Origin of the sequence: Paraburkholderia mimosarum LMG 23256 = NBRC 106338 (assembly GCF_000739815.1) — a bacterium.
GTDB lineage: Bacteria > Pseudomonadota > Gammaproteobacteria > Burkholderiales > Burkholderiaceae > Paraburkholderia > Paraburkholderia mimosarum.
This window is the reverse complement of record NZ_BBJJ01000020.1, coordinates 56648-114318: the sequence shown is the minus strand read 5'-3', so window position 1 is coordinate 114318 and position 57671 is coordinate 56648. Positions and strand designations below refer to the sequence as shown.

48 protein-coding genes (1 of these 48 cut by a window edge) are annotated in these 57671 nt (G+C 65.2%); 29 read left to right on the top strand and 19 right to left on the bottom strand.

Features of this window, described 5'->3' with window-relative positions; all coding sequences use genetic code 11:
* Window positions 1-140: 140 nt before the first annotated feature.
* The 5 genes from BMI01S_RS17035 to BMI01S_RS17010 all read left to right on the top strand — a co-directional run bounded on the left by BMI01S_RS17035 (window position 141) and on the right by BMI01S_RS17010 (window position 6953).
* Window positions 141-1535 (top strand): spinster family MFS transporter, encoded by a 1395-nt coding sequence (locus tag BMI01S_RS17035; protein ID WP_042289949.1) that lies wholly within the window; start codon window positions 141-143, stop codon window positions 1533-1535.
* 81 nt (window positions 1536-1616) lie between these two features.
* Window positions 1617-2759, top strand: coding sequence for a porin (locus tag BMI01S_RS17030; protein WP_028212429.1), 1143 nt, complete (start codon window positions 1617-1619; stop codon window positions 2757-2759).
* Window positions 2760-2896: 137 nt separating this feature from the next.
* Entirely contained in the window at window positions 2897-4291 is a 1395-nt protein-coding gene (locus BMI01S_RS17025; protein WP_081716031.1) for a spinster family MFS transporter, read from the top strand.
* Window positions 4292-4330: 39 nt separating this feature from the next.
* Window positions 4331-5620, top strand: a complete 1290-nt coding sequence (locus BMI01S_RS17020) for an aromatic ring-hydroxylating dioxygenase subunit alpha (RefSeq protein WP_028230947.1) — start codon at window positions 4331-4333, stop codon at window positions 5618-5620.
* Window positions 5621-6206: 586 nt separating this feature from the next.
* Complete coding sequence (locus tag BMI01S_RS17010) at window positions 6207-6953, top strand: GntR family transcriptional regulator (RefSeq protein ID WP_042289940.1); 747 nt, start codon at window positions 6207-6209, stop codon at window positions 6951-6953.
* A 75-nt stretch (window positions 6954-7028) separates the two neighbouring features.
* On the opposite strand, the gene BMI01S_RS17005 is transcribed toward BMI01S_RS17010, so the two are convergent.
* From BMI01S_RS17005 to BMI01S_RS16975, 7 genes are read right to left on the bottom strand one after another with little or no spacing between them, the layout of a single operon-like run.
* The gene (locus BMI01S_RS17005; RefSeq protein WP_028230945.1) at window positions 7029-8363 is read right to left on the bottom strand and encodes a 3-hydroxyacyl-CoA dehydrogenase; all 1335 of its coding nucleotides are present in this window, start codon (window positions 8361-8363) and stop codon (window positions 7029-7031) included.
* Between the two features lie 13 nt (window positions 8364-8376).
* The gene (locus tag BMI01S_RS17000) at window positions 8377-9180 is read right to left on the bottom strand and encodes a crotonase/enoyl-CoA hydratase family protein (RefSeq protein ID WP_028230944.1); all 804 of its coding nucleotides are present in this window, start codon (window positions 9178-9180) and stop codon (window positions 8377-8379) included.
* Between the two features lie 31 nt (window positions 9181-9211).
* Window positions 9212-10201, bottom strand: coding sequence for a PDR/VanB family oxidoreductase (locus BMI01S_RS16995; RefSeq protein ID WP_028230943.1), 990 nt, complete (start codon window positions 10199-10201; stop codon window positions 9212-9214).
* 24 nt (window positions 10202-10225) lie between these two features.
* Window positions 10226-11464 carry a Rieske 2Fe-2S domain-containing protein gene (locus tag BMI01S_RS16990; RefSeq protein WP_028230942.1) on the bottom strand — a complete coding sequence of 413 codons (1239 nt, stop codon included), beginning with the start codon at window positions 11462-11464 and terminating at the stop codon, window positions 10226-10228.
* 2 nt (window positions 11465-11466) lie between these two features.
* Window positions 11467-12471: an amidohydrolase family protein gene (locus tag BMI01S_RS16985; RefSeq protein WP_028230941.1), complete on the bottom strand. Its 1005-nt coding sequence runs from the start codon at window positions 12469-12471 to the stop codon at window positions 11467-11469.
* A 56-nt stretch (window positions 12472-12527) separates the two neighbouring features.
* Window positions 12528-12908 carry a RidA family protein gene (locus tag BMI01S_RS16980; protein WP_028212436.1) on the bottom strand — a complete coding sequence of 127 codons (381 nt, stop codon included), beginning with the start codon at window positions 12906-12908 and terminating at the stop codon, window positions 12528-12530.
* 38 nt (window positions 12909-12946) lie between these two features.
* Window positions 12947-13690, bottom strand: a complete 744-nt coding sequence (locus BMI01S_RS16975; protein ID WP_081723406.1) for a GntR family transcriptional regulator — start codon at window positions 13688-13690, stop codon at window positions 12947-12949.
* Window positions 13691-14004: 314 nt separating this feature from the next.
* Between BMI01S_RS16975 and BMI01S_RS16970 the strand changes: the two genes are divergently transcribed.
* From BMI01S_RS16970 to BMI01S_RS16915, 12 genes are read left to right on the top strand one after another with little or no spacing between them, the layout of a single operon-like run.
* Window positions 14005-16164 carry an acetate--CoA ligase family protein gene (locus tag BMI01S_RS16970; protein WP_028230940.1) on the top strand — a complete coding sequence of 720 codons (2160 nt, stop codon included), beginning with the start codon at window positions 14005-14007 and terminating at the stop codon, window positions 16162-16164.
* A 16-nt stretch (window positions 16165-16180) separates the two neighbouring features.
* Window positions 16181-17362, top strand: a complete 1182-nt coding sequence (locus BMI01S_RS16965) for an acyl-CoA dehydrogenase family protein (protein ID WP_028230939.1) — start codon at window positions 16181-16183, stop codon at window positions 17360-17362.
* A gap of 18 nt (window positions 17363-17380) precedes the next feature.
* On the top strand, window positions 17381-18526 hold the full coding sequence (locus BMI01S_RS16960) for an acyl-CoA dehydrogenase family protein (RefSeq protein ID WP_028230938.1): 1146 nt from the start codon (window positions 17381-17383) through the stop codon (window positions 18524-18526).
* Window positions 18523-19686 carry a thiolase domain-containing protein gene (locus tag BMI01S_RS16955; protein WP_028230937.1) on the top strand — a complete coding sequence of 388 codons (1164 nt, stop codon included), beginning with the start codon at window positions 18523-18525 and terminating at the stop codon, window positions 19684-19686. The genes BMI01S_RS16960 and BMI01S_RS16955 overlap by 4 nt, the downstream gene beginning before the upstream one ends.
* Window positions 19687-19688: 2 nt before the next feature.
* Window positions 19689-20135, top strand: a complete 447-nt coding sequence (locus tag BMI01S_RS16950; RefSeq protein WP_081723405.1) for a Zn-ribbon domain-containing OB-fold protein — start codon at window positions 19689-19691, stop codon at window positions 20133-20135.
* Between the two features lie 12 nt (window positions 20136-20147).
* Window positions 20148-21389 carry a CaiB/BaiF CoA transferase family protein gene (locus tag BMI01S_RS16945; RefSeq protein ID WP_028212443.1) on the top strand — a complete coding sequence of 414 codons (1242 nt, stop codon included), beginning with the start codon at window positions 20148-20150 and terminating at the stop codon, window positions 21387-21389.
* 43 nt (window positions 21390-21432) lie between these two features.
* On the top strand, window positions 21433-22431 hold the full coding sequence (locus BMI01S_RS16940) for a DODA-type extradiol aromatic ring-opening family dioxygenase (protein WP_028212444.1): 999 nt from the start codon (window positions 21433-21435) through the stop codon (window positions 22429-22431).
* Between the two features lie 33 nt (window positions 22432-22464).
* Window positions 22465-23118: an RraA family protein gene (locus tag BMI01S_RS16935; RefSeq protein ID WP_028212445.1), complete on the top strand. Its 654-nt coding sequence runs from the start codon at window positions 22465-22467 to the stop codon at window positions 23116-23118.
* A 41-nt stretch (window positions 23119-23159) separates the two neighbouring features.
* Window positions 23160-23840 carry an RraA family protein gene (locus BMI01S_RS16930; protein WP_028230935.1) on the top strand — a complete coding sequence of 227 codons (681 nt, stop codon included), beginning with the start codon at window positions 23160-23162 and terminating at the stop codon, window positions 23838-23840.
* Window positions 23841-23842: 2 nt separating this feature from the next.
* Entirely contained in the window at window positions 23843-24505 is a 663-nt protein-coding gene (locus BMI01S_RS16925; RefSeq protein ID WP_028230934.1) for a 4-carboxy-4-hydroxy-2-oxoadipate aldolase/oxaloacetate decarboxylase, read from the top strand.
* 8 nt (window positions 24506-24513) lie between these two features.
* On the top strand, window positions 24514-25290 hold the full coding sequence (locus tag BMI01S_RS16920) for an enoyl-CoA hydratase/isomerase family protein (RefSeq protein WP_028230933.1): 777 nt from the start codon (window positions 24514-24516) through the stop codon (window positions 25288-25290).
* Window positions 25291-25319: 29 nt separating this feature from the next.
* Window positions 25320-25739, top strand: a complete 420-nt coding sequence (locus BMI01S_RS16915; protein WP_051381408.1) for a PaaI family thioesterase — start codon at window positions 25320-25322, stop codon at window positions 25737-25739.
* A gap of 37 nt (window positions 25740-25776) precedes the next feature.
* Here the strand turns inward: BMI01S_RS16915 and BMI01S_RS16910 are convergent, their stop codons facing one another.
* Window positions 25777-26163, bottom strand: coding sequence for an MAPEG family protein (locus BMI01S_RS16910; RefSeq protein ID WP_028230931.1), 387 nt, complete (start codon window positions 26161-26163; stop codon window positions 25777-25779).
* Window positions 26164-26527: 364 nt separating this feature from the next.
* On the opposite strand from BMI01S_RS16910, the gene BMI01S_RS16905 reads away from it, so the two are divergent.
* The 4 genes from BMI01S_RS16905 to BMI01S_RS16890 all read left to right on the top strand — a co-directional run bounded on the left by BMI01S_RS16905 (window position 26528) and on the right by BMI01S_RS16890 (window position 29651).
* Window positions 26528-26920, top strand: coding sequence for a hypothetical protein (locus BMI01S_RS16905; protein WP_154671239.1), 393 nt, complete (start codon window positions 26528-26530; stop codon window positions 26918-26920).
* A gap of 157 nt (window positions 26921-27077) precedes the next feature.
* Window positions 27078-27512, top strand: coding sequence for a phosphate-starvation-inducible protein PsiE (locus BMI01S_RS16900; protein WP_036019277.1), 435 nt, complete (start codon window positions 27078-27080; stop codon window positions 27510-27512).
* Window positions 27513-27678: 166 nt separating this feature from the next.
* Window positions 27679-28173 carry a DUF305 domain-containing protein gene (locus BMI01S_RS16895; protein WP_028212453.1) on the top strand — a complete coding sequence of 165 codons (495 nt, stop codon included), beginning with the start codon at window positions 27679-27681 and terminating at the stop codon, window positions 28171-28173.
* Window positions 28173-29651, top strand: coding sequence for a YncE family protein (locus BMI01S_RS16890; RefSeq protein ID WP_028212454.1), 1479 nt, complete (start codon window positions 28173-28175; stop codon window positions 29649-29651). Before BMI01S_RS16895 ends, BMI01S_RS16890 begins: the two co-directional genes overlap by 1 nt.
* 27 nt (window positions 29652-29678) lie before the next feature.
* On the opposite strand, the gene BMI01S_RS16885 is transcribed toward BMI01S_RS16890, so the two are convergent.
* Window positions 29679-30593, bottom strand: a complete 915-nt coding sequence (locus tag BMI01S_RS16885) for an AraC family transcriptional regulator (protein ID WP_028212455.1) — start codon at window positions 30591-30593, stop codon at window positions 29679-29681.
* Between the two features lie 102 nt (window positions 30594-30695).
* On the opposite strand from BMI01S_RS16885, the gene BMI01S_RS16880 reads away from it, so the two are divergent.
* On the top strand, window positions 30696-31445 hold the full coding sequence (locus tag BMI01S_RS16880) for an SDR family oxidoreductase (protein ID WP_028230930.1): 750 nt from the start codon (window positions 30696-30698) through the stop codon (window positions 31443-31445).
* A 37-nt stretch (window positions 31446-31482) separates the two neighbouring features.
* Here BMI01S_RS16880 and BMI01S_RS16875 read toward each other — a convergent pair whose 3' ends face one another.
* On the bottom strand, window positions 31483-31872 hold the full coding sequence (locus BMI01S_RS16875; RefSeq protein WP_028230929.1) for a hypothetical protein: 390 nt from the start codon (window positions 31870-31872) through the stop codon (window positions 31483-31485).
* 305 nt (window positions 31873-32177) lie between these two features.
* On the opposite strand from BMI01S_RS16875, the gene BMI01S_RS16870 reads away from it, so the two are divergent.
* Window positions 32178-33548, top strand: coding sequence for an MFS transporter (locus BMI01S_RS16870; protein ID WP_154671238.1), 1371 nt, complete (start codon window positions 32178-32180; stop codon window positions 33546-33548).
* On the opposite strand, the gene BMI01S_RS16865 is transcribed toward BMI01S_RS16870, so the two are convergent.
* On the bottom strand, window positions 33542-35770 hold the full coding sequence (locus tag BMI01S_RS16865; RefSeq protein WP_028230927.1) for an SLC26A/SulP transporter family protein: 2229 nt from the start codon (window positions 35768-35770) through the stop codon (window positions 33542-33544). The two genes, BMI01S_RS16870 and BMI01S_RS16865, sit on opposite strands and share 7 nt — an antisense overlap.
* Window positions 35771-36037: 267 nt before the next feature.
* Between BMI01S_RS16865 and BMI01S_RS16860 the strand changes: the two genes are divergently transcribed.
* Window positions 36038-39331, top strand: a complete 3294-nt coding sequence (locus BMI01S_RS16860) for an adenylate/guanylate cyclase domain-containing protein (protein ID WP_028230926.1) — start codon at window positions 36038-36040, stop codon at window positions 39329-39331.
* Between the two features lie 31 nt (window positions 39332-39362).
* Here the strand turns inward: BMI01S_RS16860 and BMI01S_RS16855 are convergent, their stop codons facing one another.
* The 3 genes from BMI01S_RS16855 to BMI01S_RS16845 all read right to left on the bottom strand — a co-directional run bounded on the left by BMI01S_RS16855 (window position 39363) and on the right by BMI01S_RS16845 (window position 44546).
* Complete coding sequence (locus BMI01S_RS16855) at window positions 39363-42110, bottom strand: bifunctional diguanylate cyclase/phosphodiesterase (RefSeq protein WP_028212460.1); 2748 nt, start codon at window positions 42108-42110, stop codon at window positions 39363-39365.
* Between the two features lie 8 nt (window positions 42111-42118).
* Window positions 42119-42901: a substrate-binding periplasmic protein gene (locus BMI01S_RS16850; protein WP_028212461.1), complete on the bottom strand. Its 783-nt coding sequence runs from the start codon at window positions 42899-42901 to the stop codon at window positions 42119-42121.
* A gap of 292 nt (window positions 42902-43193) precedes the next feature.
* Window positions 43194-44546 carry an MFS transporter gene (locus BMI01S_RS16845; RefSeq protein ID WP_028212462.1) on the bottom strand — a complete coding sequence of 451 codons (1353 nt, stop codon included), beginning with the start codon at window positions 44544-44546 and terminating at the stop codon, window positions 43194-43196.
* A 335-nt stretch (window positions 44547-44881) separates the two neighbouring features.
* Between BMI01S_RS16845 and BMI01S_RS16840 the strand changes: the two genes are divergently transcribed.
* The 3 genes from BMI01S_RS16840 to BMI01S_RS16830 all read left to right on the top strand — a co-directional run bounded on the left by BMI01S_RS16840 (window position 44882) and on the right by BMI01S_RS16830 (window position 49407).
* Complete coding sequence (locus BMI01S_RS16840) at window positions 44882-46666, top strand: IlvD/Edd family dehydratase (RefSeq protein ID WP_028230925.1); 1785 nt, start codon at window positions 44882-44884, stop codon at window positions 46664-46666.
* A gap of 99 nt (window positions 46667-46765) precedes the next feature.
* Window positions 46766-47941 carry a fumarylacetoacetate hydrolase family protein gene (locus tag BMI01S_RS16835; protein WP_028212464.1) on the top strand — a complete coding sequence of 392 codons (1176 nt, stop codon included), beginning with the start codon at window positions 46766-46768 and terminating at the stop codon, window positions 47939-47941.
* A gap of 23 nt (window positions 47942-47964) precedes the next feature.
* A complete protein-coding gene (locus BMI01S_RS16830; RefSeq protein WP_028230924.1) occupies window positions 47965-49407 on the top strand; it encodes an aldehyde dehydrogenase family protein in 1443 nt (480 codons plus the stop codon).
* Between the two features lie 53 nt (window positions 49408-49460).
* Here the strand turns inward: BMI01S_RS16830 and BMI01S_RS16825 are convergent, their stop codons facing one another.
* From BMI01S_RS16825 to BMI01S_RS16810, 4 genes are all read right to left on the bottom strand, one after another.
* On the bottom strand, window positions 49461-50156 hold the full coding sequence (locus BMI01S_RS16825; RefSeq protein ID WP_028230923.1) for a phosphatase PAP2 family protein: 696 nt from the start codon (window positions 50154-50156) through the stop codon (window positions 49461-49463).
* 314 nt (window positions 50157-50470) lie between these two features.
* Window positions 50471-51586, bottom strand: a complete 1116-nt coding sequence (locus BMI01S_RS16820; RefSeq protein ID WP_028212467.1) for a succinylglutamate desuccinylase/aspartoacylase family protein — start codon at window positions 51584-51586, stop codon at window positions 50471-50473.
* Window positions 51587-51693: 107 nt separating this feature from the next.
* Entirely contained in the window at window positions 51694-52470 is a 777-nt protein-coding gene (locus tag BMI01S_RS16815) for an ABC transporter substrate-binding protein (protein ID WP_028212468.1), read from the bottom strand.
* 362 nt (window positions 52471-52832) lie between these two features.
* Window positions 52833-53123: a hypothetical protein gene (locus BMI01S_RS16810; protein ID WP_028212469.1), complete on the bottom strand. Its 291-nt coding sequence runs from the start codon at window positions 53121-53123 to the stop codon at window positions 52833-52835.
* A gap of 247 nt (window positions 53124-53370) precedes the next feature.
* Here BMI01S_RS16810 and BMI01S_RS16805 point away from each other — a divergent pair, with 247 nt between their 5' ends.
* Complete coding sequence (locus tag BMI01S_RS16805) at window positions 53371-55353, top strand: alpha-galactosidase (protein ID WP_407669001.1); 1983 nt, start codon at window positions 53371-53373, stop codon at window positions 55351-55353.
* Between the two features lie 7 nt (window positions 55354-55360).
* Here BMI01S_RS16805 and BMI01S_RS16800 read toward each other — a convergent pair whose 3' ends face one another.
* Entirely contained in the window at window positions 55361-57211 is a 1851-nt protein-coding gene (locus BMI01S_RS16800; RefSeq protein ID WP_028230921.1) for a beta-galactosidase, read from the bottom strand.
* A 75-nt stretch (window positions 57212-57286) separates the two neighbouring features.
* Here BMI01S_RS16800 and BMI01S_RS16795 point away from each other — a divergent pair, with 75 nt between their 5' ends.
* Window positions 57287-57671 carry the 5' portion of a DUF308 domain-containing protein gene (locus BMI01S_RS16795; protein ID WP_028230920.1) on the top strand. It continues 188 nt past the right edge of the window, so 385 of the gene's 573 nt are visible here — the first part of the coding sequence; it begins with the start codon at window positions 57287-57289; its stop codon lies beyond the right edge, outside the window.

Sequence of the window (57671 nt, the reverse complement as noted above, 5' to 3'; positions counted from 1 at the left end):
AACGATGATGACTTTGGCGCGAGTTATTCTTGCGCGCCCAAAAGTTATGCTAGAGAATCCTTTAAAAATCCCACAGACGCTTTGTGGCATACAAACGGCGAGCGACCTGCTACCTGACGCTCACCTCGGAGACACCACAAATGAAGGAACTGACCGCCCAGAACGTGGGAGCCAGGTCTGAAGCCGGCTGGTATCGCAGCTGGTTCCTGCTGCTTCTCGTTTTGATCTACGCATCGAGTTTCGTCGACCGCATCATCATCGCCGTCGTGGGTCAGGCGATGAAGATCGATCTGAACCTGAGCGATCTGCAGCTGGGTCTGCTCAACGGGCTTGCGTTCTCCATCTTCTATTCGCTGCTCGGCCTGCCGATCGCGCGCATTGCGGAGCGGTTCAATCGCGTCGCGCTGATCGCGCTTTCGATTGGCGCGTGGTCGATCATGACGGCGCTGTGCGGCACGGCCGGCGCCTATTGGCAGTTGCTTCTGTACCGCCTTGGCGTCGGCATTGGCGAAGCGGGCAGCACGCCTACCGCGCACTCGCTGATTTCCGATCAGTTCGGCCCGCGCCGCCGCGCAAGCGCGCTCTCCATCTATGCGCTCGGGCCGCCCATCGGCGTGCTCGCCGGTGCGCTCGGCGGTGGCCTGATGGTCCAGCACATGGGCTGGCGCCCGGTGTTCTTCGTGGTCGGCCTGCCGGGGCTCATCTTTGGCCTGCTCGCCTGGATCACGCTGCGCGAACCGAAGCGCGGCGGGGCGGAGGAGGGCGGCATGCACGCCGCGGCTGCGGTACCGCCGCTGCGCGAGGTGCTCAAGGTCCTGTTCGGCAGCCGCGCGTTCGTGCAGATGCTGCTCGGCACCGTGATCGGCGGATTCGCGCAGTACGGCATCAACCTGTTCATCCCGGTTTACCTCAACCGCGTGTATGGCCTCAGCTTCGCGCAAGCCGGCCTGATCTTCGGCCTCATGATCGGAGTGGGCGGCATTGTCGGCAACATGCTCGGCGGCCTGCTCGCCGACTCGTTGGGCGCGGGCAACCGCCGCTGGTATGCCTGGGTGCCGGCGCTCGGCACGGCCATTGGCTTCCCGCTCGTCGCGTTCGCCTTCACGCTGGGGGAATGGCCCGCCGCCGTGACGCTGATCTTCATCGCCACCGTCATGCTGAGCATGTGGAACGGCCCGACCTTCGCAGTCGTGCACGGCATCGTCGAACCGCGCATGCGCGCCACGGCATCGGCCTGCGTGTTCCTGCTCATGAATCTCGTGGGCCAGGGCCTCGGCCCCACAACCGTAGGATTCCTGAGCGACCGGCTTGCCTCGCGCTTCTTCACGCAGGGCCAGTTCAAGCTGGTTTGCGCGGCGGGCGGCCCGCACGGTCCGCATGGCGCGGCAGCGGCGGTGCAGGGGCCGTTCGCGGCGGCGTGCCACGACGCCTCGGCCTACGGCATTCGTTACGCGATGCTGGCCGTGAGCGTGGTGCTGCTGTGGTCGGCCGCGCATTACTTCCTCGCCTCACGTCATCTTTCTCGCAGCAAGTAGTTCGTAGCCGTCGGCAGCCGACGGAAATAGACCGGCAATAAAAAGCGGGCGCCAACGCCCGCAACACACGGAGATCGTCAAGTGAAGAAGAAGGTATTGGCGGGCGCGATAGCGGCCGCAATCGCGGGAGGCGCGCACGCGCAAAGCAGTGTGACGCTGTACGGGATCATCAGCGATGGCCTCACCTATGTGAACAACGCGGGCGGCCACTCGCTAGTCAAGCTCGATGACGGCATCAACCAGGCATCGCGCTGGGGCCTGCGCGGCGTCGAGGATCTCGGCGGCGGCCTGAAGACGATCTTCACCCTGGAGAACGGCTTTTCGCTGAACACGGGCACCGCGAGCCACGGCGGCGCGCTCTTCGGGCGCCGCGCTTTCGTGGGGCTGCAGAGCACGACGTTCGGTACGCTGATCGCCGGCTACGATTACGATTTCATCTACGACTACGTCTCTTACTACACCAACGTCTCGCAGTTCGCGCCGTCCTACGCGTTCCACGGTGCTTACGACATCGACCGTCTCGCGGGCGAGCCGGTGAGCAACATGGTGCGCTACGAAACGCCGACCTGGCACGGCGTCACGGCGGGCGTGATGTACGGCTTCAGCAACATTCCGGGCGCCTTCGCGGGCACGCCGACGGGCAACCCGCGCGTGATTAGCGCGGGCGTGAAGTTCAGCCCGACCGGCACGTTCAACGCGCCTTACTCGGGGTCGCTCACGTACACGAAGACGCAAGGCGGCAACGCGGCGCGCGGCGTGGGCACGATGGCGCAGGTCGCGCTCAATGCGCAATCGATCTATACGATCGCGGCGGGCGGCATGTATAGCCTGACCGATGCGTGGTCGATCAACGGCGTGTACACCTACACCAATGCTTCGCACAGCCCGCGCGGCGTGGTGACCGTGAGCGCCTATGAACTGGGGACGAGCTACCGGTTCGGACCGGCGCTGACGGTGGGGGGTGGCTTCACGTACGTGGACCAGCACAAGCTCGGCAAGTACGACCTCTACACGGCGGGCGTGGACTATCGGCTCTCGAAGCGCACCGACGTCTATGTGTTCGGTGTCTTGCAGCACGCCTTCGCGGGCCAGAAGTTCGCGGACAACTTCCTTGTCTCGACGCCGTACTCGGTGCCGGGCCCGGGCGGCTCGCTGTTCGGCAACAACGCCTCGACCACGGCCAACCAGCTGGCTGTGCAGGTCGGTATCCGCCACCTCTTCTGACGTTTTCGCGACGCGCCGGTGAAGGGAATGAGAGCCTGGAATCCGGCGCATTTTTTTAGGTATCCTATCTGACACGTGAGGTAGTTCAGGCTGGCTTGTTTGTGTGCCCGCCATTGACGCCTGGAGGCGACGCGTTCATGGAAAACGTCGGAAAAGCACTGCCCGCTGTTGGGGTCAAGAGCGGATCGAGGTATCGTGCATGGCTCCTGTTGATGTTGAGCCTTATCTACGCATCGAGTTTCATCGATCGCATTTTCATCGCTGTGGTAGGGCAGTCGATCAAGGTCGACATGAACCTGAGCGACCTGCAGATTGGGGTTCTGGGCGGCCTCGCTTTCTCGCTGTTCTACGCGACGCTGGGCATCCCGATGGCCCGGCTCGCCGACCGGATGAGCCGCGTTACGCTGATATCCCTGTCGATTGCGGCATGGTCGGTGATGACCGTGCTGTGCGGCATGGCGGGCAATTTCGCGCAGTTGCTGCTGTACCGGCTTGGCGTCGGTATCGGTGAAGCTGGCAGCACGCCCACGGCGCATTCGCTGATCTCGGACGAGTTCCCCGAGGGACGCCGCGCCACCGCCATGGCCATCTATGCGCTCGGTCCTCCCCTGGGCGCGATCGGGGGCGCGATCGGCGGGGGCATGATTGCACAGCATTTCGGCTGGCGTCCGGCCTTCTGGGTCGTCGGCGTGCCGGGCCTGATCCTCGCCGTCATTGCGTACCTCAGCCTGCGCGAGCCCGAACGAGGTGCCATGGACCGAATTTCCACCGTCGAAGCACAGCGCAATGCCTCGTTGGGCACCATCGCTGCGATCCTCTTGCGTAGCCCGTTGTTCGTGCAACTGCTGCTGGGAACGGTAGTCGGTGCGTTTGCCCAGTACGGCATCAACCTGTTCATTCCTGCGTATCTGACGCGTGAATTCGGCCTGAATGCAGCGCAGGCCGGCATGACGTTTGGTCTCACAATCGGCGTTGGGGGCGCGATCGGCACGACCCTAGGCGGATGGATTGCCGACAGGGCCGGAGCCAGCGACAAGCGCTGGTACGCCTGGGTGCCGGCGTGGGGCACGCTGCTTGGGCTCGTGCCAGTCTCCCTCGCGTTCATGCAGTCCGACTGGCATATCGCGGCGGCGTTGCTGTTTGTCGCCACGATCCTGCTGAGCTCCTGGAACGGCCCGACATTCGCTGCGATCCACGGCCTCGTTGCGCCGCGCATGCGCGCCACGACTTCGGCGTTCGTATTTCTGATGATGAACTTCATCGGCCAGGGCGGAGGTCCGACTTTCATTGGATTCCTTAGCGATCGCATTGCCACGCATCTGTTCACGGACGGTGATTATTCGAAGGTTTGCCGGATCCCGCATGGCGCTCATGGTGCGTTCGGGGCGGTGGCGAACTCGCCGCTCGCGCATGCCTGTGCGGATGCCTCGTCGAGAGGTCTGCGCTACGCGATGCTCGCTATGAGCTTGCTCCTCTTATGGGCGGCGTTCCACTACTTTCGCGCCGTGCGCCACGTCGACAAATCGCGTTGATCCAGACGTCGTCCAGTCACAACTACGAGCGAAATCATCATGCTTACCGAAGAACAGAATCGCCAGCTCACCGAGGTTGGGCCAGGCACGCCGATGGGCGAGTTGATGCGCCGGCACTGGCACCCGATCGCCGGCATTGACGAACTCGAGCGCGAGACGATCAAGCCCGTGCGCCTGCTTGGCGAGGAACTGGTTCTTTACAAGGACATGGGCGGACACTACGGCCTGATGGAGCGCTACTGCGCGCATCGCGGCGCCGACCTGGCATACGGCTTTGTCGAGGAACACGGTCTGCGCTGCAACTATCACGGCTGGCAATACGATCATGGCGGCCGGTGCGTCGCGCAGCCTTACCAGGACCTGGTGGCGCCGCAGGGCACCATGCGCGAGCGGATCAGGCTGAAGGCCTATGAAGTCCGTGCGTGCGCCGGCTTGCTGTGGGCCTATCTCGGTCCTCAACCGGCGCCTCAGCTTCCGGATTGGGAACCGTTCCACTGGCGCAATGGCTTCGTGCAGGTGGCATTCGCGAACGTGCCCTGCAACTGGCTGCAGACTCAGGAAAATTCCATCGATCCACTGCATTTCGAGTGGATGCACGCCAACTGGGGACGTCGCCTGCGCGGTGAGCGCGATTATGCACCGGCGCATCTCAAGGTGGCGTTCGAGGAATTCGCGCACGGCTTCATCTATCGCCGTGTGACCGAGGATACTGACGAATCGCATCCGCTCTGGACGGCTGGTCGTGTCTGCCTCTGGCCCAACGGATTCTTCCTCGGGGATCACTTCGAGTGGCGGGTGCCCATCGACGGCGAAAATACGCTCAATGTGACCTGGTCGTATATACGCGTGCCCCGCGAAGCCGAGCCCTATGTCCAGGAGAGTATTCCGACCTGGCACGCGCCGGTCACGGATCCCCAGACCGGAAAATGGATCAGCTCGCACGTGATCAACCAGGACATCATCGCCTGGTGCGGACAGGGGCGCATCGCAGACCGTACCCGCGAAAACCTGGCTGCCAGCGACGCGGGCATCTTGATGATTCGCCGGCAGTACTTCCGGGACATGGAAGCCGTAGCGCAGGGGCGTGATCCGAAGGGCGTGCTGCGGGAGCCTGCCGCCGCGCAGGGCATTGCGTTGCCCTGCGGAGACTGGCGAGATTTCTTCGCGAACAGCCTGCCTCGCAGCGAGTATGAGCGTCATCCCAAGTGGAGCAAGCTACTGCATCACTTCCTGTTCCATCCGGGGCAGCCCCAGGCAGTCCGCCGCGCGTGCGAAGCGGCCACTGGGGTGATGATGAAAGATGTCGAGAGCGCGGCCGTGGCGGTTTGACGTTGTCCATGGGCTCGACCCAGGCGCCTACGCGCTGATGTCGCTTATCCAGGCCGCGGTTGTCGCAGCCGCGGCGCATGCCCCGGAGAGCACGCTGATCGGTGGCGGATCGTCGATCGAAGCGTCCCGTCTCCCGGCAGATTTCGTGTCCCATCGGAGGCACTTAGTCCTGGCGTGCATTCCATCAGCGCCAGAGCGAGCATGCACTTCTACGAAGGCCATTGAGCCAGGGTGATGCGACGGTGCACATCCGAACGGACCCTCGAATCCGGCGCATGTTTTTTGGATCACTGATTGAATGCCGACAAAGGAAGCCAGCCAGGAGCGGGCTTTTTGGCGTCTTGCGTCGCTTGTGCGGGCCCACACCGAACTCGCAGATGCGTTCGAAGACATTGGCCGCCTGTCCCCAATTGCCGCGTGCGAAGTGGAGGTCTCGATGAGGGCCTCTAGCGCAGCGCAGGCGCCGCATTGGGGTAACACACAGTTGGGCGTTTGGTATACCTCCAAGGTATGATATGCATTTTGAACGCCGCTGGCCGCATCGCGCCGCCAGCGCGGCCCTTCGAACCCAACAGTCAGCCATTCAATGAGTCAGCCACCCAAACTGAGCCGTTCGGCCGAAATCAAGGCGCTCCTGGAATCGGAAATCGAGCGAGGCGAACTCGTGCCCGGCGCGGCGCTCGACGAGCGCGCGCTAGCGGCGCGCTTCAACGTCTCGCGCACGCCCATCCGCGAGGCGCTCCAGCAGCTCGCCGCGCAGCAGTACGTGCAGATCGTGCCGCGCCAGGGCGTGTTCGTGACCAAGATGACGGTCCCGCAGCTGCGCGACATGCTCGAACTCCTGCACGAGCTGGAAGCCGTTTCCGCGCGCCTCGCCGCCCGCCGCATGAACGACGAGCAGCGCGTCGAGCTGCAGCGCACGATCGACGAAGGCGTGGAAGCGCTGAACCAGAGCGACGCCCGCCGTTTCGCGCGCAGCAACGCCGAATTCCACGAAGTGATTTGCCAGGCATGTCATAACGATTATCTGGCCGAGCAGATCCGCGCGATCCGGCGCCTGATCTCGCGCTACCGTCCCAAGCTCTTTCTCGCGCCGAGCCGCCGCGAGAAGGTGATCGCCGATCACCAGCGCCTCGCGCAGGCGCTGCTCTCGGGCGACGAGGCAACCGCCGAGGAAGTCATGGCCCAGCATTCGCCGGGCGGCGACGCGGGCTTTTCCGAATTCCTCGCCACACTGCCCGCGGAGTTTTTCAACGACGCGCCGATGGTTCATTCGCGCGAGGCCGCCGCGGTGGAAACAGGTCCGGTCAACGGCGAGCACGACGAAGAATGATCGAGCGAGGCGGGTGGTCCGCCTCGCTCGATGCACAGAAACGCGCCCTGCAAGCGGGCGCGCCAGGGGAAGCGATCAAAGGTCGGCGAAGCGGCCGTTTCGGGCCGCGAGCTTTTCGAGCAGTGGCGCCGGCTTCCACCAGTAGCCATACGCTTCGTAAAGTCGCTTGACGTCCTCGTAGACGTTCGCGAGGCCGATCTGGTCCGCGTAGTACATGGGGCCGCCGCGATGCGCGGGAAACCCGTAGCCCGTCACGTACACCACGTCGATGTCGCTGGCGCGCAGGGCAACGCCCTGTTCCAGCAGCTTCGCGCCTTCGTTGATCATGCCGTACACGCAGCGCTTGACGATCTCTTCGGCGGAAATCGGGCGGCGCGTGATGCCAAGGCGCGCCGACTCCTCCACGATGAAGCGCTCGAGTTCCTCGTCGCGCTGCGGCTCGCGGCTGCCAGGCTCGTAGCGATACCAGCCCTTGCCGCTCTTCTGGCCGAGGCGCCCCATCTCCACTAGCTTCATGATGAGATCGTTCCAGCGGCGGTCGGTGGGGCGCGTCGCCATCTGCGCCTTGCGCGTCTGGTAGCCCACATCGTTGCCGGCCATGTCGTGCACCGCGAAAATGCCCATCGCGTAGCCGAAATCCTTGAGCGCCGCATCGACCTCGTGCGGCAGCGCGCCGTCTTCGACAAGAAAGTGCGCTTCGCGGTTGTAATTGCGAAAGAGCGCATTGCCGATGAAGCCCGGATAGATGCGCGCGAGGACCGATACCTTGCCCATGCGGCGGCCGAGATCCATGAGCGTGGCGATCACGTCGTCGGCGGTTTGCGCGGCGCGCACGACTTCGAGCAGGCGCATGACGTGGGCGGGGCTGAAGAAGTGCGCGCCCACCACATCGGCGGGGCGCTTCATCACGGCGGCGATTTCGTCGATGTCGAGACCCGACGTGTTGGTGGCGAGTACGGCGCCCGGTTTTGCGTGGACGTCGAGCTCGCGGAAGATGCCTTGCTTGAGCGCGAGGTCTTCGAACACCGCTTCGATCACGATATCGGCGTCTTTTACGTCGGCAATCGCGAGGGAGCCCGTGATGCGCGCGAGGCGCTCGTCGCGCAAGGCGGGGTCGAGCTTGCCGCGCTTCACGCTGCTCTCGTAGTTGTCGCGGATGCGGGCGAGGCCGCGCGCGAGGCCATCCGCGGTCGCGTCGATGAGCGTGACGGGAATGCCCGCGGCGGCCAGCGCCATGGCAATGCCGCCGCCCATGGTGCCCGCGCCGATCACGGCGGCCTGCGCGATGGGTCGCGGCGTGGCATTGCCGACGGGAATCTGCGCGGCCGTTTTCTCGGCCGCCTTCACATGCGCAAGCGCCGCTTCACGCGCCGCTGCCTCCTGCGGATCCAGTTCGTTTGCTGCATTCATGGCTTGGTGCACCTCATGCGTTGGTCTTGTGAGCGTCAGGACGTTCGAGCGGCTTCGCCTTGCCGTCCACGAATTCCTGCAAGCGTTTTGCGGTTTCGGGCGAGCGCGCCATGTTCGAGCTCATGTATTCGAGGAAGAGGCCGTCCTCGTGCGAGAGGTCGTTCACGCGCGGCAGCAGGTTGGTGATGCGCCAGTTCGTGTCGGGTGCGTTCTGCGCGATTTTCGCGGCGAGTTCCTTCGCCTTGGCGAGCGCTTCGCCCGCGGGCGTGACATAGGTGACGATATGCTCGCGCAAGCCCTCTTCGGCCGAGAGCAGGCGGCCCGTGAGCATCAGATCCGCCATGACGGTGTAGCCGATCACGCGCTGGATGCGCACCGTGCCCCCGCCGCCCACGAAAATGCCGCGCTGGCCTTCGGGCAGGCCGAAGAACGCGGTCGTGTCGCCCACGCGCACGTGTGCGGCGGTGGCGAGTTCGAGGCCGCCGCCCACCACGGCGCCGTGCAGGGCAGCGACGAATGGAATGGGCCCCCGCGCGATGATGTCGAACACTTCGTGCCACGAGTGGCGCCGGCGCTTGCGCGGCGGCGCGCTCTGGCCGCTCGCGCGCGCGAGCGCTTCGCGCAGATCGAGGCCCGCGCTGAAGTTGCCGCCGTGCCCGAACAGCACGCCAACGTCGGCCTCTTCGCCCGCGCGCAGCACGGCGGCGCGCAACTGCGCGATCACGTCTTCGTTGATGGCGTTGCGCTTGTCGGGGCGGTTCAGCCCGATCAGCGCGACCTGGCCATCGAGTTCATAGGTAACCAGCATTTCGCTCATTCTGGATTCCGCTTCAATTTCGTTAGAGGTATTAAAGGTCGAGCACGAGGCGCCCGCTCTTGCAGCGCGACACGCAGACCTGCATGACCTTGCCCCCCGCCTTCTCCGCTTCGGAAAGGTAGGTGTCGCGGTGGTCGATCTCGCCGCTGCACACGTTGGTCGTGCACAGGCCGCAGTAGCCCGAGCGGCAGTCGTACATCACGTCCGTGCCGTTTTCGATGAGCGTGTCGAGCAGCGATTTGTCGGCGGGCACGGTGAGCCGCTTGCCTGACGACTTCAGTTCGACTTCGAAGGCCGTGTCGCCTTCCTGAGGCGCGGCCTCGGTGAACAGTTCGTAGTGCAGATCGCCCTCGTGCCAGCCGCGCTTGCGCGCCGCCGCGAGCACCGCGTCGATCATGCCTGCCGGACCGCAAACATAGATCGGCTGGTTCACCTGCGCGCCGTCGAGCAACGCGTCGATCGAGAGGCGCGTGGCGGGATCGTCGTCGGCGTGCAGCGTGAGCTTGTCGCCCGCGAGCGCGCGTAGTTCATCCACGAAGGGCAGCGCCTCGCGCGTGCGGCCGCTGAAATGGAGCGCGTAGTCACGCTGCTGCGCGGCCAGCGCGCTCGCCATCGAGATGATCGGCGTAATGCCGATGCCGCCCGCGACGAGCAGCACGCGCGGCGGCGCGGCAAGCGGGAAGTGGTTGACGGGCGCACGCACGCAGAGCGTCGCGCCGACCGCCAGCGCGTGCATGTGGCGCGAGCCGCCGCGGCCTTCGTCCTCGCGGCGAATGCCGAGCCGGTACGCCCGCACGCCGTTGCGCGGATCGACGGCGAGGTCGAGATGGATCAGCGAATACGAGCGCCACTGCGGCGCGCCGCCCGCCGTCGCGGAAGGAATCTCGACCTGGAGGTGCGCGCCCGGCTCGAAGCCGGGTAGCAGCGCGCCGTCGTGGGCTTCGAGCGTGATCGACTTGATGAGCGAAGTCGGGGCGTCGATCGCGGCGACGCGCAGCGTGAGAAGCAGGGGAGCAAGCATCGAAGTCATTCCGGCAACATGGGATCAGGCAGTCTCGACCAGCGAGCGCCAGTCGGCGCCCGCGGGCAGCACGCCGCCAATGGAAATCGCACGCGAATAGTCCAGCTCGGGGCTGTCCGCGAGCGTGGGCGTTTTGCCGGCCATGAACTCGCGCGCCGATTTGAGCAGTTGCGCACGCACGCGCAGCACGGCGCCGTCGGCGGAGCAGAGTTGCTCGGTGGTGCGGTCGGCGATGGGGCCTTGACCCAGGAACATCGCGAAGTCTTCGGTGCCCAGATGCTGGTGGAAGCCCGTGGCATGGCCGCGCCTCATGAGATCGCGGTTCTGGCCGAAGCCGGTTTCGCGCGTGCCCGGCGGCAGCGGCGGGAAATTCCAGACATCGGGCGTGGCCGACATCACCGTCATGCCGAGCTTGCGCGTGGGGTTGAAATGCACGAACCACGCGCGGTGCGTGACGTCGTCCACGGGCGTCGAGAAGAACACCGTGCTCGGGCTGTTCGCATCCGGTGCGCAGATGATGCCGTACCACGGCATCACGAAGTTGTTCACGCGCGCGTAGACCTTATCGTCGGGCAGGTCGCGCAGCGCCGCGTAGCGATAGCCGTACGGGCGCTCCTCGAATTCGAGGCGGGGCGCGAGCGCCTTCGTCATGTGCATGCGTTCGTTGCCGCCGCCCGCCGTGATCTGCGTGGTCGATTCATGCAGCACGCCCACGTGCGACGAGTCCATGGAAGCTTCCACGCCCTGCACCCAGTTGGTCGGCACTTCGACGCTCGTAACCGAGCGCTGGTTGGCGGGCAGCTGCGTGAACGGGAGGTCGGGAAAGCGCGGCGGCGTGTCGCCCTTGCCGAGCCACACCCACACGATGCCGCCGCGATCTTCCACGCCGTACTGGCTCGTCTTCACGCGCTTGCAGAACTGCGCCTGGTCGCCCACCTGGTTCGGCGCCTCGATCACCTCGCCCTGCACGTTCATTTTCCAGCCGTGGTAGATGCAGCGCAGGCCGTTGCTCTCGTTGCGCGCCATCATCATCGATGTCTTGCGGTGCGGGCAAAGCTCGTCGATCAGGCCGGCTTTGCCGTCGGTCGTGCGAAACGCCACGTAGTTGCTGCCCAGCAGGCGCACCAGCACGGGCGCACCGTCTGCCTCCAGCTTTGCCGAGGGCACGGCCGGAATCCAGTAGTGCTGGCGGATCATTTCGCCCATGGGCGCGCCGTTTTCGACGCGCGTGAGCAATTCGTTTTCTTCGGCGGTCATGGCCATGTTCAGGCCTCCTGATAGTGGCGGAACGCGCGCGGATAGACGCGCTGGCAGTTGCATTCGAACACGTTGCGGCGCTGTTCTTCGGTGAGCCATTCGATGCTTTCGATCACCGGCTTCATGTCGTCGTAATCGCGGCCCGAGATCGGGTCGCGCGCGCTGCCGGTGCCCGGCTTTTCGGTGCCGAACAGCACGTTGTCGGTGCCGGCCACCTTGAGCAGCAGGTCGATCGATTCCTTCGAGTAATTGCAGGTGTCGAAGTAGAGCTTGCGCAGTTGCTCGTCGAAGCTTTGCGGATGGTTACGGCGCACGGCCCACGAACGAAAGCGGCCCATCTGGTAGGGAATCGCGCCGCCGCCGTGGCCGACCACGATCTTCAGGTTCGGGAATTTCTGGAAGACATCCGATTCGAGCAGCGAGATGACCGCGATGTTTTCTTCGTTGATGAACTTCAGCGTGTACGACTCGCGCGGGCTGCAGCTGCCGGCCGAGTGGATCAGCGCGGGCACGTCGAGCGCCGTCATCGCCTCATAGAGCGGATACCAGAACGGATCGCCGAGACCCGCTGGCGTCGGGCCTTCGCCTTCGGTCGGGTCCGGGTTCAGCAGGCATCCCACGAAGCCCAGTTCGTTCACGCAGCGCTCGAGTTCGGCCACGACGCGCACTTCCGGCGACTCGTTCATGAATTGCGGCAGGCCCGCCACGCCGCGGAAGCGGTCGGGGAACATCGCGACGAAGCGCGCGATCAGGTCGTTGCAGTGGCGCGACCATAGCTCGGCCACACGCGCGGGCTTGACCGAATGCATCTGCAGGTAGGGGCGCGGCGAGATGAACTGCACGTCGGTGCCGACCGAGTCCATGCTGCGCACGAGTTCTTCGGCGACCTTGCGCACCGAGGCGTCGGGAATGTTGGGCCGGGTGGAGGGGTTGGCGCGCCCGCCGATCAGCTCGGCCATGTAGCGGAAGCTCTCGGGCGGCATGACGACGTGGGCGTGGGAATCGATGATCACGTTGGAACCTTTTCGAATTGAGGGAATGGGTTGCGTGGGAGAAATTGGCGGGCCGCTCAGGACGACGCCACGGCCATGACTTCGAGTTGCAGGACCATGCCGTGCTGAAGGTCGTGCACGACGACATGGCGCGCGGGGCGCTGGGCCGGGTCGGGCCAGCGCACTAGCCAGTGCGCGTTGAGGTGCTCGCGCACGCTGTCGTCTTTCACGTACACGGCGAGCTTGACGACATCCGCGAGCGTGGCGCCGCCCGCGTCGAGAAAGCGTTCGAGGTTGTCGAACGCGAGGCGTGCCTGGTCCGCGGCCGAGGCGGCGAGCTTGCCCGTCGCCGGGTCCTTGCCGGCGATCGCCGACGAGCACAGCACGTTGCCGACGCGTGCGCCCACGGGGATCGGGGCGTTGTGCGCGAGGCCTGGGACGTCGATGGAGCGGGGCATGTTGTCTCCGTGGTAATTGTTCAGGATGACCTGGCTTCTCAGTCGGTGCCGAAGTCGAAAAAGTGACGCGGCACGGCCGCGAGGAACTCGGAAAAGCCGGTGGTGCCCGCGGGAACGTGGCGCCGCATCACGTCGGCGGCCTTCGCTTCGTCGCCGGCCTGGATCGCGCGGGCAATCTCGAAGTGCTCCTGCAGCGAGCGGCTGATCTGGCTGCGGTTGCGCAGGTCGGCCACGCGGTAGCGCGCCGACTGGCGGCGCGCCGCGCGGATCTGATCGGCGAGGCACTCGTTGCGGCTGCCGTCGTAAATGGTGTCGTGAAAGGCCTCGTTGGCGCGGGCGTATTCGCTCGCGTCGCCTTCCACCGCGGCCTGCTGGCACGCCATCAGCGCGCGGTCGAGCGCTTCGTGCAGGGTGTCGCTCGCGCGCCGTGCACAAAAGCGCGCGCACAATGCCTCCAGTTCGCCGATGTATTCGAGCATCGAGCGCACTTTCGCGATGGACAGGCGCGCCACGGTGATGCCCTGGCGCGGCGAGATCAGCACGAGGTCGCGCGCCGCCAGATGCTGAAGCGCCTCGCGCACCGGCGTGCGCGACACGTTGAAACGCGCCGCGAGCGCGCGTTCGTCGATCGGCATGCCCGGCGCGAGCTGGCCGTTTTCGATCTCGGCCTGCAGGGTCTCGCGAATGTCGTTCGCGAGACTGGCTCGCATGCGCGGCGCGGCAGCGTGCAGGTCGGGCGCGGCGCCCTGGTGCTCGACGGGCAGATCGACTACAGGTTTCATGGGAGGGCGGGTTTGATCGGTGGTCGGATGCCTAGAATATACCAATTCGAGTTCGTGGTATTCAAGATGGTAATTTTCTTATACATCCTGTCCTGCTGCGGGATAGCCACTTTGTCCGTGCAAAAACTACGCAAAATCAAGTGCATATACCGAACGTGCCAGGCCGCGGCAAGTGCGCTAGGGGAAAACACTAGCCATCAAAACCCACCTCTGGTGTATTGAGAATGCGGTTCTGGTATGCCAGAATGGCTACCAATCGAACTGATCCCGGTAAGCCAGCGCCGGGATCGCCAATCAAGAAGAGGCATGACCTGATGAGTAAGTCACTCTCCGAAGCCGATGGCGTGTTGTCCGTCGACCGCGTGCTGAAGCCGCGCTCGATTGCGATCGTCGGCGCTTCCGCCGACCCGCGCTCGTTCGGCAATTTCGTGCTGCAAAACCTGGAGCGCTTCGGCTACGCGGGCGAGGTCCATCTCGTCTCGCGCAGCAGCCAGGAAATCAACGGCCGCCCCTGCGTGAGCAGCGTGGATGCGCTGCCCGAAGGCGTCGATCTCGCCGTGCTCTGCATTCCCGAGGCCGGTGTGCTCGACGCCGTGCGCACTCTGGGCGCGCGGGGCACCGGCGCGGCGGTGATCTTCGCGTCGGGCTATGCCGAAGCCGGAGAAGAAGGCCGTGCGAAGCAGCAGGCGCTGACGGAGGCCGCGAACGCAGCGGGTATCGCGCTCATCGGCCCCAACTGCATGGGCTTCACCAACTTCGAAGCCGGCGTGCCGGTCACCTTCGAGGCGCTCTCGCCGTATCCGTGCGCAGGCCGCAAGGGCGTGGGCGTGGTTGCGCAAAGCGGCGCCATGGCCGCGAATCTGCGCGACGCCTTCATGGGGCGCGGCGTGCCGATCACGGTGGCAGCTTCGACAGGCAACGAAGCCGTGCTGGGCATCGAGGACTATCTCGCCTGGTTCATCGCCGATGCGCAAACGAGCGCGATTGCGGTCTACGCCGAGCAGGTGCGCCGCCCTCAGACCTTCCTCGCGCTGGCGCGCGAAGCGCGCGCGGCGGGCAAGCCGATCGTCATGCTGATGCCGGGCAAGAGCGCGCGGGCGCGCGAAGCGGCACAGTCGCATACGGGCGCGCTGGCGGGCGACCACGCCACGGCGAGCGTGCTGCTCGCCCGCGAAGGCGTGGTGGTGGTCGATTCGCTCGACGAACTGTTCGACACCACGACCATCCTCGCGCGCTTTCCGGTGCCCCCTGCTGCAGGCACCGCCGTGATGACGGCATCGGGCGCGGTGAAGAACATCACGCTCGACTTCGCCGACGACATTGGCCTCACCTTGCCGCCGCTCACCGAGCCGACCCTGAAGAAGCTCACCGGACTGCTGCCCGACTTCGCCGTGGCGGACAACCCGCTCGACTACACGACCATCGGCGTGCGCAATCCGGGGCTGATCGGCGAGCTGATCGACACCGTGCTCGCTGACCCGAACATCGGCAGCCTCGTGCTCTCGATCATGGGCGGCCCGCCCATCGCCCAGCGCGACAAGGCGGACCACCTGGTGCCGGCGCTTGCGCGCGCAACCAAACCCGCTGTGCTCGCAGTGATGGGCGACAACAACGCGCTGCAGCCGTTCTTTGTCGAGGCGATTGCCCAAAGCGGCGTGCCGTTTTTCCGCTCGCCCGACCGCGCGCTGCGCGCGTGCGCCCGCGTGGCGGCCTATGGCGAATCGCTGCAGCGCGCACAACGTGCGCAAACCGCGCCGCCCCCCGCAATCCCGCTGCCAGGAGGCGTGCCGGCCAACGGCATTTACGCCGAGTATCAGGGCAAGCAATGGCTCGCCGCCGCGGGCCTGCCGGTGCCGCCGGGACGTCTCGCGAAGACGCTGGACGAAGCGCTGAGGATCGCAGATGAAATCGGCTATCCGGTAGTGCTGAAGGCGCAGGCGAGCGAGCTGCCGCACAAGAGCGACGTGGGCGGCGTGGTGGTCGGCCTCGCCGATGCGGCCGCGCTGCGCGCCGGCTGGGACAAACTGCACGCGAGCGTGGCCGCGCATCGTCCTGAACTGGAACTCGACGGCGCGCTCGTCGAGGCAATGGGCCCGCGCGGTCTCGAACTCGTGGTGGGCGCGAAGCGCGACGCCGAGTGGGGCCCGGTCGTGCTGGTGGGCCTTGGCGGCATCTGGATCGAGGCGCTCAAGGACGTGCGCCTGATTCCCGCCGACATGGCCGAAGCCGACATCGTCGTGGAACTGCGCCGCCTGAAGGCCGCGGCGCTGCTCGACGGCGTGCGCGGCGCGCAAGGCGTGGACGTGGCCGCCATCGCCAGGGCCGTGGCCGCGATCGGCGCGCAGATGCGTGCGAACGAGGCGATCAACGAAATCGACGTGAACCCGCTCGTCGCGTACCCCGACCGCGTGCTCGCACTCGATGCGCTCGTCGTTTGCGGCTCGCACGGCGGCCATGGCGGCTCGCACCACTGATAAGGACAATGAATCAATGAGACTGGAATTCTCCGCAGAAGACGAAGCGTTCCGCGCCGAGGTGCGCGAGTTCGTCAGGACGCACCTGTCGCCGCGACTCAAGCGCAAGGCCGAACTGGGCCTGCGGCTGGAGCGCGCCGACTATGTCGAGTGGTACACGCACCTTTACGAGCGCGGCTGGATCACGCCGTCGTGGCCGAAGGAGGCCGGCGGACCGGGCTGGACGCCGCTGCAGCGCTATATCTTCGACGAAGAAACGCTAACAGGCGGCGCGCCGCGCATCATCGCGAGCGGCATCAACATGCTCGGCCCCGTGCTCAACGCGTTCGGCACGCCTGAGCAGAAGGCACGCTACCTGCCCGGTATCCGCCGCAGCGAAACGTGGTGGGCGCAGGGTTTCACGGAACCGGGCGCGGGCTCGGACCTCGCGAGCGTACGCACGACGGCCGTTCTCGACGGCGACCACTTCGTCGTGAACGGGCACAAGGTGTGGACCTCGTACGCGCATTGGTGCGAGATGATGTTCGCGCTCGTTCGCACCGACCCGCATGCGAAGCCGCAGGAGGGCATCTCGTTCCTGCTCATCGACATGAAATCGCCGGGCGTCGAGCTGCGCCCGATCCGCATGCTCGAAGGCGGCACCGATCTCAACGAGGTCTATCTCGACAACGTGCGCGTGCCCGTCGGAAACCTCGTGGGCGAGCTGAACAAGGGCTGGTCGTACGGCAAGTATCTGCTGGGTCACGAGCGCACCGGCATTGCCGGCATCGGCTCGTGCAAGCAGCAGCTTGCCCGCGCGAAGGCGCTCGGCAAGCAGCAGGGCCTCGCGGGCGATCCGCTCTTCGAGGCGCGCGTGAGCCGCTTCGAGATCGAGCTGATGGCGCTCGAATTCACGGGCCTGCGCATGCTCAGCGCGAACCAGCAAAGCCGCGTGCCGGCCGTGGAGGCATCGATGCTCAAGGTGCGCGGCACCGAGCTGCGCCAGGCGATCTACGCGCTGCTCGCGGATATCGCCGGTCCCGAAGGCATTGCGTTCGACCAAGCCGCGCTGCTCGACCAGGCGGGCCACGAACCGCCGAGCCCCGAGGAACTCATCGCCGTCGCGGCCAATTACTTCGACGCGCGCAAGCTGTCGATTTACGGCGGCACGAACGAAGTGCAGCGCAACCTGATCAGCCGCGCGTTCTTCAACGCCTGAAGCGGGACACGATAAAACATGGACTTTTCCTTGACTGAAGATCACGTCGCACTGCAAGACGCGGTACGCCGCTTCTGCGACGGCGAATATCCCGCGCATCAGCGCGGCAATGCCGAAGATGCGGCGCTCGCGGCGCGCCGCCGCGCCGGTCTCGCGGAACTCGGCATCACCGGCCTCATCATCGACCCCGAGCAGGGCGGCAGCGGCTATGGCGCGGTGGAGACAATGCTGGTCGCGCAACAGCTGGGCCGTGCGCTGGGCGGCGCGGGCTGGCTTTCGAGCGGCATGCCGGCCGCTGCGCTGATTGGCGCGGCGGGCAGCGCGCAGCAGCGCTCGCAATGGCTCGAAGCGGCCGCATGCGGCGAAAAGGTGCTCGCGCTCGCCGTGGGCGAAGCCGATGCGCGCTACGACCTCGCACGCATCGCGGTGCGCGCGACGGAGACCGGCGACGGCTGGCGCATCGAGGGCACCAAGACGCTCGTGTTCGACGGCCCGACTGCCGACGCCTTCGTGGTGGCCGTGCGGACCTCGGGCGAGCGAGGGGACACGCAGGGCTTGTCGCTCTTCCTCGTCGATGCGAAAGCGCAAGGCGTCTCGCTGCGCCGCTTCGAAACGATCGACGCGCGCGAGGCGGCGCATGTGAGCTTCGCCAACGTGGCGGTGAGCAAGGCCGATTCGATCGGCGAGGTGGGCGAGGCCTACCCGCTCATCGAGGCGGCGCTCGACCGCGCCAATGCCGCGCTGTGCGCGGAATCGGTCGGCGCGCTCGAAGCGCTGCTCGAACTGACCGCCGAGCACCTGAAGACGCGCACGCAGTTCGGCGCGCCGCTCGCGAAGTTCCAGGCGCTGCAACACCGCGTCGCCGACATGCTCATCGCATTGGAGCAGGGCAAATCGATGGCGTGCGCCGCGGCCATCGCCGTGGACGAGAACGACCCCGCGCGCCGCAGCCGCTTCGTTTCGGCGGTGAAGGCATTCATCGGCGACGCTTGCAAGAACGCCGGCGAATGGGCGATCCAGCTGCACGGCGCGATGGGCATGACCGAAGAGTGCCGCGCGGGCCACTACGCGAAGCGCATGTTCGCGATCAACCTGACCTACGGCGACGCGACATGGCATCTCAACCGATTCACGGCGCAGCGTCTTGCGCAGGAGGCCGCATGAGCCTGAACGGACAAGCGTATATCGTCGGCGCCTACGAGCATCCCACGCGCAAGGCCGACGACCTCTCCGTCGCGCGCCTGCACGCCGATGTCGCGAAGGGCGCGCTGGAAGACGCGGGCCTCACGAAAGACGATATTGACGGCTACTTCTGCGCGGGCGACGCGCCGGGCCTCGGCACGACCACGATTGCGGAGTACCTTGGCCTGAAGCTGTGCCACGTCGATTCGACCGAATGCGGCGGGTCCGCGCCGATCCTCCACGTCGCGCACGCGGCGGAAGCGATCGCGGCAGGGCGCTGCAACGTGGCGCTGATTACGCTGGCAGGCCGCCCGCGTGCGGCAGGCGCGGCGCTCGCGCTCAAGTCGCCGGACCCCGACGCACCGGATGTGCAGTTCGAGCTGCCGTTCGGCCCGGCCACGCAAAACCTGTACGGCATGGTCGCGAAACGCCACATGTACGAGTTCGGCACGACGAGCGAGCAGCTCGCCTGGATCAAGGTCGCGGCCTCGCACCATGCGCAGCACAACCCGCACGCCATGCTGCGCAATGTGGTGACCGTCGAAGACGTCGTGAATTCGCCGATGGTGTCCGACCCGCTGCATCGTCTGGACTGCTGCGTAATGAGCGATGGCGGCGGCGCGCTCATCGTGGCGCGGCCCGAGATCGCGAAGCAGCTCAAGCGACCGCTCGTGAAGGTGCGCGGCACGGGCGAAGCGCCGAAACATGCGGCAGGCGGCAAGATCGATCTCACTTGGTCGGCGGCGAAGTGGTCGGGCGCGGCGGCTTTCGCGGAAGCCGGCCTGACTCCCGCCGATATCAAATACACGTCGCTCTACGACAGTTTCACGATCACGGTGCTCATGCAGCTCGAAGACCTCGGCTTCTGCAAGAAGGGCGAAGGCGGCCGATTCGTGCAGGACGGCGGCCTGATTTCTGGCGTGGGCAAGCTTCCCTTCAATACCGATGGCGGCGGCCTGTGCAACAACCATCCCGCGAACCGCGGCGGCGTGACGAAGGTGATCGAGGCCGTGCGCCAGCTGCGCGGCGAAGCCCACCCCGCCGTGCAGGTGCCGAACTGCGACATCGCGCTCGCCAACGGCATTGGCGGCGCGCTGGCGTCACGTCATACGGCCGCAACGCTCATTTTGGAACGGGTTTAACGATGAGTACGACTAATCAGAATCCCGCAGTGGAGAAGGCCGCGGAGAAGGGCGCAAAACCCGCTGGCCCGCGCCGTATTGCGCCGCCGCGTGTGTTGCCCGAGGCGCTGCCGTTCTGGGAGGCGGCGAAGGAAGGACGCCTGCTCCTGAAGCGATGTGCCGCGTGCGGCGAGACGCACTACTACCCGCGCGATATCTGCCCGCACTGCCTGAGCGCCAACACCGAGTGGGTCGAGTCCGCCGGGCAGGGCACGATTTACTCGTACAGCACGATGGGCAAGGAGGACGCGCGCTACACGCTCGCCTACGTGACGCTCGACGAAGGCGTGACGATGCTCACCAATCTCGTGGACTGCGACCCGGCCGCGCTCGCCATCGGACAACGCGTGCGGGTGACGTTCAAGCCGAGCGACGGCGGCTACCCCGTTGCGATGTTCACGCCGGCCTGAGGGAGAACGTCCATGACCGAAGCATTCAACGATTACGAGGCAAGCGGCCAGGCAAGCGCGGCTGCCCGCAAAGGCGCGCTCTCGCGCTTCACGATCATCGACGCCTCGCGCGTGCGCGCAGGCCCGACGGCCATGCGCCTCTTCGCCGACATGGGCGCGCGCGTGATCAAGCTCGAAATTCCGCCCGGCGCGCCCGGCGGCGACGACATGATCGGCGGGCGCGATCATAACCGCGCCGACTATGAGAACCTGCACCGCAACAAGGAAAGCCTCACGCTGAACATGAAGGACCCCGCCGGCCGCGAGATCCTTCACGAACTCGTCAAGCGTGCGGACGTGTTCATCGAGAACTTCCGGCCCGATGTGAAAGACCGCCTCGGCATTGGCCCAGACGCGTTGCGCGCGATCAATCCGCGCCTCGTCTACGCGAGCATCTCGGGCTTCGGCCAGGACGGCCCGTATGCGAACTGGCCGGGCTTCGACTCGATCGCGCAGGGCATGGGCGGCCTCATGAGCGTGACCGGCAAGCCCGGCGAAGGCCCGATGCGCGTGGGCATTCCCATCGCCGATCTTTGCGCGGGCCACTTCTGCGCGATGGCGATTCTCACGGCCCTGCTCGAACGCGAAGCGTCCGGCGAGGGCCAGTGGGTGCAGACCTCGCTGCTCGAGGCGCAACTGGCGATGCTCGACTTTCAGGCGGCGCAATGGCTCGTGGACAAGAAGGTGCCGCAGCAGGTGGGCAACGAGCACCCGCTGACCGTGCCGACCGGCGTGTTCCAGACGAAGGACGGCTACCTGAACCTCGCGGCCATCGGGCAGACGATGTGGACGCGCCTGTGCGAGGCGCTCGGCCTCGAGCATCTCGCGCGCGCTCCGGGCTACGACTCGGACCCGGCACGCGTGGCGAACCGCGACGCCGTGAACCGGGCCGTGGGCGAAGTGTTCAAGACCCGCACCACGAAGGAATGGACCGCAGTCCTGATCAAGGCGGGCGTGCCGTGCGGGCCGATTCACCGCATCGACGAAGTGTTCGAGGACCCTCAGGTCAAGCATCTCGGCATGGCGTGGCCGGTGGAGCTGCCCGGCAAGGGCGCGGTGGCCTTCGTGGGCCAGCCGTTCCGCCTCTCGCGTTATCCGCGTGAAGCGTCGCCCAGGCTCGCGCCCGAGCAGGGCGAGCATACGCAGGCCATCCTGCGCGAACTCGGCTACGCGGACGAGCAGATCGAACAATGGCGCGCGGCGTTCGTGGTTTGAACACGTTTGCGCAGGGCAACAACATTCAGGAGAAGGAGACGAAATGGCACGCCTCGTAGCCGCATTCGGCTCGTCGCACAGCATCATGCTCGTGTCGCAGCGCGAAGACTGGCAACACGGTTTTCGCGCGGTGGACCCGAAGAACCCGCATTACTTCGACAGGGCGGGCAACCACGTCAGCTACGGCGATCTGCTGGAGCGCGCGCCCCGCGAAGCCGAAGCGATGGTCACGCCGGAAAAGATGGGCGAACGCTACGACCAGGCCGAAGTGGCCATGGACGAGCTGCGTGATCGCATTCGCGCCGCGAAGCTCGACGTATTGTTCGTGGTGGGCGACGACCAGACCGAGTTGTTTCGCAACACGAATAACCCGGCGTTCGCGATCTATTACGGCGAGACGATCCGCAACGCGAAGCGCGAGACGAGCCCCAACGACAGCTGGTACGCCCGCGCCCGCACCATGCGCCAGGAACCCGACGCCGACGTGCACTACCCCGTCAAGGCGGAGATGGCCCGCTGGATGATCCGCGAGCTTTGCGAGCGCGACTTCGACATCGCGGCAATGGACGGCCTCGAGCGCGGCCAGTACGAGGGCCACGCGTTCTCGTTCATTCACCGCCGCTATCTGCAGGGCACGGATTTGCCCGTGATTCCGGTGATCGTCAACACATTCGATCCGCCCAACCAGCCCACGCCGCGCCGCTGCATCCAGCTTGGCGCCGCGCTGCGCGAACTGATCGAGGCCTATCCCGAAGACCTGCGCGTGGGCGTGCTCGCCTCGGGCGGCCTCTCGCACTTCGTGGTGGACGAAGAACTCGACAACGGCATTATCGAAGCGATTCGCCGCAAGGACAGCGCGTGGCTCGCCGCCCTCGACCCGAAGCAACTGCAGGCGGGCAGTTCGGAAATCCGCAACTGGATCATCGCGGTCGAGGCGGTGAAGTCGCTCGACCTCGACTGGGTCTCGTACATACCGGGCTACCGCAGTCCCGCGCTGACCGGCACGGGCTTGTGTTTCGCGGCGTGGCGCACGCTCGATTGACCAATATGCATTCAATCAGGACCTTACAACGACATGGCTGACCAAAACGTACAGCGCCTGCGGCGGCTCGACTGCTGCGCCGTCTCCGACGCGCTCGACAAACTCAAACTCCCCGGCGTGGTGAGCGGGCTGCCGCAGCGCTCGGGCCAGGGCCGCATTGCGGGCCGCGCGATCACCGTCAAGCTCGGCACGGGCGAAGCGCCGCCGGGACCGCCCGTGCATCTGGGCTGCGCCGCCGTCGAGCAGGCCGGGTCCGACAACGTGATCGTGGTCGAGCAACGCAGTGGCGTGGAAGCCGGTTGCTGGGGCGGCCTGCTGTCGCTCGCAGCCAAGGTGCGCCAGGTGGCGGGCGTGGTGGCGGACGGCCACGTGCGCGATATCGACGAAGCCATCGGCTATGAGCTGCCCGTGTTCAGCCGCTCGACCACGGCGCGCACGGCGCGTGGCCGCGTGGTGGAGAAGGGCACCAACGTGCCGGTGCAGATCGGGGAGGTGCAGGTGGAGGCCGGCGACTATGTCGTGGCCGACAACAGCGCCGTGATCTTCATCCGCGCGGCCGACATCGATTCTGTGCTGGAGACCGCCGAGACGATCGTCGCGAAGGAAGCTGCGATGGCGAAGGCGATTCTCGCGGGCGCGCCGGTCGGCAAGGTGATGGGCGGCAACTACGAACACATGCTCGCCTGAGCGCATCCCCATTTCCAGTTCACTGCAAAGATTCCGCAACCATGACGACGAACGACAATCCCGCCGCGCGCAGCGACCGCAACGTGGAACGCGCAGGCAAGCTCGACACGGCCACGCTTTCCGACGCGCTCGACAAACTCGGCATCAACGGCCAGTGCTACAAGGTCAAGGCGCGCAGCACCGACTTCCGCCTCGCGGGGCGCGCATGGACCCTCAAGTACGGTCCCGCGGCCAATCCGCCCGGCACGGTGGGCGACTATATCGACGACGTGCCCGAAGGCGCGGTCATCGTCCTCGATAACGGCGGCCGCGAAGACGCGACCGTGTGGGGCGACATTCTCACCGAGATCGCGCACCGCCGCGGCATTGCGGGCACGGTCATCAACGGCATCTGCCGCGACGTCGCGCTGTGCCTGAAGCTCGGCTATCCGATCTTCAGCCGCGATCACTGGATGCGCACGGGCAAAGACCGCGTGCAGGTGGAAGCGACCAATATTCCCGTGAACATCGGCGAGGCGCGCGTGCAGCCCGGCGACATTCTGCGCGGCGACGCCGATGGCGTGATCGTGATTCCGCACGAACACGAAGACACCGTGCTCGAAGCAGCAGAAATGATCCATCACGCGGAAGAAGCGATTCGCGAGGCGTGCCGTGGCGGCATGCGTCTTGACGAAGCGCGCAAGCAGTTCAAGTATCACCAGTTGCAGACGCGGGGGAAATGAACATGAACGAGCACGATTCGAGCACGACGATTCGCACTGCGATAGAACGCGTCGACAAGAGCGTGGTGGAGGACGCGCGCCGCGTGCCCGCGGCCACGCTGCATGAAGCCGGCGGCAAGATCGGCGCATTGCCGGCCGCCATCAAGCCGGTGGCGCCGGGTTTCCGGATTTGCGGCACGGCCGTCACCGTGCACTCGCCCGGCGGCGACAACCTCTGGCTGCACCGCGCGATTCTGCTCGCGCAGCCGGGCGACGTGCTGGTGGTCTACACGAACGGCGTGTACGAGCACGGTTACTGGGGCGAGGTGATGACGACGGCCGCGAAAGTGCGCGGGCTCGCGGGTCTCGTGATCGACGGCGCGGTGCGCGACGCCGACCTGCTGGAGTCGATCGGGTTTCCGGTCTTTTCGCGCGGGCTTGCCATTCGCGGCACCGGCAAGGACTATGGCGCGATCGGCTGGATCAACGAGCCGGTGATGATCGGCAACGTGACGGTGAGCGCGGGCGATCTGATCGTCGGCGATCGCGATGGCGTGGTGGTGATTCCGCGCGCGCGCGCGGCCGAGGTCGTGGCGAAGGGTGCGCAACGCGAGGCCGACGAAGCGGCGATCTGCAAGCGCATCGAGGCCGGGGAGACGACAATGCAGATCTACAACTTCCATTGAGCCCGGACATGACCTCGAAACCCGCCCACTCGCCGGGCCTTGCGCCCGAACTCACCATCGCGGGCGCGATTGCGACGATTACGCTGCGCCGCCCGGCCAGGGCGAACCGTCTCGAACCGGAGGACCTCGCCACGCTGCGCGGTTTCATCCGCGACGTGAACGCGAAGCGCGACGTGCTGGTGCTGCGCCTGTGCGCCGAGGGCCGCCACTTTTGCGCGGGCTTCAATATCGGCAGCCTCGCGGACGACAATGCGGCGGCGAGTTTCGAGGCGCTTGCCGATGAGCTCGAGCAGGCGCGCCCCGTGACGATCGCCGCGATCAACGGCGGTGTTTATGGTGGTGCGACCGATCTCGCGCTTGCGTGCGATTTTCGCATCGGCGTGGAGGGCAGCGAGATGTTCGTGCCGGCAGCGCGGCTCGGGCTGCTGTTCTACCGCGGCGGTTTGCAGCGTTACGTCTCGCGCCTTGGCTTGAACGTGGCGAAGCAGCTGCTGCTGCGCGCGGCCACGCTCGACGCCGCGCAAATGCTGGCCTGCGGCTTTCTCGACAGGGTCGTTGCGCACGCAACGTTATCCGATGAAGTCGAGCGTCTGAGCGGAGAACTCGCTGGCATGGCGCCGCTTGCCCTGCTCGGCATGAAGAAGTATCTGAACCGCATTGCGAACGGCACGCTCGACGCGGCTGAATTCCAGCGCGACGTAGCGCGGGCCGATGCTTCCCACGACCTTCGCGAAGGATCCCTCGCGTGGAAGGAAAAGCGCAGGCCGGTCTTTCGTGGCGAATGATCCATGAAGCGCCAATAAGGAAACCATCCATGGAAATCGACGAAAAGCCCGTGGTTGCCCGTGTCTACGGCGAGCATGGCTCGCTGCCGCCCATTACCACGACGCTGGGCGGCACCTTTGTTTCGTTGACCGACGATGCGCTCGAAGCGGAGTACATCGGCGCGCCCGCCTTCCTGAACCCGGCGGGACAGGTACAAGGCGGCATGCTGTGCGCCATGCTCGACGACGTAACGGCGACGCTCGTCGTCTCCACGCTGGCCGAAGGCGAGCACTGCGCGACGCTGAACCTGAACACCTCATTTCTGCGGCCCGCGAAGCCAGGCAAGCTGATCGGCCGCGCGACGCTCGTGCGCAGGGGGCGCGGCGTGTGCAACGTGAACGGAGAACTCTGGCAGGACGATCAGCTCGTTGCCACGGCGACAGCGGTGTGCATGGTCGTCGCGCGCTGAGGCCCGGCCGGGCAACAGTCCGGCGCGGCGCCATGACTCAATGCAGCAACGCGAGACTCAGGGCGATCCCGGCCGCATACGTGCCGAGCGCACCGAGAAATCTCGCGGGATTGGGCTTCGCCATCGTACGAAAGGCGAGCAGTCCGATCACCTCGAGGCAGCGGCACACGGTTGCGGCGACCATCAGCGCGAGCGTGGCAGGCGAAGGCGAGCGCGCGCCCAGGTAGAGAAAAAGCACCGCAAGGAAGGGGACATACTCGGCGGTGTTCGCATGCGCGCGCACGAACTTGTACAAGAGACTCGACGGGTCGGGCTCGCAGCCCGAGAGCGTGCCTTGGCGAAAGCGCAGTATGGAGATCGACACGCCGAGACCAAACAGCAAGAGACCGAGGACGGCCACACAGGCCAGCGCGATTCTGTCCATTTGACGCTCCCTGGCGGCCGATGGCGTGCCAGAGCTTCTGGCGGAATCCGGTGCGTTCGCAAGTGCAGAAGAGGCAGGTCGGCCATCGAGCCCCTCGACCAGATTGCTCAATCCACTGACGATATGCTAGTCCTCATTGCGCCGGCGTGGCGCGCAAGCGCTGATGTCACGTACGCAGGCGGTCGCCCGCGTATCGGTACGTTTTCGAACATGTCGAATTCCGCACGCTCTGTGCGGTACATCACCCATGCTGCCAACACGCGGTACGAATCTTCTTGATCGGTTGCGGGCGGCTTTCTACATTGAATTCACGCGCTGGCGGCAAATAGAGGAGCGCGAATAACCGGAAAGTACGAGGAATGGCATGCGGCGAAAATCTTCATGGCTCGGATTGACCCTGTGCCTTGTCGTCATGCACGCGTTCGGGCAGACGCAATCCCGCTTCGGTTCCCCTTGTGCCACCCCGCGGCAGCACGCTGCGACTGAGGCGCGCGTTGCCGCGATCACTCAGGGATTCGACGCTTATCGCATCGGCAACGATTACGCCTCGGCCGATAACCAGCGGCTGCAGGCGCTGGTCACCGTGCGCCGATGCCAGAACCACAGTTCTTCCGGCGATCGATGCAGCCGGGAACTCCAGCAATTTACCGTTGCAGATCAGCAGTACAAGTATGCGTCGCAGAACAGGGACGCATACAACGCGGCGGCGGCGCAGCAAGCCAGAGCCCGCGCTGCGGAACTGCCAGTTTGCCGGTGACACAGCGTTGATGTGCGACGGCGCTAGCGCGCCGCCGCGATCCTCTCCACTTCGGCCTCACGCCGGCTCCCAACGCCGCAGCGTATTTCTTTCCGCATTTCGAACTTTCATCTTGCCGCGCTACTATCGCCGTTCCGTATCTATGGGAATCGCGAAGATGAAGTACGAGAACGCTCTGCAACGAGCGATCAAGGAGCGCCTCGAGCGCGCCATGGAACTGGCCGAACTCTTCGGCCTGTTCATCATCGGAATCGGCACAGTGGCGGCCGTGGCCGCGCTGATCTGGCACATGGTGCATTCGGACGGCGTGACCCTGACCGATCTGCTGCTGATGTTCCTCTATCTCGAGATATTCGCGATGGTCGGGCAGTACCTCAAGGCCGGGCAGTTGCCCGTGCGCTTCCCGCTCTACATTGCGATGGTCTCGATTGCACGAGACCTCATCCTGCGCGCGGGCGCGAACACCGAACTGCATTTGCTGGCTTCCGCGGTGGCAATCGTGCTGATTGCGCTGGGCGTGCTGATCATCCGTTATGGGCAGACCCGATTTCCCAGTTCGACCGACGAGCGGCGCGTGGAAGAGGCGAAATAGGCAAGCCGTGGCGGGGCAGCAGCGGTTGGCGCGCGCGTGATAGCGGCAGGCGGTGCTTCGGCTTCTAACCTCCACTTTTGCGAAAACTGCGCGAGGGGCGGAATAACGCCGCCTCTGACGGGTTCACTGCGATGAGACACCTGTTTGCCACAACGGGAGAACCATCGTGCATACCTCAAGTCCTCATGCCGGGCGGATGTTCCTGAGTGCCGTCGTCGTGCTGACGATCCTGTCGTTTTGCGGTTCGTCCGCGTCCGCTTCGCGTTCCCAACCGGCGGCCCCCGACGAAGCGCCCTTCCTGGCCGAGAACGATACCGCCATGGCGAGGATGATGGACGACATGACCGTGACGCCGACAGGCGACGTCGATCGTGATTTCGTCGCAATGATGGTGCCTCACCATCAAGGCGCCATCGACATGGCACAGGCCGAACTGCGCTATGGGCACAACGAACAGTTGCGCCGCATCGCGCAGGAGATCGTCGTCGAGCAACAACAGGAAATCGTTGCCATGCGCGTGGCGCTCGGTCAGCCATTGCCGCCGCAGGTTGCCGCACCGGATCAGCAAAGGCCGGCTTCCATCCCTGCTGTGCCTTTCCACCCCACATCCCGCCAAGGCATTCAAATGAACCTGCCCAACCCCAAGCGCGAGGACCAGTGATGAAACGCCAATCGTCTTTCGCCATCGCATTGTCGGCGGCCGCGCTGGCCGCAATGCAGTTCGCCTGGGGCGGACAGGCTCCGGGATCGCTGTCCGATCCTGACGTTCCGGTGAGCCACCACGATCGCGTTTACGCGGCCGAGCAGTTTTCGAACACGGTGTCGGTGGTCGACCCCGCGGACAACAGGCTGGTCGGCCTGATCCGTCTCGGCGATCCCTCGCCGGGCAATTTCAGCCCCTTGTACAAGGGGCAACTGCTCGTGCACGGCATGGGCTACTCGCCGGACCATCATACGATCGCGGTCGTCTCGATCGGATCTAATTCGGTGTCGTTCATCGACACGCAGACCAACGCCGTCAAGCACGTCACTTACGTCGGACGCTCGCCTCATGAGGCGTTTTTCACTCCCGATGGCAAGGAAGTCTGGGTCACCGTGCGCGGCGAAAACTACGTCGCGGTGCTCGACGGCAAGACGTACGAGGAAAAAGCCCGCATTACCGTTCCGGCCGGCCCCGGCATGCAGATCTTCTCGCCGGACGGGAAGTATGGTTACGTTTGTTCGTCCTTCAACCCGGAGACCGAAGTGGTCTCCGTGGCCGACCACAAGATCGTCGGCACGGTCAGGCAGGCCAGTCCCTTCTGTCCCGATCTCGCGGCGACGCCCGACGGCAAGCAGGTCTGGTTCACGCTCAAGGACACCGGCAAGGTCCAGGTGTTCGATGCACAGCCGCCATTCGCGCTCATCAGGACGCTCGACACGGGGCCGATCACGAATCACGTGAACATCGTCCATAACGTGAAGGGCACGTTCGCGTACGTCACTGTTGGCGGCCTGAACGTGATCAAGGTGTTTCGAACCGACGACTTTTCGCAGGTCGCGACGATCCCTGTCGGCAACTTGCCGCATGGACTTTGGCCGTCGGGGGACGGCAGCCGCATCTATGTCGGTCTCGAGAACGCCGATGCGATGGCGGCGATCGACACACGCACCAACACGGTCGTCGCGACTGTGCCCATTGGCCAGGCGCCGCAGGCTGTCACCTATGTGCCGAATGCGGTGCCGGAGGGTGATGGGGCACAGAATCTCCAGCCACTCGGCCTGGCCGGTCAGAGCGTGCATATCTCGCTGATGCCGGTGGGGGCGGGCAAGGCGGCGGATACCGCCAATCCACCGACCACGGTTGCGCTGTTCGACCAGGGGCTCGTGCAGGTTCTCCAGGCTGCTGTCACCGGGCTGCAACCTAAGCAGCCCTATGTGCTCGGCCTGGCCGATAACCCGGATGGCACGGGTGACATTCAGGTACTGGCGAATTTCGTGTCCAATCCGGCCGGCTCGGCGATCGTCAATGCGCTCGGCCAGATTCGCGAGCTGGTCACGCCGGGAATGGGCGATGCCGGTGACAAGCGCCGCTACCTCGTGGTCGCCCCCAAAATCTCGGGCAAGCCCGGGGCGCCTGTGCAGGTGCAGACGCTGTAATTGCATCGGGGCAGCGGCACCGCGGTCCTAGCGACCCGCGGCCAGCTGTGCCTCCCGCGCGTACTGCGTGGGCGGCCGGCCGACGTGCCGCGTGAAGGCGACGCTGAAGGTGCTGGCGGAGCTGTAGCCGACGCGCTGCGCAATCTCGCCGACTCCGCCTGCGTTGCGTCGCAGGAGATCCTTCGCGAGCGCCATGCGCCAGGTGAGCAGATATTCCATCGGCGCGACGCCGACCGCGCGGCTGAAGCGCTCGAAAAAGGTCGAGCGCGAGAGCGCGGCTTCCTTCGCGAGATCGGCGACCGTCCATGCGCGCGTCGGGTGTTCGTGCATCCTGCGGATCGCAGCCGCCAGGCGGGAGTCGGAGAGTCCGCGCACGAGCCCCGGCGACGCGTTCATTTCCGCCATGGACCTCAGCGCCTCGATGAGCAGCACTTCGAGCAGGCGTGAGAGCACCACCTCGCGCGCGGGCCGCTGCTCGCGCGATTCCTCGCGCACCAGTTCCACGAGCGTGGCGAGCCGCCGCTCGCCGCGGACGTGCACGATCTGGGGCAACAACGAGACCAGCAGGGACGCATCCGGCGAACCGAAGCTGCAGTGGCCGATCATCATGCGCGAGTCGATCGGGCGATCCGGCGCACCGATTCTGAATTCACCGTTGCCGAGCGCGACGGGCGCCAGCATGTCGACGCCCGGCGGTGGCGGCATGAGGCTCGAATTGGCGACGCCGTAGGCCGCCGGAACCAGAAGGAAGTCACCCGAGAGCAGTTCGACGGGTTCGTGATCGTCGATGGCGATGCGGCATCCGCCTTCCAGGACCACGCAATAGAACGGCTGGCCAGTATCCGCGCGGCTGATGCGCCAGGGGCTGGCCCCATGGACGAGCTTGGAGTACCGGGCGCCCGGCTGCAGCAGCGTCACGACTTCGGCCAACGGGTCGGTCATTTCCGGACTCTCGCGAATGAAATTCGGATGTTTGATTGTAGCAAGTACGGCATGGGCGATCTATCGTATGGCACATCCAACCCACCGCACAGGAGTGTTCCCATGCAAACCGTACTGATCACCGGCTGCTCTTCCGGTTTCGGCCTCGAGATCGCCCGTTACTTTCTGGCTCGCGACTGGCGAGTGATCGCCACGATGCGCACGCCGCGCACCGATGTGCTGCCGTCGTCGAAGCGCTTGCGCGTGCTGGCGCTCGACATCACGAATGCGCAGAGCATTCGCGCAGCGGTAGAGGCTGCGGGCCCCATCGACGTGCTCGTCAACAACGCGGGCTTCGGCGCGGCTTCTCCGGCCGAACTCGTTCCGATCGCGACCGTGCGCGAGCTCTTCGAGACCAACACCATCGGCACGATCGCAATGACGCAGGCGGTGTTGCCGCAGTTTCGGCAGCGCAAGGCTGGTGTCGTCGTGAATGTCACATCGAGCGTGACGCTGAAGGCACTCCCGCTGATCGCCGCATACCGCGCGAGCAAGGCGGCAGTGAATGCATTCACGGAATCGATGGCGGTGGAACTCGAGCCGTTCGGCGTTCGCGCCCGCCTGGTGTTGCCGGGCCGTGCGCCCGATACCCGCTTCGCGGACAACGCGCGGGCGCATATGCTGGGCTTCGACCATGAGGCCTACGCCGATCTCGCGAGCAGGGTCCTGGCGGGCTTTGCGGATACCTCGTCGCCTGTCACGCATGCCGAGGACGTCGCCGAAGCCGTGTGGCGCGCCGCAACCGACCCGTCGTCCCCGATGCGCCTCCCCGCCGGCGCCGACGCACGAGCGTGGGCCGCCGAGGTTCGCTGACCACCCCGCGCCCCTGTGACTCGCGGGGACGCCGACATCACTCGCAGGTCACGACGCTGACCGGCAGGTTCTCGCTGTCCGTGCCGACTCTCCGGTGCGAGGCGGTGGTGAAGGAGCCGCCTGGCGGTATGCATGCCGATTGCCCCATCCCGCCGCCTGGCGCTTGCGGCGCACCGTTGTCGAACGACTGCCACGTGACGATGACCGGTTTGCCGCAGTTGTTGATCATGTCGGTGTAGTCGAGTCCTAGTTTGCGGTTCTCCCCGCGATATTCCCGGTCGATGCAGTCCGTCGAAAGCTCGCTCGGCTCGAAGCCCGGTGAGGCGGGGGGCGCCGCGCGATTGCCGCCATGGGCTCCGGTGTGGACCAGAAGGATCACGAGCAAGGCGGCATGGTGAGTGTCGGCCAGGATGCGGGAACGATTCATTTTTCACCTCGTTTCAGGGTCGCATCGAAAGCGATCAACGTCAGTTAGCTTCCCGCCGCTCACTGCGTCAAGCGCCGGGAGGCCCCTTATGTGGGCAAACAGACAGTGCCACTCGCGCACGATGTCGCTTCTGGAGCGTCACGCTGTCGTCTTTGTTCTAGGAGCGGCATTTATGGTCGCATTTACTGTACAGGCAATCACCGTGCGACTTCAGCGCCAAACCGCCCGCCTCGAGACGCGGCGCGATTCAGGTCCATTCATGGTGCCAGGCACGCCTAATTCACTTCACAATGGACGGCCCGATTATGAAAGCGTATCAGCCCCAGGTCGATCAAAAGACGCTTCGCAAGGTGATCATTGCCGCGGCGGTGGGTAACTTCGTCGAATGGTTCGACTTTGCCGTGTACGGATTTCTGGCAACGTTGCTCACTCACCAGTTCTTCCCGAATGGCGACCCGGCGATCGCATTGATGAAGACCTTCGCAGTCTTCGCCGTCGCTTTTGCGTTCCGACCGCTCGGCGGCGTCTTCTTCGGCGTGGTGGGGGACAGGGTAGGGCGCAAGAAAACGCTTGCGCTGACCATCTTGATCATGGCGGGCGCAACCACGGTGATCGGCTTGCTGCCGACCTACGCCGCAGTCGGCACGCTCGCGCCCCTGCTGCTCGCCATCGTCCGGTGCGTGCAAGGCTTTTCCGCCGGCGGAGAGTACGCGGGCGCCTGCGCGTACCTGATGGAGCATGCGCCGCGGCACCAGCGCGCGCGATACGGGAGCTTTATTCCCGTCTCCACGTTCCTGTCGTTCGCTAGCGCAGCCCTTGTGGCATCGGGACTCGACGCCATGCTTTCGCCCGAGGCGATGAGCAACTGGGGCTGGAGAATTCCGTTCATCGCCGCGGCGCCCATCGGCCTCGTCGGACTCTATCTGCGCACACGTCTTGGGGAGACGCCTTCGTTTGCCGCAGTCGAACACGATCACGACCTTGCCCACGCCCCGCTTCGCGAAACGCTCAGGACCCAGGCAAGCGCGATTGTGCGCCTGGGCGCTTTCGTTTCCGTGACCGCGCTCTCGTTCTATACGTTTACGACTTACTTTGCCACCTATCTACAGGTCGTGGGCCATCAGAGCCGGGCGAGCGCATTGTCGATCACGGTGATCGCGCTGGTATTCGCGGCGGCCATCTGCCCGCTTGCCGGCCTCTATTCCGATGCCGTGGGAAGACGAAAGACCGTTTTCACCGTATGCGCCATCCTGATCGCCGCTGTCTACCCTGCGTTCGTGCTCGGAGGGTCCGGGGATTTTCGCTTCGCAACCCTGGGCGCGGCCATGCTGGCGGTCGGCGCGGTCTTGTCGGGTGTGGTCACGGCAGCATTGCTATCGGAAGTCTTTCCGACCCGGACTCGTTACACCGCTTCGGCGATCACGTACAACCTTGCCTATACGATCTTTGGCGGCACGGCACCGCTGGTTGCCACCTGGCTGATCGAGTCGACCGGCAATAACCTCTCTCCCGCGTTCTACCTGATCGCCGTTTCGCTGCTGGCACTGGTTGGCGGCATGTCCTTGCCGGAAACGTCGCGGATTTCGCTCGATGGTCACCACCGCCAGGGCGAGGCCGATCCCGCTGCGGCGCGCGGCATGAAGCCCGAGCCGCATCCTTCGTCCACCGCTCAGTAGACCGCGCGCAAGGCCTCCGTGGCGAGGGCGAGCCGCGACGCGATGACCTTCACCAGAAAGCGATGAAACTGCTGGGCGGCTGCGGGGTCGTCCTGCTCCAGTAGAGCGAGCGCGGCCAGCGACAACCGGCACACGCGCGTCGGCATTTCGGCGTACACGTCCGCGCTGCGCGGCTGCTGCGTGTACACGGCCATCTCTCCGACGACCGTACCGGGGCAGCAAGCGCGCAGCCTGACCGACCGCCCGTTGCCGAGCGGCAGCGAAACCGTGACCCGGCCGCGTTCGATGATGTACAGCGAGTCGCCCGGCTCGCCGCGAAGAAACAGTGGCTGACCCGCCAGCAGTTCATGCGCTTCGAGCCTGGTCGACAGTGTGGCGAGCGCACGTTCCGTGAAATGCGGCGCGAGCAACGCGTTCAGGTCGTCGCCGCGCTTTTGCGCGAGCGCGCTGGATGCGAGTAGTTTCTCTTCGATCCATTCCAGGCCCGCATCGAGCGTGTCGAATTCGCGAATCCGCAGATTGAGCGTGCCGGATCGGGTCAGCAGATCGCGCGAGTGCGGCGGCAGCGCGGTCAAGATCAAGTCGGCGTCCGTTTGCGCGCAGAGCTGCCGCAGCTTGACGAAGCCGATCGATACCGAAGCGTCCATTCCCTGGGTCGACGCGAAGTCGAGCACGACGAAGCGGAGCGGCGCGGGCGCACGCGCGGCGAGCCGCTCGCGCATGCGCTGGAGGATCGAATTGGCCGTGCCGAAAAAGAGAAACCCTTGCAGGCACATGCCGCACACCTGTGCGCCGAGCCCGCGCAGTGCTTCGGTTTCCTCAATATTGCGTTCCACATTCGACGTCCGGGTACGAAGGTCGAATTCCATGCGTATGCAACTCACGCGGCCATAGAGCAGCGTGAACATCACGCACGCGGCGACGATGCCTGCGACCACGCCGATGACCACGCCCCACGCCGCGATCGTGCCGAGAATGACGGGCACGAGCAGGTACTCGTACCAGGCGAGCTTCGCCCAGGCGCCGACCACCCACTGCACGAGCAGGCGCAGCCCCATGAAAAGCTGAAGGCCGACGAGCACCGGCACGGGAAAGAGCGCGACGAAACCGGGCGATGCGGCAAGCAGGAAGAGGCATGCGAGCGATGCGAACACGCCCGCCATCCGGCTCGTCGCGCCCACGCGCGCGTTGAGCATGGATCGATTGAACGACTGATAGCCGACCATACCGCCCAGCAGCCCGCTCGCGAGATTGGCGAGGCCCGCCGCTCGCATCTCGCGATTGAGATCGATCTCCTCGCCCGTCGCCGCGCCGATCGCCGTCGAATTCATCAGGATCGTGACGGCCGAGACCGACGTGACCACGAGGCTCTCCGGCAGGTGCGCGGAGATCGCCGGCCAGTCGATGCCGCCGCGCGCGAGCTGCGCGCCGAGGTGCAGCTCGGGAAGCCCCGTGAGCCGAAACGCGGCGCGCGGCAGAAGCAGCCCCATGCGGCGCGCCTCGTCGATCGACAGCCCCGCGGCGCCCAGGAGGACGTAGAAGAGCACGATCCCGAAGGCCAGCGTGAGCGGCAGCGCCGCGACGTGTTTCCAGGTGCGCAACAGGATGGTGGCCAGCACGCCGGTGACGAGCGCGGGGAGCCACGCGAGCCAGTGCAGATGGGTCAGCAGCGCGAGCGTTCGCCATTGCAGCGACTCGCCCGTCATCACGCGGAACGCGCCGGCCAGCAGCAGATAGCCCGTGCCGGCGAGGAATCCGCCGAGGACCGGGTAAGGCAGGAACTGCAGCGAGCGGCTGCGCTTCGACGAACCGATCGCGTAGAGGACGATGCCGGTCACGATCGAACAGAGCGCGATCGCGATCAGCACGGTGAGGAGCAGGGTTTGCGGGGAGCCGCCGTCGGCGCGCACGCTGCTCGCGACGCCTGCGGCCACGCCCGCGAGAAACGCCGCCGCATTGCTGTCGGGGCCGCCGATGTTCAGGCGCATCGAACTCGTCAACGCAATCACGAGCGCCGTGACGACACAGCTGACGAGCGCGGTAGGCACGCCGAGCATCGCGTAGCGGGCGAGATCGGCGCTGAAGATCATCGTGCCGAGGCTCATCGCGTAGCACAGCATGACGAGCGCCGATACCGCCCCGGCCGCCAGATCGCCGGGCAGCCCCGCGACGCGCGAGCGCGGCGGGACATCGCCAACGGAAACGGTCTTGCCCGGCTTCACGTGAATTCCCGGTGGAATGCGCACTCTCGATGGGGAGCGATCCAGTATCCGTCCTCGACCGAAAGCCGTCAAACCCGGCCTACACGCGGTCAGTGCCGGCGCCTACACTGGGTATGCATCGGCACGATCCGCGGGACCGCCGGCGCCGTTCGCACCGGCAAGCGGCGCACGCTTTTCGTCTGCTCATTGGAGCCAATGCGAAGGCACCGGAAGCGAAAGCGCGGCACGGCGGCGCGCGCCATCCGGCATTGGACGCAGGCGGCGAACATGGAAATCGGGCAATGGCTGAACGTCCTCGGGCTTGAGCAGTACGCACAAGCGTTCGCGGCGAACGATATCGATCCGTCGCTGCTCGCGCAACTGACCGATGCCGACCTGAAAGAACTCGGGGTGCTGTCGCTCGGCCATCGCAGGCGCATTCTCGCGGCCGCCGCGCGCGATCCGGCGGCGGCACCGGCGGCGCCCCATGCCCTCGCGTCCGCCGCGGACGAGCGCAGGCAGGTCACGATCCTCTTCGCCGATCTCTGCGGCTTCACGGCGCTCTCGCGTACGCTCGATCCGGAGGAACTGCGCGCGCTGATCGGCCGCTACACGGCGCTCGTCGACGGCATCGTGCTCGCCTATGGCGGCACGACGGACCGGCACATCGGCGACGCGGTGATGGCGCTGTTCGGCGCGCCCCGCGCGCACGACACGGACACGCTGCGCGCGGCCCGCGCGGCGCTCGACATCCATGAGGCGCTGACGCAGCTGAGCGCGCAGGCTGGGCGGACCTTGCAGGCGCATATCGGCATTGCGAGCGGCGAGGTGGTGGCGGGCGCGCTCGGCTGCGTCGACGCGCGCGACTACACCGTGACCGGCACGCCGGTGAATCTGGCGGCGCGGCTCCAGACCGCCGCCGCACCCGGCGAGACCTGGCTTGCCGATGACGTGGCGCGCGCGCTCGGCGACACCGCTATTTGCGAGGCGCTCGGCGAGCAGGGCTTCAAGGGCATCGACACGCCGGTGCGGGTCTGGCGGCTGCGCGCGATTGCGAGCGACTCGGCAAGCGAGCTGGCGAAGGCGAACCAGAGCGTGTTCGTCGGACGCCAGGCGGAGCTCGAGCAGTTCCACGGTGTCGTCCGCGCGTGCGTCGCGAGGCGGGCTGGTCACGTCGTCCACGTGCGCGGCGAAGCGGGCATCGGCAAGACGCGTCTCGTCGACGAAATGCGCCGCCACGCGCAGTCGCAGGGCTTCGCGATCCATCGGGGCCTCGTGCTCGATTTCGGCGTGGGCAAAGGGCAGGATCCCGTGCACGCGATCGTCTGCAGCCTGCTCGGCCTGCCGGCCGGCGCCTCGATCGACGCGCGGCAGGCCGCCGCCGCGCGCCTCGCCGCCGAAGGCGTCGTCAAAGCCGAACAGGGCGCGTTTCTCCACGATCTCCTCGACCTGCCGCTCGCGGACGAATGGCGAACCGTCTACGACGCGATGGACCACGGCGCGCGCAAGCGCGGCAAGCAGGCGCTCGTCGCGCGACTGACCGAGCGCGCCTGCGAGCAGACGCCGACGCTGATCGTCGTCGAAGACCTGCATTGGGCCGACCCCGAAGTGCTCGCCTATCTCTCGGCCTTTGCCGCGGGTATCGCGAACGGCCCGGGCCTGCTCGTCACGACCTCGCGCGTGGAAGGCGATCCGATCGATGCCGCGTGGCGCGCGCGCTGCCGCGACACCCCGTTCGCGACGATCGATCTCGGGCCCTTGCGCAAGGACGAGGCCCTGAGCCTCGCGGGCAACTTCATCGACGCGTCGCAGCGTGTCGCGCTCGCCTGCATCGAGCGCGCGGGCGGCAATCCGCTGTTTCTCGAGCAACTCCTGCGCAACGCCGAGGAAGGCAGCAACGGCGCCGTGCCCGCCTCGATCCGCAGCCTCGTGCTCGCGCGCATGGACCGGCTCGCGCCGCGCGACCGCCTCGCTTTCCAGGCGGCCTCGGTGATCGGCCAGCGCTTCGACCTCGCGTTGCTGCGGCGGCTCATCGACGACCCCGGCTACGTCTGCGACGGCCTGCTCGCCAATGCGCTCGTGCTGCCTGAGGGCGAGGACTTCCTGTTCGCTCACGCGCTGATCCAGGAGAGCGCCTACTCGACGCTGCTGCGTGCGCGCCGGCGCGAGTTGCACCGCTGTGCGGCCGACTGGTTCGCGCGCGGCGACTCCACGCTGCACGCGCAGCATCTCGACCGCGCGGAAGATGAACGCGCGCCGCAGGCGTATCTGGCCGCCGCGCTCGCGCAAAGCGCGGCCCATCTGCTCGAGGCCGCGCTGCGCCTCGCCCAGCGGGGCCTCGAGATCGCGCAGACAGACGCGGACCGTCACGCCCTCAGCTGTTGCAAGGGCGAACTCCAGCGCGATCTCGGCGACATCGCGGGATCGATCGCGACCTGGCGCGCGGCGCTGGCGGCCGCCCCCGACGACGCGGGTCTGTGCCGCTGCCAGCTCGGGCTCGCGGAAGGTCTGCGCGTGAGCGAAGGCCTCGACGAAGCGCTGGCGCTGCTCGAGGCCGCGCAGCGGATCGCGGAGCGCGACGATCGGGTGGCCGAGCTTGCGAGCCTTCACTATCTGCGCGGCAACATCCTCTTTCCGCTGGGAAAGATCGATGCCTGCAGCGCCGAGCACGAACACGGGCTCGCCTATGCGCGGCGCCTCGGCCAGCCGGAACCCCAGGCGCGTGCGCTCGGCGGCCTTGCCGACGCCGCTTATGCGCAGGGGCGCATGCGCACCGCGTTTCGCCATTTCAGCGATTGCGTGGCGTTGAGCCGGGAGCACGGCTTCGGCCGCATCGAAGTCGCCAATCTTTCGATGCGGGGCTTCAGCCGCATCTATCTGAACGACGCGCGCGAGGCGCGCGAGGACGCCATAGCCGCCGTGCGCGCCGCCGAGCTGATCGGGCAGCCGCGCGCGCAATTGCTGGGCGAGACGCTCGGCGTATTCGTCTGCTACGAGCTAGGCGACATGGAGGCTGCGCGGGTTCATCTGGAGCAGGAAAGGCGGGTGATCCGGCAGCTGGGCGCGCGTCGCTTCGAAGTGCAGAACCTGGAAATGCAGGGGCGTGTTGCGCTGGACGAGGGAGGCCGCGGCGAGGCGGTGAAAGCGCTTCGCGAGGCGCTCGCGATGTCGCGCGAAGTGGGCACGCAGTTTAGCGCGCCGAAAGCTTTGGGCGCCCTCGCGCGTGCTGTGGAAGCGAACGACGAGCGTGCGCGGCTGCTCGCGGAAGGCGAGGAGCTCCTGCGCCTCGGCGCGGTTGGCCACAACCACCTCTGGTTCTACCGCGATGCCATCGAGGCGATGCTGGCGGCCCGCGAACCGGCCGCCGTGTTGCGCTACGCGAGCGCCCTGGAGGCGTACACGCAACGCGAACCGCTGCCCTGGGCCGAGCTGTTCGCCGCGCGCGGCCGCGCGCTGGCCCGCACGCTGGAGGCGCCGGCCGATGAAGCCGTGCGCCGCGAACTCGAGCGCGTGCGAACCGTGCTGCTGGATGCCGGCTTTCGGCGCTATCTGGCGGCGGTCGATGCCGCGCTCGCCGCTTGAGAGCGCCCGCTGCGCGGAGTGCGAAGCGCGCCTACCCGGCGAGACACTCGGGCGCTTCGAGTCCGCGCAATGTCGCTTCGAACGTTTCGACGGGAACCGGTCGGCAGAAGAGATAGCCTTGATACGCGTAACAGCCTGCCGCGGCGAGGAAGGCGCGCTGCTCCTCGGTTTCGACACCTTCGGCGATCACGCCCAGGCCCAGGCTGTGGGCGAGCGCGACGATGGTTCTGGCGATGACGGCGTCGTTGGGATCGACCAGAACATCGCGCACGAATGAGCGGTCGATTTTCAGCTGGTCCAGCGGCAGACGCTTCAAATACGAAAGCGAAGAATAGCCAATGCCGAAATCGTCGAGCGCAAAGACGATGCCCCTGGCCTTCAGCGCCTCCATCTTCTCGATGATCTCCTGCACGTTGTCCACCAGCACGCTTTCGGTCAGTTCCAGCTTCAGCCGGTCGGGCCGCGCGCCCGTCTGTTCGAGCGTTGCCAGCACGTTCGCCACGAAGTCGGGCTTGTGAAGCTGCTGCACGCTGACGTTCACAGCAATCGTCAGGTGCTCGGTGTCGGGTCGCGCGGCCCATCGCGCCAGCTGCATGCAAGCCGCGTGCAGGACCCAGTTGCCCAGCCCGGCGATGAGCCCCGTTTCTTCGGCCACGGGAATGAAATCGGCAGGGTAGACGAGCCCGCGTTCGGGGTGACGCCAGCGCACCAGCGCCTCGGCGCCGGTGATGCGATCGCCGTCGATCTGCATCTGGTAGTGCAGCACCAGTTGCCCAGTTTCGATCGCTTCACGCAGCGCCGCTTCGAGCGCCGCGCGCTCCAGCACGAAAGTCTGCATCTCGGGATCGAAGAGACGCACCGCGTTGCGACCTCTTTCCTTGGACTTGTACATCGCGAGATCGGCCTGCTTCATGAGATCGTCCGTCGACGCCTGAAGTCCCTTGAAGACGGTCGCGCCGATGCTCGCCGTGCTGCGGTAGTCGATATCGCCAAGACGATAAGGATCGCCAAGGACTTCGAGTATCCTCTCGCCGAGGCGCTCGGTTTGCCGCGCCGCTTCCGCGTTGTCCGGATGCAGGTTCCCCACCACGACGACGAACTCGTCGCCGCCCACCCGCGCCACGGTGTCGCCTTCGGGGATGCTCGCCGCGAGGCGTTTCGCCACTTCCTGCAGCAGCAGGTCGCCTTTGTCGTGGCCCAGCGTGTCGTTGAGCGTCTTGAAGTGGTCGAGATCGATGAACAGCAGCGCGCCGCTGGTGCCGTGTCTCGCGCTCCCGGCAATGGCTTCCTTCAGGTTGTCCAGCAGCAGCGTGCGATTGGGCAGTCCCGTGAGCGCGTCGTAGAAGGCGAGCTCCTTGATGCGTTCATCGGCGATCTTGCGTTCGGTGATGTCGCGCCCGCTCGTGCGAAAGCCGATGAATTCGCCCCTGGAGTCGGTAATCGGCACCCAGGAAGCCGAGAGCCACATCAGCGAGCCGTCCTTGCGCACGCAACGAAATTCGAGGTTGTCGCCGCGCGAGCCATATTGGGCGCCGCGAAAAGCGGGCGCGACATGCGCGACGTCGCCCGGGTAAATCACGGTGCAGGCGAAGTCCTTCATCGCCATGCACTCGTCGACGGTATAGCCGATGTACTGCTCGACCGCCGAATTGATCCAGCGCGGCTTGCCTTCGGGCGACCACCAGATTTCCCAATTGACGGTGCAGTCGGCAATGGCGCGGAACTTCTCCTCGTTTTCGCGCAGCTCTTGCGTCATCGACGAAGCGAGCCGCATTGCGCGGCTGCGGCCCGTCATCAAGAGCCGCGTGAGCACGGCGAGCAGGATGCTCAGGCCCGTGCCGATGATCGCAATGAGCGTGGCCGCGTCGCGGCCGAAGCGGGCCTTGAAGCCGTCGCGTGCCGTCAGCTTCAGCATCCAGTCGTGTCCGCACACGACGAGGTATTCGGTTGCCGCGAGATCCGTGGGCACGTGCTGCGCGGGCGCGCCCGATGTTTTGTAGAGCAGCGCTTCCGGCGACGTTTCCACGCCGTCGTAAAGGGCGATCGCGAGTCCGGGCGGGTCCTCGCCGTATAGGCTCGCGATGACGTCGTGCATGCGAAACGACGCATAGACCCAGCCCACCAGCCGCGCGCGGCGTTCGTCGGCATTTTCCGGTGCTTTCCCGCGCGCGTAGACCGGCATGTACATGATGAAGCCGGGGTTGGCGTTCGGGTCGGTGTCCACCGAGAGGCGCACTTTTCCGGAAATGGTCGCCATGCCCGTATCGCGCGCCTGCTCCATGGCGCGCCGCCGCACCGGATCGGCCCAGGAGTCGAAGCCTGGCATCGCGCGATTGGCGCCGATGAACGGCTCGCGCTGGATGATGGGCGCGTAGTTCTCGCGCGCGCCCTCGGGCTGGATCGCATAGCCCGGCAGGCCGCGCTGCTGCATGGACGCGACATGCGCGGCCTTTTGCGTTGCCGGCACCCAGGCGACGATGCCGATCGCCTGGATGCCGGAAAAATTGGCGTCGAGATTGAGTGTGTCGACGTAATCGCGGAACGCTTCGCGATCGACTGCTCCGCTCGCGGCAAAAAGACTCTGCACGCCGCGCAGCAACAGCTCGTACGTGCCCATGCGCTGCTCGATGCGGCTCACCGCGTCGCCGAGCGAGAAGTTGAACTGCGTGAGCAGCTCGTGGCGGGCCGCTTGCCGCTCGTGACTCCACAGCGCCCATGTCACGGCGAGCGCGGTGGCCAGGATCACCAGCGGGAGCAGAACGAGGCGCATCCGGTTCATGGCGGCGTTCAGAAGGGGACCATCGAATCGGAAAGGTCGGGGCTGAAGTACTTGCGGAAAATGCGCCGCACCGTGCCGTCCGCGATCATTTCATTGACGACCGCGCGCCACTTGTCGCGTTCCTCGGGCGAGAGCGCCTTCTTCGACATGATGAGTCCATGCGGAATGGGCGGATCGTCGAACTCCACGATATGGGTCACGCTCCGGATCTTCGCTTCGTCGATGGCCGGATAATCGAAAGGCTCGATGATCATCCCCTGAATGCGCCCGAGAATCAGCGCGTCGTACAGCGGCTCCAGACCGCCGGCCTGGCTCACGCGGTTTTCGGCGGCCAGCGAATCGACGAGCCGGTTGGCCGATTCGCTATAGCGGAAGCTGCGGATCACGCCAAGCTGAAACTTGTCGTTGTGCTCGAAATCGGCCAGTTGCTGGATGCCCGAATCCTTGCGAACCAGCAGATAGTACTTGTTGCTGAAGTACCAGGCGAAATCCGCGTACTGATTGCGCTCGTCGTTGGCAATGCCGGAGAGGCTGAAGTCGAGCGCGCCCGATTCGATCAGCTTCCAGATGCGCGCGCGCGACATCAGGCTCACGCGAATCTGGCAGCCGCTGCGCCGCGCCAGTTCGTCGGCGAAGTCCTTGTCGATGCCGGTGTCCGTCTCGGCGGAGTAGAGCAGGCCGTGGTCGTGTAAGGCGAGCGTAAATGAGCGCGAGCAGTCGGGGCCCGCGGCAAATGCGGTGCCGAGACAGCCGAGCGCGAGCAGCAGGGCTCCAAGGCAATTTCGAATCACAGTGTCTCCGTTGGGTGAGCGGGGCCTGGTGGCGATTTGTCGGGCGGAAAACAGTCTGCACGTCTTATCGGCAGCGCGCTGCGATACTTGAGGCGGGCGCAACGATATCGTTTGTCTGCCTATTGTGCAGGCCCCAGTCGCCTGCGGGAACGGGCGGCGCGTGAATCGCGGGTGAAAAGGCAAAAAAAAGCGCCGGCGCAAGGCCGACGCAATTTCCGCTTAGGGAGGCTGTAAGGAAGCTCCGGAAAGAAGCCGGACTTCCTCAGCGCGTGTTTGATCTGGCTAGCAAGCTTCAGTTGTCTTCGTTCGCGTCCTTGTTCAGCATGCTTTTCGGAATCGAGAGAATGAGGACGCAACTGACGAGCAGGCATGCGCCCAGCGCGTAGGTGCCGTTGTTGATGTCGCCAGTCAGGTCTTTCGCCACGCTCGTGATCATGGAGCCGGTGAAGCCCGACAGGTTGCCGACCGAGTTGATGAGCGCAATGCCCGCCGCGGCAGCGGTGCCCGAGAGAATCTGGCCGGGAAACGTCCAGTAGATCGGCATCAGGCCGAGAATCGCGCAGGTGGCGATCGTCAGGAATACGATGGAAAGCGGCACGTTATGCGCAAAGAATGCGCTGAGAATCAGGCCGATGCCGCCAATGCACGCAGGAATGGCCGCATGGAGCCGGCGCTCGCCCGTCTTGCGCGAGTGCGACGCGTTCCAGATCATGGCGACCACCGCGCTGAGATAGGGAATGGCGCTCAGCAAGCCGATGTTCAATGTGCTGTTCACGCCGGAGGCCTTGATGATGGAAGGCAGCCAGAACGCGAGGCCATAGAAGCCGGTATTGAAGGTCAGCAGGATGAAGGTCAGCAGCCAGACGCGCGGGCTCTTCAGCGCCGCCGCGGCGCTATGTGTTTTTTTGGCGCCCTCATGCTCGAGATTGCGTTGCAACAGGGCTTTTTCCGAAGCCGTCAGCCACTTCGCCGTCTGGATGCCGTCGCCCATGCACGACAGCACGACGAAGGCGACGAGAATCGACGGCACGCCTTCGAGCAGCAGCATCCACTGCCAGCCGCCCAGGCCGAGCAGGCCGTGGGTGTTCTCCATCAGCCACCCTGAGATCACGCCACCCAGCGTGAGGCTCACCGGAATGGCGATCAGAAACCCAGACATCGCGATGCTCTGGCGCCGCGCAGGAAACCAGTAGTTCAGGTAAAGGATGATGCCGGGAAAGAAGCCCGCTTCGCATACGCCCAGCAGGAACCGCAGGACGTAGAACATCGTGGACGTTTGAACGTGGAAAAAGCTCGCAAGCGGCGCGATGAACGCGAGCGACGAAGAAACGATGCCCCAGGTGACCATGATGCGCGCGATCCAGAAGCGCGCGCCATAGCGGTGAAGGAGCAGGTTGCTCGGCATCTCGAAGAGAAAATATCCCCAGAAGAAAATGCTGGCGCCCAGGGCGTAGACGCGGTCGCTCAGGCCGAGCGAGTCCAGCATCTGCAGCTTCGCGAAGCCGACGTTCACACGGTCGAGGTAGGCGACGACGTAGCAAAGGAGCAATAGCGGCAGAATGCGCTTGAGCACCTTGCGGTACAGCAGATCTTCGGCTTCGCTGGCGGCAGCCGGGGAGTCTGCGATCTGGGTGAGGGTTGGCATGGGTTGTGTCTCCATTCACATATGCCTTTGAACTGTCCCCGCTGCGGGGAGGCTGGCCACGTACTTCGTGGGCGTGTTATTGGATTCCGGCACTGTCGATGGACAATGTCCTGATTTGTTATCGGTAACACAGCGGGTGCTAAATTAGCATGGCAGGTGGTGCGGCCGCAAGTTGGCGATTGCGCGGGGGGAGGCTTCGTCGCCGATGATTTCCCGCGAAAACGCGAGTCTCACCTGGTGCACAGCGCCGCCGCAAAGTGCTAATATTCCGGAATTGTTACCGGTAACAGATCGATGTGGCCGGTCGGGAGACGAGGAGTGACGGAGTGAGTGAAATGACCCTGCCAAACGCACGGCGCCTGCGCAGCCAGGAATGGTTCGACGATCCGGCCCATGCCGATATGACCGCGCTTTATGTCGAGCGCTTCATGAACTATGGTCTGACCCGCGAAGAATTGCAGTCTGGCCGTCCCATCATCGGCATTGCGCAAACGGGCAGCGACCTCGCGCCCTGCAATCGCCACCATATCGAACTGGCCGCCCGCACCAAGGCGGGCATTCGCGACGCGGGCGGCATCCCCATGGAGTTTCCCGTCCATCCGCTCGCCGAGCAAAGCCGCCGGCCCACCGCGGCGCTCGACCGGAATCTCGCCTACCTGGGCCTCGTCGAGATTTTGCATGGCTTCCCGCTCGACGGCGTCGTCCTGACCACGGGCTGCGACAAGACCACGCCCGCGTGCCTGATGGCCGCGGCGACGGTCGACATGCCCGCCATCGTGCTCTCGGGCGGCCCGATGCTCGACGGCTGGCACAACGGCCAGCGCGTGGGTTCGGGCACGGTCATCTGGCACGCGCGCAACCTGCTGGCGGCCGGCGAGATCGACTATGAGGGCTTCATGGAACTCACGACGGCCTCGTCGCCCTCAATCGGCCACTGCAACACGATGGGTACGGCGTTGTCGATGAACAGCCTCGCCGAAGCGCTCGGCATGTCGCTGCCCGGTTGCGCGAGCATTCCGGCGGCCTGGCGCGAACGCGGCCAGATGGCGTATGCAACGGGCAAGCGCATCGTGGACCTCGTGCGCTACGACATCCGGCCTTCGCGCATCATGACGAAAGAAGCGTTCGAAAATGCCATCGTCGTTGCCTCGGCGCTGGGCGCGTCCACGAACTGTCCGCCGCACCTCATTGCGATTGCGCGGCACATGGGCATCGAGCTGAGCCTCGAAGACTGGCAGCGTGTGGGCGAACAGGTGCCGCTCATCGTTAACTGCATGCCGGCAGGCGAATATCTGGGCGAGAGCTTCCACCGCGCGGGCGGCGTGCCCGGCGTGCTGCGCGAACTCGACCGCGCCGGCCTCGTGCACCGCGAATGCCTGAGCGTTTCCGGCCGGACCATCGGCGCCATCGCCGACAGCACACCCGAGCCGGATCGCGAAGTCATCAGGACAACGGAGGATCCGCTCAAGCACGGCGCGGGCTTCATGGTGCTGTCGGGCAACTTCTTCGACAGCGCGATCATGAAGATGTCGGTGGTCGGCGACGCTTTCCGTCAAACGTACCTGAGCGAGCCCGGCGCGGAGAACGCGTTCGAAGCGAGAGCGATCGTGTTCGACGGTCCCGAGGACTATCACGCGCGCATCAACGATCCGTCGCTCGAAATCGACCAGCATTGCATTCTCGTGATTCGCGGCGCGGGCACGGTGGGCTATCCGGGCAGTGCGGAAGTCGTGAACATGGCGCCGCCGGCGGAGCTGGTGCGCCAGGGCATCACGTCGCTGCCCACGATGGGCGACGGCCGCCAGAGCGGCACCTCGGCGAGCCCCTCGATCCTGAACATGTCGCCCGAAGCCGCCGTGGGCGGCGGACTCGCGCTGCTGCAAACGGGCGATCGCATTCGCGTCGATCTGAACGCGCGCAGCGTCAATGTGCTCGTCGACGAAGCGGAGCTCGAGCGGCGCCGCGAAACCGCGCACTTCGAGATTCCGCCCGCACAAACGCCCTGGCAGGAGCTGTACCGCAAGACCGTGGGGCAGCTTTCCACAGGCGGATGCCTCGAGCCAGCCACGCTTTATCTGAAAGTCATCGCCGAGCGCGGCAACCCGCGCCACTCGCACTGAGGCGCTGAGCAGGCGCTGAGACACCAGGCCGCGAGGCTCGCCTCGCCGTATCGAGGCCGGCCTTGCCGCGGCACACATGAACTGGAGACAAATCGCACCATGACCTCGAACTCCCAATCAAACTGGCTTCCTGGCGACGTCGGGCAGGCGCTGCTCGTTGGCCGCGTATGGCGCAACGAAGGCGAAAACACGGGCCCCTCTGTCGTGCTCGTTCGCGATGGCGAAGTCATCGACATCACCCGCAGCGCGCCGACCACCGCAGACCTTTTCGACCGCGAGGACATCGTGCAGTTTGCGCGCACGGTGAAGGGCGAATCGCTTGGCCCGGTGGAGAAGCTGATCGAAGCGAATCTGCCCGGTAGCGAGCCCGCGTTGCGGCTGCTCGCGCCCAACGACGTTCAGGCAATCAAGGCCTGCGGCGTGACATTCGCGGTCAGTCTCATCGAGCGCGTGATCGAGGAACAGGCCGGCGGCGACCCTGCGAAAGCGCAGGAGGTTCGCGAAACCATCGTGGCCACGATCGGCACCGATCTCTCGAAGATCAAGCCGGGCTCCGACGAGGCGATGAAGCTGAAGGCCGAACTGGAGCGGCGCGGCGCGTGGTCACAGTACATGGAAGTGGGCATCGGGCCCGACGCCGAAGTGTTTTCGAAGTCGCAGCCCATGTCGGCGGTCGGCTTCGGCGCGGACATCGGCTTGCTGCCCGCCTCGGTCTGGAACAACCCCGAGCCCGAGATCGTGCTTGCCGTGAACAGCCGCGGCGAGATCGTGGGCGCGACGCTCGGCAACGACGTGAACCTGCGCGACATCGAAGGCCGCTCGGCGCTACTGCTCGGCAAGTGCAAGGATAACAACGCTTCGTGCGCGATCGGCCCGTTCGTGCGCCTGTTCGACGAATCGTTCGATCTCGACTCGGTGCGCAAGACGAGCGTCTCGCTGCGCGTGGAGGGCACGGATGACGGCTTCGTGCTGGAGGGCATCAGCCATATGAGCGAAATCAGCCGCGACCCGGCCGACCTCGTGGCGCAGACGTGGGGCCGCCATCACCAGTATCCCGACGGCTTCATGCTCTTTCTCGGCACCATGTTCTCGCCCATCAAGGACCGCGACACGGCAGGGGGCGGCTTCACGCATCACCTTGGCGACAAGGTCACCATCTCGGCGCCGGAGCTCGGCGCGCTGACCAACACCGTGCAATTGAGCACGGAGCTCGCGCCGTGGACCTTCGGCGTGCGCGCGCTGTATCGCAATCTCGCTTCGCGCGGATTGCTGTGAGCCATTCACTCGGGAATAGCAACATGAACCAGTTCGACAACTACATCGGCGGCCAATGGGTGCGCGGCACCGCGGCCTCCCAGAATATCAATCCATCCAACCTCGACGACGTGATCGGCGAATTCGCGCAAGCGGACGCCGCGCAAACGCGCGACGCCATTGCCGCCGCTCGCAAGGCCTTCGCCCAGTGGTCGCTCTCGACGCCGCAGCAACGCTTCGATTTGCTCGATCAGGTGGGCAGCGTCATTCTCGCCCGCAAGGCCGAGCTGGGCCGCCTCCTCGCACGCGAAGAGGGCAAGACGCTTCCCGAGGCGATGGGCGAGGTTGGCCGTGCCGCGCAGATCTTCAAGTTCTTCGCGGGCGAGGCGCTGCGCCTTGGCGGCGAAATCGTGCCTTCAGTGCGCCCTGGCATGACGGTCGAAGTGACCCGTGAGCCGCTCGGCGTGATCGGGCTCATTACACCGTGGAACTTCCCGATTGCCATTCCCGCGTGGAAGATCGCGCCCGCGCTTGCCTATGGCAACACGGTCGTCATCAAGCCCGCGGACCTCGTGCCGGCCAGCACGTGGGAGCTCGTGAAGATCATCGCGGAGGCGGGCGCGCCGGCCGGCGTCATCAACCTCGTGATGGGCCGGGGCTCGGTGGTTGGGGAAGCGATCGTCAGTGATGCCGATGTCGATGCCGTGAGTTTCACGGGATCGGTCGCCACGGGCCGCGCGATAGGCGCGAAGTGCTTCGCAACGGGCAAGAAGGTTCAGCTGGAGATGGGCGGCAAGAACCCCATGGTCGTGCTGGACGATGCCAATCTCGACGTGGCCGTGGAGGCGTGCATCAACGGCGCGTTCTTCTCGACGGGGCAGCGATGCACGGCGTCGAGCCGGCTCATCGTGACCGAAGGCATTCATGACCGCTTCGTCGAAGCCATGAAGGCGCGCATGAAGACGCTCAAGACCGGCGACGCGCTCGCGGACGGCACGCATATCGGGCCTGTCGTGGACGACAAGCAGCTTCAGCAGGACGAGCGCTACATTGCGGTTGCGCGCGAAGAAGGCGGCGAGGTGTTCGGCGGCGAGCGCGTCGAAGGCGCCACGCGCGGCTATTTCCTCGCGCCCGCGCTCGTCACGAAGACCACCTCGGCCATGCGGATCAACCGTGAGGAGGTGTTCGGCCCTGTCGCCTCCGTCATCAAGGTGAAGGATTATCACGAGGCGCTGGCCGTGGCGAACGACACGGAGTTCGGCTTGTCGGCGGGCATCTGCACGACCTCGCTCAGTCATGCAAACCATTTCCGCCGTCACGTGCAGGCCGGCATGGTCATGGTAAATACTGCAACGGCTGGCGTGGATTATCACGTGCCGTTTGGCGGCCGCAAGGGTTCGAGCTACGGTCCGCGTGAGCAGGGCAGCTATGCGCGCGAGTTCTACACGACGGTGAAGACGGCCTATATCAATCCGGGCGCGCTTTAATGGATCGGCGCAGGCGGCCGGGGACGACTTCCCCGCGTCGCCCGCGCCACGCCTCAGCTCATTCCGTGCAACGCCGAATGGGCCAACTGAAGTAAATCGTCGAATTGCGTGACCAGTTCGAAACACACGAGAAATGCGAGCGCCGCGGCCGGTCCGGGAAAACGCTTCATCGAGCGCAGAACGGGCACGGCGGTTCGCTTCCTGACTGCATCACGCGTCAAGATCCAGGTAATTACCACGCCGATTGCGGCGCCCGCGATCAGGTCCGTTGGGTAGTGATAGCCCAGATACGCACGCGGCAAACAGATAATTAGTGTTACATACAAAAGCGCCAGCGCGCCGATGACCCGCCATACCAGGAAAATTCCCATCGCAATCGCCACCCACAGCATGGCGTGATCGCTCGGAAACGAACTCCAGTTGCTCAGCCCGGCGGCACGCAGCGACGATGACGCGAAATGCAGATGCAAGTCGGGATTGAACAGCGGACGTTGCCGGAACGGCAGATAACGCGCGAGGAGGCGTCCCACCGCAAGCGATATCAGGCCGCTCGCCACCGTGGCGACCATGATCTCGCGCCGCCACTCGCGGCGCTCGTGGGGCTGAAACCAGATCCAGCACAGGAGAGGGATCAGGAAGTAACCCTTGAACGTGTACAGCCCCGCCATCACGCGGATTGCATGATTGAGCAGTGGGGGCAGATCGACACGAGTCAGGGCGCCCAGAATGACGGTATCGAAGCTGTTCATTATTGTGGGCCATTCCGCCGAGTTGGTTGACGAATGAGAAAGGCGGCCGGTACAGAAGTCCCCGGCCGCCTTGGTCCCGACACATCGTGCATCTTCTGATTCTAGGTTTGAAATCATCCCGAACGGGGAGAGAATCGAAAGCAAGTGTAAATAGTGCCTGCTCCCTTCCCGACGACGCCGCGAAGCAAGAACGCCCGTTCTGTAGCGCCCCGCGCGGTATGGCTGTTACGCATCGTCACATATCGTTCGTTGTCGGATGCAGTGCGCATACCGCGTTCCCGGCCAAGGTTTCTTTCGACCGACGATTCTTCTGCTCAATTCGGCAGCAGTGACCCGCTGCGCAGCGGCGTGGCGCCTGCGACCCATGCCACCTCCATGCCCGCGGTGGCGAAGCGCGCGCGTTGCCGCGCGTACAGCACGCCGGCGACGGAACTTGTGAGCGTGAGCACGCGATCGGTAAGCGGGTCAACTATGTCGGCAATGGGCTGGCCCGGTTCCACGCGCGCGCCAACCGGCGCGTGGAAAACGAGCACGCCGGAACTCGGTGCGACGAGCGCCTCGGCGCCCGCAAGCGGCGTGGCCGCGAATGCGAGCGGCGGCAGCGGTGCGGGTGCGCCTTCCACGACTCCGCGATGCGTCAGGTAGTCGATGATCGCGCTAGCATCGCGCTCGGCCCAGGCGTAGCTCACGTCCGCCTGGCCGCGCAACTCGATCGTCACGGAGATCGAGCCGTTGGGGATCGGGTAGCGTTCGCCATAGTGCGCGCGCAATGCCGACCAGCAGAAGCTGTGAATCTCGTCGAATGGATTGCCATCTGAATTGAGCGCGAAGAGCGAGGCCTTCGCATCCAGATAGCGCGCGAGCGGTTCCACGTCGGGCCAGAGATCGGGGTTCGTGTAGAGATGCATCACGCCTTCGAAGTCGCAGTGCAGGTCGAGCACCACATCGGCGTCGTACGACAGGCGCTGCAGCGCGAGACGCTGCGATGCCAGCTCGGTGGTCGGCGTCTGTTCGGCAAGCGCGTCTCGCATCGCGGCGCGCACGGCGAGCAGGTTCTGCTGCGCGTCGCCGCCGAGGCGCGGCCCGATGCGCGGGATCACGAGGTCGGCGAGCGCATGGAAATGCCGGTTGAAATTGGCCGCGGTGCCGCTTTCGAAGCGGCCAAGCATCTGGCCGAGCAGTCGCTGGTTGAGGCCGATCGGATTGGGCACGGGCACGACCACGATTTCACCGCGCAGCTTGCCCGCCGATTCGAGCGCGGCCAGGCGCCTGCGCAGCGCCCAGGTCACTAGCATGCCCGGCAGCTCGTCGGCATGCAGCGACGACTGGATATAGATTTTCTGGGCGCCGGCAGGCCCGTAGTGAAAGCTCGTGATGTGCCGCTCGGTGCCGAGTGCCGGCGAAATCAACGGATGGGTTTGTGTCTGCATGATGGCGTGCGCGGGGGCAGTGTTCAACGGAGGGAAGCAGGATAAAACGAGCAACGGCGCGGGGGAAGTCCCGCGCCGTTGCCGGTCAGTCTGGGCGCAGGCGCCGCTCAGCCACCATACACATCGAATGCGAAGTAGCGCGACTCGATCTTCTTATACGTGCCGTCCTTGATCATGTCCGCGAGCGCCTTGTCGATCTTCGTCTTCAGATCGGTATCTTCCTTGCGCAGGCCGATTGCGGCGCCGTTGCCGAGCGCGCCATTCGGATCGCTGAGCTCGCCGCCCGTGAACGCGAAGCCCGCGCCGCGCGGCGTCTTCAGAAAGCCCATGTCGGCCTGCACGGCGTCTTGCAGCGCGGCGTCGAGGCGGCCCGCGAGCAGATCCGCATAGACCTGGTCCTGATCCTGATAAGGCACGATCTTCACGCCATTAGGTGCCCATTTGGCTTTTGCATAGGATTCCTGAATCGATCCCTGCTCGACGCCGACCGTTTTGCCTTTGAGCGCATCTGCCGTGGGCTGCAGGCTCGAGCCTTGTTTCGCGACGAGGCGGGTGGGCGTGTGGAATACTTTCGCCGAGAACGCGATTTGTGTTTCGCGCTGCGGTGTCATCGACATCGACGAAAGCACTGCGTCGAATTTCCTGGCCTTCAGCGCCGGAATCATGCCGTCGAACTCGCTCTCGATCCAGACGCACCTGGCGTTGATACGCTTGCAGATCTCGTTGCCCACGTCGATGTCGAAGCCGACCAGCTTGCCATCCGTGCTTTTCGATTCGAACGGGGGGTAACTCGCGTCCACGCCGAACCGGACGGTGGACCAGTCCTTCGCGCAGGCGGAGGTGGCGATCGCGAGCATCGCTATGCACAAGGCAAGCTTTTTCATTGACGTGGAGTCTCCATGACGTTTATCGATACCGCCGTGACCGTTGGCGGCATGGTCAACAGCGGGCTCTGGTCAGCCATGTTGTATAGACAAGATAAGCGATCTCACATAATGAGATAAGTAGGGTTTTTGCTGAGGGCGGAGCGAAAACACGGGAAAAACGCGGCGCATAGCGCAAATCTAGGCGGCCCGGAAGAGGTGGGCGGTGCGCCTTAAGCGATTATTGACTAGACAAGATGGGGCCGCGCGCGAGTGGCGGCGGGAGGCGGGAGGGGCTTTGCGGCCTGGGGGAGAAGGAGGGCGCGCGCAAGAAGTTGCGCGCGCAACAAGCGAGTCGTGGCTGCGACGCTACCGCGACGCGGTCAGTCGTCGTCGCGGTGGTGATGTTCCCAGCCGCGGTGACGGCCGTGGTCGTGCCAGCGGTGTTCGTCGTCGTCGTAGCGGTAGCCATAGCCGTAATAGGCTGGCGCTGCCTGGTAGACGACCGGCGGCGGAGCTTCATAGACAACGGGCGGCGCCTCCTGATATACGGGCGCGGCATACACAGGGCCCGGAACGCCGAGGTAGACGCCGATATCGGCATGGGCGAACGCCGCACTGCTGACACACGTCCCTGCCAGTCCTGCGAGGAAATAAACGGTCAGGCGTTTCATGAGGATCTCTTTTCCAGTCAACGGACGCGGTTGCGATGGAAGCGGATTCTAGATGCTGCGACGACCCAATATCGGTGCCGAATTGTCAATCGTGTAACTGGCGGTAAAGCCGTGCAAATTGTTCAAGCCTTAAGGTTCTCATAAGGTTCGTACCTGCGGAAAGCGAAGTTGGGGTCGTAACCCGCTTGCTCCACCCTCCGGCAGCTTGAATGCGCAAGGCCGTTGCCATTACCCTTGGTGGCAGCCCGTGTTCGAACCACGTTCCCCGATGCGCGCCAACGAAGCCACGCCCGTGCAATCCGGCATGCCCGTCTTCGAGAGGAGGGGCGACGATTGCTCGCTCGGCAACGATGTGGTTGCACTGCGTTGGGCAGTGCGAGATGCACGCCTTGGCGACTTCTCGCTGATCGATCGCGGCGGCGCCCGCGTGCTGCCTGTCGCCGCGCCCTTCGCCCTGACGTTTGCCGACGGCACGGCGCTCGACTCTGGCGAACTGAGGGTGCTGGGGCCGGCGAGGGACAGCGCGCTCGTACCTGATCCACTGGCATCGCGGCTGGCCGAACGCATCGCGGGCCGGCGCGTCACCATGATGCTGGCCGACGCGCAAGAACGTCTGACAATTGAATGGAGCGTCGAGCAGCGCGCGGGCTCGCGATATCTGCGCATGAAGCTGGCGGTCACAGCACATCACGACGAAGCCATCGAAGCGGTTTCGCTACTGCAGACGCAGGCTGTCGGCGCCCATGCCAGCGGCGAACGCAAGGGCACGCCGGTGTTCGCAGGCCACTTCTACCTGGGCTTCGAACTGCCGCTTGCGACCACGCATGTGGAAAGCGATCGATTCGGCTTCGTTCTGCCGCGTGCCTTACCGCTGGAGCGCAACAAATCGCTCGTTTGCACCGCAGTGGCCGGCGTCGTGCGCGAAGGCCAGGGGCGGCGCGATTTCGCCGCATATATCGAGCAGGAGCGCGCGCGTCCCTGGTGTCCGTTTCTGCATTACAACAGCTGGTGGGATATTGGTTACCTCACGCCTTACACGCAGGATCAGGCGCTGGAGCGCATCGAAGCGATTGGCCGCGCGCTGCACGCGGCGCGCGGGGTGCAGATCGATTCGTTCCTGTTCGACGACGGGTGGGACGACCTCGGCGGCAGCTGGGAGTTCAGCGAGGCATTCCCGCGCGGTTTCATTCCGCTGCGCGAGGCCGCGGCTCGATACGGCGCCGCACCCGGCATTTGGCTTTCGCCCTGGGGCGGCTATTGCGCGCCGAAAGACCAGCGCGTGACGCGCGGCCGTGCCGCCGGCTATGAGGTATTCGACAACGGCTTCGCGTTATCAGGGCAGAAATACTACCGGCGCTTTCATGAAGTCGTGATGGATCTGCTCGCGAGAGACGGCGTCAACCACTTCAAGTTCGACGGGACCGGCAATGCGGACCGCGTGGTTCCGGGTAGCCGCTTCGACAGCGACTGGGCCGCGGCGATCCAGCTCATCGAGGACATTCGGGCGGCGAGTCCCGCAACCTTCGTCAATCTCTCGACAGGCACGTATCCGTCGCCGTTCTGGCTGCGCCATGTCGATTCGATCTGGCGCGGCGGCAACGACGACGGCCAGGCGGGAAGCGGCACGAACCGCGAGCGCTGGATCACGTACCGCGACGCGCAGACGTACCACAATGTCGTCGAGCGTAGCCCGCACTTTCCGCTCAATTCGCTCATGCTGCACGGCGTTGTGTTTGCGCAGTGCAATCCGCGCCTGAACACGTCAGCGGGGCACGCGTTCGCCAATGAAGTGCGATCGTATTTCGCGAGCGGTACGCAATTGCAGGAGCTATACATCACGCCGGCTCTGCTGGCCGGGAAGGACTGGGACGTGCTTGCGGATGCAGCGCGCTGGGCGCGCGCGAATGCCGGCGTATTGCGCGACAGCCACTGGATAGGCGGGGCGCCCGACGAGGCGGCCATTTACGGCTGGGCCGCGTGGTCGCCGCACAAGTCGATCGTCACGCTGCGCAATCCGGAACGTCGTGCTCAGGGCTTCGCACTGGACCTGCGGCGTCAACTGGAGCTGCCTGCATCGGCGCCTGGGCGATTCCATGTGCGGCGCGTCTGGGGGGCGAGTGCCGCTGGCATTCCGGCGCTGCTGGACGCGGATTCGCTGCAGCAAGTCAAACTCGCGCCGTTCGAGGTGCTCACGCTGGAACTGCAACCGGTTGCCGGGAGTACTTCTTGAAGGAGTGCTAATACAACGAATCTTCGAGTCGTACGGGCTTCGCCTCGGTCTGGTGAAGGTCGAAGATGAGCACCTCGTTTTCGCCTTGCGCGAGCCACGGCGCGGGGCAATACAAGCGCCTTTGCGGCCCGATGTTCCAGTAGCGCCCGAGATTGTGCCCGTTGACCCAGACCACGCCCTTGGTCCAGTGACGCATATCGAGCCATGTGTCGCCGGCTTTATCGAGGTGCAGGATCGCCTTGAAAAAGAGCCCGGGTTTCTGCGGATTCGTGCAGCGTTCCTCGAGGCCGGCGATAAACGTTTCGTCCATCGGCAGCGGGAAGACTTCCCATCCATCGAGGAGCGCGATCGATCCGTCGGCGTGTTGGAGCCTCACGGGCTCGATGAGCCCTTTGCGGTCGACCATGTCGGCTCCGAAGTTGACGCGTCCCATGGCCTCCACCAGGATCTCCAGCATGATGGGAGCGCCGGAAGCCTTCTCGGCAAACGAGCAGGAAAGGGGAAGCGGTGTGCGATGCATTACGCGCAGCGCCTGTGCATAGTCACGTGGAAGGCTTGCGCGCGACACGGCGCCTGCGTAGTGCTCGCCCGCGAAAACAGCGGCATAGTCATGAACGCCACTGATGTCCAGCGCGCGTTCCGACTGTGCGTGCACTCGCTTGCGATAAAGCGCGAAGCCGAACGCCTGCCCGTGCTCTTCGAAGGACTGCGGATCGGCGTGCTGCCTGCGTGGCAAGGGCGCGGGCAAGTTGTCCCAGATCGAGGCATAGCGCGCCGGCATCAGGTCGCGGTCGAACGTGCAATCGAGCCTGGGGATGGCTTCGGGAATGTCAGGCAGCGGCTCGGCCAGGTAGCTCGCGATGATCTCGCGATACCGTCTGTATTTCGCCGTGGCCGCGCCTTGTTCGTTGATTGGTGCGCAATAGTCGTAGCTGGTGAGATCGGGTTGATAGTTGCCTGCGTCGTCGATGTTTGCGCCGGCATAAAAGCCAAAGCTCGTACCGCCGTGAATGACATAGAGGTTGAAAGACAGTTGCGACTGCATGAATGCCGTCAACGTATCGGAGAGATCGTAGTTCTGCCCGGCGAACGCGGGATCGCCCCAGTGCGTGAGCCAACCCGGGTAGACCTCGCCCGCCATAGCGGGCACGTCGGGAAAGGCGAGGCGCACCGCTGCGATCTGCGCCGCATTGCCGTTGCTCAATGCGATCGCGCCCCCGGCCACCGTGCTGCGGTTGCGTTCGAGTTGTGCAAGACCATCTTCGGTATAGAACGGTCCCGTTATGCCGCCGCGTAGCCAAAGCTGCCTGAGTTCTTCGAGGTACGCGGGATTGTGCGCGTACGATCCGAACTCGTTCTCGATCTGGATCATCAGGATCGGGCCGCCGCGTTCGATCATCATCGGCTTGATTAGAGGAACAAGTGCCTCGATATAGCGCGTGACCGCCGCCATGTAGCGGGCGTCGGTAGCCGAGTCGGTCCTCAGCCGGATATCCGCATCGCTCAACAGGTACGAGGGCAGGCCTCCCAGGTCCCACTCCGCACACACATAGGGCCCCGGGCGCAACAGCACCCACATCGCTTCGGCCTGGCACAAGCCGATGAACGCAGCGATATTGCGGTTGCCGCTCGCGAAGTCGAAAAAGCCCCGGTGCGTTTCGTGGTAATTCCACATGATGTACAGGGCGATGCAGTTCATCCCCATGGCTTTCGCCATGCGGATGCGGTGCTGCCAGTATTCGCGCGGGATGCGCGCCGGATGCATTTCGCCGCTGCGGATCTGGAAAGGTTCGCCGTCGAGCAGGAAATGCTCGCTGTTTGAGCTGAACGAAAAGGTATGGCTGCGTTCCAGTTTCACGGTGCAATCGCGCCCTTGTATTTGCAGAGTCACGCACTATACTTCCACGGCTGATAGTGGAACGCTTAATTTCGCTTGAACCTGCAATTCGACAAGAACGTAACCGTATTGACGCAGTTACATTCGAACATGAAAAAGCGTGCTATTTTTCCGATTGCAAGTTCAACCCTTCTCATCGCGGCAGGCATTTTCTGCATCATCTTGTCGCTCACGACAAGGTCCATGATAGGCACGCTTTTTATCGCGAGAATGCTGCTGTTCTGCGGCTTCGTGCACGCCCTGAATCTCTTTACGACGAAAGACTGGAAACTCGGCGTGAGGCGTATTCCACCGGTTGTCGTACCGTTGCTCATCGGCATTCTCATTCTGGTCAATGATAGTGCGCGCGCGCGCGGCTTGACCGTGATGCTGATGATATTCTTCGTGGCCGACGGCTTCTTCAAGATCGTCGCTTCGGTCG

Excerpts from the sequence above, each read along its gene's own strand:
- BMI01S_RS16970 (WP_028230940.1), top strand. The coding sequence starts at position 14,005 with ATGAGTAAGTCACTCTCCGAAGCCGATGGCGTGTTGTCCGTCGACCGC.
- BMI01S_RS16880 (WP_028230930.1), top strand. The coding sequence starts at position 30,696 with ATGCAAACCGTACTGATCACCGGCTGCTCTTCCGGTTTCGGCCTCGAG.
- BMI01S_RS16990 (WP_028230942.1), bottom strand. The coding sequence starts at position 11,464 with ATGGCCATGACCGCCGAAGAAAACGAATTGCTCACGCGCGTCGAAAAC.
- BMI01S_RS16860 (WP_028230926.1), top strand. The coding sequence starts at position 36,038 with ATGGAAATCGGGCAATGGCTGAACGTCCTCGGGCTTGAGCAGTACGCA.
- BMI01S_RS17020 (WP_028230947.1), top strand. The coding sequence starts at position 4,331 with ATGCTTACCGAAGAACAGAATCGCCAGCTCACCGAGGTTGGGCCAGGC.
- BMI01S_RS16995 (WP_028230943.1), bottom strand. The coding sequence starts at position 10,201 with ATGCTTGCTCCCCTGCTTCTCACGCTGCGCGTCGCCGCGATCGACGCC.
- BMI01S_RS17005 (WP_028230945.1), bottom strand. The coding sequence starts at position 8,363 with ATGAATGCAGCAAACGAACTGGATCCGCAGGAGGCAGCGGCGCGTGAA.
- BMI01S_RS16920 (WP_028230933.1), top strand. The coding sequence starts at position 24,514 with ATGACCTCGAAACCCGCCCACTCGCCGGGCCTTGCGCCCGAACTCACC.
- BMI01S_RS16885 (WP_028212455.1), bottom strand. The coding sequence starts at position 30,593 with ATGACCGACCCGTTGGCCGAAGTCGTGACGCTGCTGCAGCCGGGCGCC.
- BMI01S_RS16915 (WP_051381408.1), top strand. The coding sequence starts at position 25,320 with ATGGAAATCGACGAAAAGCCCGTGGTTGCCCGTGTCTACGGCGAGCAT.
- BMI01S_RS16940 (WP_028212444.1), top strand. The coding sequence starts at position 21,433 with ATGGCACGCCTCGTAGCCGCATTCGGCTCGTCGCACAGCATCATGCTC.
- BMI01S_RS16960 (WP_028230938.1), top strand. The coding sequence starts at position 17,381 with ATGGACTTTTCCTTGACTGAAGATCACGTCGCACTGCAAGACGCGGTA.
- BMI01S_RS16975 (WP_081723406.1), bottom strand. The coding sequence starts at position 13,690 with ATGAAACCTGTAGTCGATCTGCCCGTCGAGCACCAGGGCGCCGCGCCC.
- BMI01S_RS16965 (WP_028230939.1), top strand. The coding sequence starts at position 16,181 with ATGAGACTGGAATTCTCCGCAGAAGACGAAGCGTTCCGCGCCGAGGTG.
- BMI01S_RS17025 (WP_081716031.1), top strand. The coding sequence starts at position 2,897 with ATGGAAAACGTCGGAAAAGCACTGCCCGCTGTTGGGGTCAAGAGCGGA.
- BMI01S_RS16825 (WP_028230923.1), bottom strand. The coding sequence starts at position 50,156 with ATGAACAGCTTCGATACCGTCATTCTGGGCGCCCTGACTCGTGTCGAT.
- BMI01S_RS16905 (WP_154671239.1), top strand. The coding sequence starts at position 26,528 with ATGCGGCGAAAATCTTCATGGCTCGGATTGACCCTGTGCCTTGTCGTC.
- BMI01S_RS16900 (WP_036019277.1), top strand. The coding sequence starts at position 27,078 with ATGAAGTACGAGAACGCTCTGCAACGAGCGATCAAGGAGCGCCTCGAG.
- BMI01S_RS16875 (WP_028230929.1), bottom strand. The coding sequence starts at position 31,872 with ATGAATCGTTCCCGCATCCTGGCCGACACTCACCATGCCGCCTTGCTC.
- BMI01S_RS16810 (WP_028212469.1), bottom strand. The coding sequence starts at position 53,123 with ATGAAACGCCTGACCGTTTATTTCCTCGCAGGACTGGCAGGGACGTGT.
- BMI01S_RS16955 (WP_028230937.1), top strand. The coding sequence starts at position 18,523 with ATGAGCCTGAACGGACAAGCGTATATCGTCGGCGCCTACGAGCATCCC.
- BMI01S_RS16925 (WP_028230934.1), top strand. The coding sequence starts at position 23,843 with ATGAACGAGCACGATTCGAGCACGACGATTCGCACTGCGATAGAACGC.
- BMI01S_RS16910 (WP_028230931.1), bottom strand. The coding sequence starts at position 26,163 with ATGGACAGAATCGCGCTGGCCTGTGTGGCCGTCCTCGGTCTCTTGCTG.
- BMI01S_RS16835 (WP_028212464.1), top strand. The coding sequence starts at position 46,766 with ATGACCTCGAACTCCCAATCAAACTGGCTTCCTGGCGACGTCGGGCAG.
- BMI01S_RS16930 (WP_028230935.1), top strand. The coding sequence starts at position 23,160 with ATGACGACGAACGACAATCCCGCCGCGCGCAGCGACCGCAACGTGGAA.
- BMI01S_RS16820 (WP_028212467.1), bottom strand. The coding sequence starts at position 51,586 with ATGCAGACACAAACCCATCCGTTGATTTCGCCGGCACTCGGCACCGAG.
- BMI01S_RS16845 (WP_028212462.1), bottom strand. The coding sequence starts at position 44,546 with ATGCCAACCCTCACCCAGATCGCAGACTCCCCGGCTGCCGCCAGCGAA.
- BMI01S_RS16815 (WP_028212468.1), bottom strand. The coding sequence starts at position 52,470 with ATGAAAAAGCTTGCCTTGTGCATAGCGATGCTCGCGATCGCCACCTCC.
- BMI01S_RS16935 (WP_028212445.1), top strand. The coding sequence starts at position 22,465 with ATGGCTGACCAAAACGTACAGCGCCTGCGGCGGCTCGACTGCTGCGCC.
- BMI01S_RS16870 (WP_154671238.1), top strand. The coding sequence starts at position 32,178 with ATGAAAGCGTATCAGCCCCAGGTCGATCAAAAGACGCTTCGCAAGGTG.
- BMI01S_RS16980 (WP_028212436.1), bottom strand. The coding sequence starts at position 12,908 with ATGCCCCGCTCCATCGACGTCCCAGGCCTCGCGCACAACGCCCCGATC.
- BMI01S_RS17000 (WP_028230944.1), bottom strand. The coding sequence starts at position 9,180 with ATGAGCGAAATGCTGGTTACCTATGAACTCGATGGCCAGGTCGCGCTG.
- BMI01S_RS17035 (WP_042289949.1), top strand. The coding sequence starts at position 141 with ATGAAGGAACTGACCGCCCAGAACGTGGGAGCCAGGTCTGAAGCCGGC.
- BMI01S_RS16840 (WP_028230925.1), top strand. The coding sequence starts at position 44,882 with ATGACCCTGCCAAACGCACGGCGCCTGCGCAGCCAGGAATGGTTCGAC.
- BMI01S_RS16830 (WP_028230924.1), top strand. The coding sequence starts at position 47,965 with ATGAACCAGTTCGACAACTACATCGGCGGCCAATGGGTGCGCGGCACC.
- BMI01S_RS16950 (WP_081723405.1), top strand. The coding sequence starts at position 19,689 with ATGAGTACGACTAATCAGAATCCCGCAGTGGAGAAGGCCGCGGAGAAG.
- BMI01S_RS16890 (WP_028212454.1), top strand. The coding sequence starts at position 28,173 with ATGAAACGCCAATCGTCTTTCGCCATCGCATTGTCGGCGGCCGCGCTG.
- BMI01S_RS16945 (WP_028212443.1), top strand. The coding sequence starts at position 20,148 with ATGACCGAAGCATTCAACGATTACGAGGCAAGCGGCCAGGCAAGCGCG.
- BMI01S_RS17010 (WP_042289940.1), top strand. The coding sequence starts at position 6,207 with ATGAGTCAGCCACCCAAACTGAGCCGTTCGGCCGAAATCAAGGCGCTC.
- BMI01S_RS16855 (WP_028212460.1), bottom strand. The coding sequence starts at position 42,110 with ATGAACCGGATGCGCCTCGTTCTGCTCCCGCTGGTGATCCTGGCCACC.